Origin of the sequence: Amycolatopsis sp. NPDC102389 (assembly GCF_044765885.1) — a bacterium.
Classification (GTDB): domain Bacteria; phylum Actinomycetota; class Actinomycetes; order Mycobacteriales; family Pseudonocardiaceae; genus Amycolatopsis.
This window is the reverse complement of the sequence record NZ_JBIWKX010000031.1, coordinates 1-54,891: the sequence shown is the minus strand read 5'-3', so window position 1 is coordinate 54,891 and position 54,891 is coordinate 1. Positions and strand designations below refer to the sequence as shown.

At 69.1% G+C, this 54,891-nt stretch carries 61 protein-coding genes; 46 read left to right on the top strand and 15 right to left on the bottom strand.

The features are described 5' to 3' along the window. Positions 1-65 precede the first annotated feature (65 nt). From ACIRGA_RS24640 to ehuA, 5 genes are all read left to right on the top strand, one after another. Positions 66-2,087, top strand: a complete 2,022-nt coding sequence (locus tag ACIRGA_RS24640) for a protein meaA (protein WP_400944860.1) — start codon at positions 66-68, stop codon at positions 2,085-2,087. Between the two features lie 117 nt (positions 2,088-2,204). Beyond that, positions 2,205-3,098 (top strand): ectoine/hydroxyectoine ABC transporter substrate-binding protein EhuB, encoded by an 894-nt coding sequence (ehuB, locus tag ACIRGA_RS24635; protein WP_400944858.1) that lies wholly within the window; start codon positions 2,205-2,207, stop codon positions 3,096-3,098. A gap of 13 nt (positions 3,099-3,111) precedes the next feature. After that, entirely contained in the window at positions 3,112-3,807 is a 696-nt protein-coding gene (gene ehuC / locus ACIRGA_RS24630) for an ectoine/hydroxyectoine ABC transporter permease subunit EhuC (protein WP_400944856.1), read from the top strand. Beyond that, complete coding sequence (gene ehuD / locus ACIRGA_RS24625; protein WP_400944854.1) at positions 3,807-4,463, top strand: ectoine/hydroxyectoine ABC transporter permease subunit EhuD; 657 nt, start codon at positions 3,807-3,809, stop codon at positions 4,461-4,463. The genes ehuC and ehuD overlap by 1 nt, the downstream gene beginning before the upstream one ends. A gap of 7 nt (positions 4,464-4,470) precedes the next feature. Further along, complete coding sequence (ehuA, locus tag ACIRGA_RS24620; RefSeq protein WP_400944936.1) at positions 4,471-5,235, top strand: ectoine/hydroxyectoine ABC transporter ATP-binding protein EhuA; 765 nt, start codon at positions 4,471-4,473, stop codon at positions 5,233-5,235. On the opposite strand, the gene ACIRGA_RS24615 is transcribed toward ehuA, so the two are convergent. Beyond that, complete coding sequence (locus tag ACIRGA_RS24615) at positions 5,232-5,792, bottom strand: cysteine hydrolase family protein (protein WP_400944852.1); 561 nt, start codon at positions 5,790-5,792, stop codon at positions 5,232-5,234. The two genes, ehuA and ACIRGA_RS24615, sit on opposite strands and share 4 nt — an antisense overlap. Before the next feature lie 71 nt (positions 5,793-5,863). Between ACIRGA_RS24615 and ACIRGA_RS24610 the strand changes: the two genes are divergently transcribed. Both ACIRGA_RS24610 and ACIRGA_RS24605 read left to right on the top strand, forming a co-directional pair. Continuing rightward, positions 5,864-6,850, top strand: coding sequence for a GlxA family transcriptional regulator (locus ACIRGA_RS24610; protein ID WP_400944850.1), 987 nt, complete (start codon positions 5,864-5,866; stop codon positions 6,848-6,850). Beyond that, the gene (locus ACIRGA_RS24605) at positions 6,823-7,596 is read left to right on the top strand and encodes an enoyl-CoA hydratase-related protein (RefSeq protein WP_400944848.1); all 774 of its coding nucleotides are present in this window, start codon (positions 6,823-6,825) and stop codon (positions 7,594-7,596) included. The genes ACIRGA_RS24610 and ACIRGA_RS24605 overlap by 28 nt, the downstream gene beginning before the upstream one ends. Positions 7,597-7,598: 2 nt before the next feature. Here the strand turns inward: ACIRGA_RS24605 and ACIRGA_RS24600 are convergent, their stop codons facing one another. Continuing rightward, on the bottom strand, positions 7,599-8,141 hold the full coding sequence (locus tag ACIRGA_RS24600; protein ID WP_400944846.1) for an NUDIX domain-containing protein: 543 nt from the start codon (positions 8,139-8,141) through the stop codon (positions 7,599-7,601). Between the two features lie 37 nt (positions 8,142-8,178). Here ACIRGA_RS24600 and nucS point away from each other — a divergent pair, with 37 nt between their 5' ends. The 14 genes from nucS to ACIRGA_RS24530 all read left to right on the top strand — a co-directional run bounded on the left by nucS (position 8,179) and on the right by ACIRGA_RS24530 (position 22,857). After that, positions 8,179-8,838 carry an endonuclease NucS gene (gene nucS / locus ACIRGA_RS24595; RefSeq protein WP_034308895.1) on the top strand — a complete coding sequence of 220 codons (660 nt, stop codon included), beginning with the start codon at positions 8,179-8,181 and terminating at the stop codon, positions 8,836-8,838. Positions 8,839-8,981: 143 nt separating this feature from the next. Beyond that, positions 8,982-11,657: an ATP-binding protein gene (locus ACIRGA_RS24590; protein ID WP_400944844.1), complete on the top strand. Its 2,676-nt coding sequence runs from the start codon at positions 8,982-8,984 to the stop codon at positions 11,655-11,657. Between the two features lie 394 nt (positions 11,658-12,051). Next, positions 12,052-13,014 carry a patatin-like phospholipase family protein gene (locus ACIRGA_RS24585; RefSeq protein ID WP_400944842.1) on the top strand — a complete coding sequence of 321 codons (963 nt, stop codon included), beginning with the start codon at positions 12,052-12,054 and terminating at the stop codon, positions 13,012-13,014. Between the two features lie 44 nt (positions 13,015-13,058). Next, complete coding sequence (locus ACIRGA_RS24580; RefSeq protein WP_400944840.1) at positions 13,059-13,835, top strand: hypothetical protein; 777 nt, start codon at positions 13,059-13,061, stop codon at positions 13,833-13,835. A gap of 64 nt (positions 13,836-13,899) precedes the next feature. Next, complete coding sequence (locus ACIRGA_RS24575) at positions 13,900-14,100, top strand: hypothetical protein (RefSeq protein ID WP_400944838.1); 201 nt, start codon at positions 13,900-13,902, stop codon at positions 14,098-14,100. Positions 14,101-14,264: 164 nt separating this feature from the next. Next, positions 14,265-15,962, top strand: a complete 1,698-nt coding sequence (locus ACIRGA_RS24570) for a sodium:solute symporter family protein (RefSeq protein ID WP_400944934.1) — start codon at positions 14,265-14,267, stop codon at positions 15,960-15,962. 10 nt (positions 15,963-15,972) lie between these two features. Continuing rightward, on the top strand, positions 15,973-16,236 hold the full coding sequence (locus ACIRGA_RS24565; RefSeq protein ID WP_400944836.1) for a hypothetical protein: 264 nt from the start codon (positions 15,973-15,975) through the stop codon (positions 16,234-16,236). A gap of 47 nt (positions 16,237-16,283) precedes the next feature. Next, a complete protein-coding gene (locus tag ACIRGA_RS24560; RefSeq protein ID WP_400944834.1) occupies positions 16,284-17,285 on the top strand; it encodes a DUF3558 domain-containing protein in 1,002 nt (333 codons plus the stop codon). Positions 17,286-17,354: 69 nt separating this feature from the next. Further along, positions 17,355-18,356, top strand: coding sequence for a dihydroxyacetone kinase subunit DhaK (gene dhaK, locus ACIRGA_RS24555; RefSeq protein ID WP_400944832.1), 1,002 nt, complete (start codon positions 17,355-17,357; stop codon positions 18,354-18,356). Continuing rightward, positions 18,356-18,979, top strand: a complete 624-nt coding sequence (gene dhaL / locus ACIRGA_RS24550) for a dihydroxyacetone kinase subunit DhaL (protein ID WP_400944830.1) — start codon at positions 18,356-18,358, stop codon at positions 18,977-18,979. The genes dhaK and dhaL overlap by 1 nt, the downstream gene beginning before the upstream one ends. Next, positions 18,976-19,650, top strand: a complete 675-nt coding sequence (gene dhaM / locus ACIRGA_RS24545) for a dihydroxyacetone kinase phosphoryl donor subunit DhaM (protein WP_400944828.1) — start codon at positions 18,976-18,978, stop codon at positions 19,648-19,650. The genes dhaL and dhaM overlap by 4 nt, the downstream gene beginning before the upstream one ends. Positions 19,651-19,867: 217 nt before the next feature. After that, a complete protein-coding gene (locus tag ACIRGA_RS24540; RefSeq protein WP_400944826.1) occupies positions 19,868-21,643 on the top strand; it encodes a 3-hydroxyacyl-CoA dehydrogenase family protein in 1,776 nt (591 codons plus the stop codon). Between the two features lie 10 nt (positions 21,644-21,653). After that, positions 21,654-22,013: a hypothetical protein gene (locus tag ACIRGA_RS24535; RefSeq protein WP_400944824.1), complete on the top strand. Its 360-nt coding sequence runs from the start codon at positions 21,654-21,656 to the stop codon at positions 22,011-22,013. 10 nt (positions 22,014-22,023) lie between these two features. After that, on the top strand, positions 22,024-22,857 hold the full coding sequence (locus ACIRGA_RS24530; protein WP_400944822.1) for a hypothetical protein: 834 nt from the start codon (positions 22,024-22,026) through the stop codon (positions 22,855-22,857). Here the strand turns inward: ACIRGA_RS24530 and ACIRGA_RS24525 are convergent. After that, positions 22,854-23,327, bottom strand: coding sequence for an Lrp/AsnC family transcriptional regulator (locus ACIRGA_RS24525; protein ID WP_400944820.1), 474 nt, complete (start codon positions 23,325-23,327; stop codon positions 22,854-22,856). The genes ACIRGA_RS24530 and ACIRGA_RS24525 overlap by 4 nt on opposite strands. Before the next feature lie 59 nt (positions 23,328-23,386). Here ACIRGA_RS24525 and ACIRGA_RS24520 point away from each other — a divergent pair, with 59 nt between their 5' ends. After that, on the top strand, positions 23,387-24,505 hold the full coding sequence (locus ACIRGA_RS24520) for a trans-sulfuration enzyme family protein (RefSeq protein ID WP_400944818.1): 1,119 nt from the start codon (positions 23,387-23,389) through the stop codon (positions 24,503-24,505). Between the two features lie 60 nt (positions 24,506-24,565). Continuing rightward, complete coding sequence (locus ACIRGA_RS24515; protein WP_400944816.1) at positions 24,566-24,949, top strand: DUF6401 family natural product biosynthesis protein; 384 nt, start codon at positions 24,566-24,568, stop codon at positions 24,947-24,949. Between the two features lie 34 nt (positions 24,950-24,983). Here the strand turns inward: ACIRGA_RS24515 and ACIRGA_RS24510 are convergent, their stop codons facing one another. Together ACIRGA_RS24510 and ACIRGA_RS24505 are read right to left on the bottom strand one after the other, a co-directional pair. Then, positions 24,984-25,916, bottom strand: coding sequence for a hypothetical protein (locus tag ACIRGA_RS24510; RefSeq protein WP_400944814.1), 933 nt, complete (start codon positions 25,914-25,916; stop codon positions 24,984-24,986). A 98-nt stretch (positions 25,917-26,014) separates the two neighbouring features. Then, a complete protein-coding gene (locus ACIRGA_RS24505; RefSeq protein WP_016336811.1) occupies positions 26,015-26,227 on the bottom strand; it encodes an FmdB family zinc ribbon protein in 213 nt (70 codons plus the stop codon). Positions 26,228-26,277: 50 nt separating this feature from the next. Between ACIRGA_RS24505 and ACIRGA_RS24500 the strand changes: the two genes are divergently transcribed. Then, the gene (locus ACIRGA_RS24500) at positions 26,278-27,402 is read left to right on the top strand and encodes an alkaline phosphatase family protein (protein ID WP_400944812.1); all 1,125 of its coding nucleotides are present in this window, start codon (positions 26,278-26,280) and stop codon (positions 27,400-27,402) included. Between the two features lie 4 nt (positions 27,403-27,406). Here ACIRGA_RS24500 and ACIRGA_RS24495 read toward each other — a convergent pair whose 3' ends face one another. After that, on the bottom strand, positions 27,407-27,970 hold the full coding sequence (locus ACIRGA_RS24495; RefSeq protein ID WP_400944932.1) for a class I SAM-dependent methyltransferase: 564 nt from the start codon (positions 27,968-27,970) through the stop codon (positions 27,407-27,409). 51 nt (positions 27,971-28,021) lie between these two features. Between ACIRGA_RS24495 and ACIRGA_RS24490 the strand changes: the two genes are divergently transcribed. Both ACIRGA_RS24490 and ACIRGA_RS24485 read left to right on the top strand, forming a co-directional pair. Beyond that, positions 28,022-28,774 (top strand): AraC family transcriptional regulator, encoded by a 753-nt coding sequence (locus ACIRGA_RS24490; protein ID WP_400944810.1) that lies wholly within the window; start codon positions 28,022-28,024, stop codon positions 28,772-28,774. 290 nt (positions 28,775-29,064) lie between these two features. Next, the gene (locus tag ACIRGA_RS24485) at positions 29,065-29,352 is read left to right on the top strand and encodes a hypothetical protein (protein WP_400944808.1); all 288 of its coding nucleotides are present in this window, start codon (positions 29,065-29,067) and stop codon (positions 29,350-29,352) included. Between the two features lies 1 nt (position 29,353). Here the strand turns inward: ACIRGA_RS24485 and ACIRGA_RS24480 are convergent, their stop codons facing one another. Next, positions 29,354-29,854, bottom strand: a complete 501-nt coding sequence (locus tag ACIRGA_RS24480) for a GNAT family N-acetyltransferase (RefSeq protein ID WP_400944806.1) — start codon at positions 29,852-29,854, stop codon at positions 29,354-29,356. 40 nt (positions 29,855-29,894) lie between these two features. Here ACIRGA_RS24480 and ACIRGA_RS24475 point away from each other — a divergent pair, with 40 nt between their 5' ends. Together ACIRGA_RS24475 and ACIRGA_RS24470 are read left to right on the top strand one after the other, a co-directional pair. Then, positions 29,895-30,632 (top strand): alpha/beta fold hydrolase, encoded by a 738-nt coding sequence (locus tag ACIRGA_RS24475; protein WP_400944804.1) that lies wholly within the window; start codon positions 29,895-29,897, stop codon positions 30,630-30,632. Between the two features lie 110 nt (positions 30,633-30,742). Beyond that, positions 30,743-31,951, top strand: coding sequence for a glycosyltransferase (locus ACIRGA_RS24470; protein WP_400944802.1), 1,209 nt, complete (start codon positions 30,743-30,745; stop codon positions 31,949-31,951). A 63-nt stretch (positions 31,952-32,014) separates the two neighbouring features. Here the strand turns inward: ACIRGA_RS24470 and ACIRGA_RS24465 are convergent, their stop codons facing one another. Then, complete coding sequence (locus ACIRGA_RS24465) at positions 32,015-32,854, bottom strand: phosphotransferase (protein ID WP_400944800.1); 840 nt, start codon at positions 32,852-32,854, stop codon at positions 32,015-32,017. A gap of 135 nt (positions 32,855-32,989) precedes the next feature. Here ACIRGA_RS24465 and ctaD point away from each other — a divergent pair, with 135 nt between their 5' ends. From ctaD to ACIRGA_RS24440, 5 genes are all read left to right on the top strand, one after another. Further along, positions 32,990-34,768 carry a cytochrome c oxidase subunit I gene (ctaD, locus tag ACIRGA_RS24460; protein WP_350586170.1) on the top strand — a complete coding sequence of 593 codons (1,779 nt, stop codon included), beginning with the start codon at positions 32,990-32,992 and terminating at the stop codon, positions 34,766-34,768. A gap of 87 nt (positions 34,769-34,855) precedes the next feature. Further along, entirely contained in the window at positions 34,856-36,085 is a 1,230-nt protein-coding gene (gene serB / locus ACIRGA_RS24455; RefSeq protein ID WP_400944798.1) for a phosphoserine phosphatase SerB, read from the top strand. Further along, positions 36,082-36,840, top strand: coding sequence for a peptidyl-tRNA hydrolase (locus ACIRGA_RS24450; RefSeq protein WP_400944796.1), 759 nt, complete (start codon positions 36,082-36,084; stop codon positions 36,838-36,840). Before serB ends, ACIRGA_RS24450 begins: the two co-directional genes overlap by 4 nt. 17 nt (positions 36,841-36,857) lie before the next feature. Further along, positions 36,858-38,606: a serine/threonine-protein kinase gene (locus ACIRGA_RS24445; protein ID WP_400944794.1), complete on the top strand. Its 1,749-nt coding sequence runs from the start codon at positions 36,858-36,860 to the stop codon at positions 38,604-38,606. 11 nt (positions 38,607-38,617) lie between these two features. Continuing rightward, entirely contained in the window at positions 38,618-39,022 is a 405-nt protein-coding gene (locus ACIRGA_RS24440; RefSeq protein WP_400944792.1) for an OsmC family protein, read from the top strand. A gap of 21 nt (positions 39,023-39,043) precedes the next feature. Here the strand turns inward: ACIRGA_RS24440 and ACIRGA_RS24435 are convergent, their stop codons facing one another. The 3 genes from ACIRGA_RS24435 to ACIRGA_RS24425 all read right to left on the bottom strand — a co-directional run bounded on the left by ACIRGA_RS24435 (position 39,044) and on the right by ACIRGA_RS24425 (position 42,228). Continuing rightward, a complete protein-coding gene (locus ACIRGA_RS24435; RefSeq protein WP_400944790.1) occupies positions 39,044-39,397 on the bottom strand; it encodes a hypothetical protein in 354 nt (117 codons plus the stop codon). 57 nt (positions 39,398-39,454) lie between these two features. Then, positions 39,455-41,512: an ATP-dependent DNA helicase gene (locus tag ACIRGA_RS24430; RefSeq protein WP_400944788.1), complete on the bottom strand. Its 2,058-nt coding sequence runs from the start codon at positions 41,510-41,512 to the stop codon at positions 39,455-39,457. Between the two features lie 125 nt (positions 41,513-41,637). Beyond that, positions 41,638-42,228 carry a biotin transporter BioY gene (locus tag ACIRGA_RS24425; RefSeq protein WP_400944786.1) on the bottom strand — a complete coding sequence of 197 codons (591 nt, stop codon included), beginning with the start codon at positions 42,226-42,228 and terminating at the stop codon, positions 41,638-41,640. Positions 42,229-42,371: 143 nt separating this feature from the next. Between ACIRGA_RS24425 and ACIRGA_RS24420 the strand changes: the two genes are divergently transcribed. Then, entirely contained in the window at positions 42,372-43,037 is a 666-nt protein-coding gene (locus tag ACIRGA_RS24420) for a choice-of-anchor P family protein (RefSeq protein WP_400944784.1), read from the top strand. 72 nt (positions 43,038-43,109) lie between these two features. Here the strand turns inward: ACIRGA_RS24420 and ACIRGA_RS24415 are convergent, their stop codons facing one another. From ACIRGA_RS24415 to ACIRGA_RS24405, 3 genes are read right to left on the bottom strand one after another with little or no spacing between them, the layout of a single operon-like run. Then, complete coding sequence (locus ACIRGA_RS24415) at positions 43,110-43,763, bottom strand: bifunctional 4-hydroxy-2-oxoglutarate aldolase/2-dehydro-3-deoxy-phosphogluconate aldolase (RefSeq protein ID WP_400944782.1); 654 nt, start codon at positions 43,761-43,763, stop codon at positions 43,110-43,112. Next, entirely contained in the window at positions 43,760-44,335 is a 576-nt protein-coding gene (locus ACIRGA_RS24410) for an isochorismatase family protein (protein ID WP_400944780.1), read from the bottom strand. The genes ACIRGA_RS24415 and ACIRGA_RS24410 overlap by 4 nt, the downstream gene beginning before the upstream one ends. A 19-nt stretch (positions 44,336-44,354) precedes the next feature. Then, the gene (locus tag ACIRGA_RS24405; RefSeq protein WP_400944778.1) at positions 44,355-45,668 is read right to left on the bottom strand and encodes a nicotinate phosphoribosyltransferase; all 1,314 of its coding nucleotides are present in this window, start codon (positions 45,666-45,668) and stop codon (positions 44,355-44,357) included. Between the two features lie 74 nt (positions 45,669-45,742). Between ACIRGA_RS24405 and clpS the strand changes: the two genes are divergently transcribed. The 7 genes from clpS to ACIRGA_RS24370 all read left to right on the top strand — a co-directional run bounded on the left by clpS (position 45,743) and on the right by ACIRGA_RS24370 (position 50,176). Continuing rightward, a complete protein-coding gene (gene clpS, locus ACIRGA_RS24400; RefSeq protein ID WP_063277132.1) occupies positions 45,743-46,042 on the top strand; it encodes an ATP-dependent Clp protease adapter ClpS in 300 nt (99 codons plus the stop codon). Continuing rightward, positions 46,039-46,596 (top strand): DUF2017 domain-containing protein, encoded by a 558-nt coding sequence (locus ACIRGA_RS24395; protein ID WP_007028265.1) that lies wholly within the window; start codon positions 46,039-46,041, stop codon positions 46,594-46,596. The genes clpS and ACIRGA_RS24395 overlap by 4 nt, the downstream gene beginning before the upstream one ends. Next, on the top strand, positions 46,593-47,585 hold the full coding sequence (locus ACIRGA_RS24390; RefSeq protein ID WP_400944775.1) for a P1 family peptidase: 993 nt from the start codon (positions 46,593-46,595) through the stop codon (positions 47,583-47,585). Before ACIRGA_RS24395 ends, ACIRGA_RS24390 begins: the two co-directional genes overlap by 4 nt. A gap of 62 nt (positions 47,586-47,647) precedes the next feature. Continuing rightward, positions 47,648-48,064, top strand: a complete 417-nt coding sequence (locus ACIRGA_RS24385; RefSeq protein WP_400944773.1) for a Mov34/MPN/PAD-1 family protein — start codon at positions 47,648-47,650, stop codon at positions 48,062-48,064. Between the two features lie 72 nt (positions 48,065-48,136). Further along, a complete protein-coding gene (locus ACIRGA_RS24380; protein WP_005165659.1) occupies positions 48,137-48,409 on the top strand; it encodes a MoaD/ThiS family protein in 273 nt (90 codons plus the stop codon). Positions 48,410-48,412: 3 nt separating this feature from the next. Then, entirely contained in the window at positions 48,413-49,363 is a 951-nt protein-coding gene (locus tag ACIRGA_RS24375) for a PLP-dependent cysteine synthase family protein (RefSeq protein ID WP_400944771.1), read from the top strand. A gap of 99 nt (positions 49,364-49,462) precedes the next feature. Continuing rightward, positions 49,463-50,176 carry an aspartate/glutamate racemase family protein gene (locus ACIRGA_RS24370; RefSeq protein ID WP_400944770.1) on the top strand — a complete coding sequence of 238 codons (714 nt, stop codon included), beginning with the start codon at positions 49,463-49,465 and terminating at the stop codon, positions 50,174-50,176. Here ACIRGA_RS24370 and ACIRGA_RS24365 read toward each other — a convergent pair. After that, positions 50,137-51,018, bottom strand: a complete 882-nt coding sequence (locus ACIRGA_RS24365) for an arylamine N-acetyltransferase (RefSeq protein ID WP_400944768.1) — start codon at positions 51,016-51,018, stop codon at positions 50,137-50,139. The genes ACIRGA_RS24370 and ACIRGA_RS24365 overlap by 40 nt on opposite strands. An 82-nt stretch (positions 51,019-51,100) precedes the next feature. Between ACIRGA_RS24365 and ACIRGA_RS24360 the strand changes: the two genes are divergently transcribed. From ACIRGA_RS24360 to rdgB, 5 genes are read left to right on the top strand one after another with little or no spacing between them, the layout of a single operon-like run. Continuing rightward, on the top strand, positions 51,101-51,769 hold the full coding sequence (locus ACIRGA_RS24360) for a rhomboid family intramembrane serine protease (RefSeq protein ID WP_400944766.1): 669 nt from the start codon (positions 51,101-51,103) through the stop codon (positions 51,767-51,769). Further along, the gene (gene murI, locus ACIRGA_RS24355) at positions 51,766-52,572 is read left to right on the top strand and encodes a glutamate racemase (RefSeq protein ID WP_007028257.1); all 807 of its coding nucleotides are present in this window, start codon (positions 51,766-51,768) and stop codon (positions 52,570-52,572) included. The genes ACIRGA_RS24360 and murI overlap by 4 nt, the downstream gene beginning before the upstream one ends. A 29-nt stretch (positions 52,573-52,601) precedes the next feature. Further along, complete coding sequence (locus ACIRGA_RS24350) at positions 52,602-53,369, top strand: MBL fold metallo-hydrolase (RefSeq protein ID WP_400944764.1); 768 nt, start codon at positions 52,602-52,604, stop codon at positions 53,367-53,369. A gap of 23 nt (positions 53,370-53,392) precedes the next feature. After that, positions 53,393-54,169, top strand: coding sequence for a ribonuclease PH (gene rph, locus ACIRGA_RS24345; RefSeq protein WP_126732709.1), 777 nt, complete (start codon positions 53,393-53,395; stop codon positions 54,167-54,169). Beyond that, positions 54,166-54,771 carry an RdgB/HAM1 family non-canonical purine NTP pyrophosphatase gene (gene rdgB, locus ACIRGA_RS24340; protein ID WP_400944761.1) on the top strand — a complete coding sequence of 202 codons (606 nt, stop codon included), beginning with the start codon at positions 54,166-54,168 and terminating at the stop codon, positions 54,769-54,771. The genes rph and rdgB overlap by 4 nt, the downstream gene beginning before the upstream one ends. The last annotated feature ends 120 nt before the right edge of the window (positions 54,772-54,891 follow it).

The window sequence follows — 54,891 nt, the reverse complement described above, 5'->3', positions numbered from 1 at the left end:
TCAACTAAGCAGCCGATGTTACCGGCCGGTACACTCAGGCGGTCGTCCAGTGCCGGAGGTGTACCGTGCCCTATCCCACGGACCGTGAACGGGACCGCCCCTGGGTGATGCGGACCTACGCGGGCCACTCGTCCGCGGCCGCGTCCAACGAGCTGTACCGCCGTAACCTCGCGAAGGGGCAGACCGGCCTCTCGGTCGCCTTCGATCTGCCGACGCAGACCGGTTACGACCCGGATCACCAGCTGTCCAAGGGCGAGGTCGGCAAGGTCGGCGTCCCGGTCTCGCATATCGGCGACATGCGGCGCCTCTTCGACGGCATCCCGCTCGCCGAGGCCAACACGTCGATGACGATCAACGCGCCCGCCATGTGGCTGCTGGCGCTCTACGTCTCCGTGGCGCGCGAGCAGGCCGAAGCCGAGGGCCGTGACGTCGACGAGGTGCTGGCGAAGCTCACCGGCACCACGCAGAACGACATCATCAAGGAATACCTCTCCCGCGGCACCTACATCTTCCCGCCGGGCCCGAGTCTCCGCCTCATCACCGACATGATCGCGTGGACCGTGCACCACGTGCCGAAGTGGAACCCGATCAACATCTGCAGCTACCACCTGCAGGAAGCCGGTGCGACGCCGACGCAAGAGGTCGCGTACGCGTTGTGCACCGCCATCGCCGTCCTCGACGCGGTCCGCGATTCCGGCCAGGTCGAGCAGGCCGACATGGCCAAGGTCGTCGCGCGGATCTCGTTCTTCGTCAACGCCGGCGTGCGGTTCGTCGAAGAGATGTCGAAGATGCGCGCGTTCACCGCGCTCTGGGACGAGATCACCCGGGACCGTTACGGCGTCACGGATCCCAAGGCGCGGCGGCTGCGCTACGGCGTCCAGGTCAACTCGCTGGGCCTGACCGAGGCGCAGCCGGAGAACAACGTCCAGCGCATCGTCCTGGAGATGCTCGCGGTCTCCCTTTCCCGCGGTGCCAGGGCCCGCGCGATCCAGCTGCCCGCGTGGAACGAGGCACTCGGCCTGCCCCGGCCGTGGGATCAGCAGTGGGCGCTGCGGATGCAGCAGGTGCTGGCGTTCGAGACCGACCTGCTGGAGTACGAGGACATCTTCGACGGCTCGCACGTCATCCAGGCCAAGGTCGACGAGATCATGGCGGGCGCGCGCGAGGAGATCGCGCGCGTGCAGGATCTCGGCGGTGCGGTCGCGGCCGTCGAGAGCGGCTACATGAAGTCGCAGCTCGTCGCTTCGCTCGCGGAGTACCGGCGCGGCATGGAGAACGGCGAGCGGATCCTGGTCGGGGTCAACAAGTTCGAGACCACCGAGCCGTCGCCGCTTCAGGCCGAAGGCGCGAAGGCGATCGAAACGATCGACCCCGCCGTCGAGAAGCAGGCCGTCACCGCGATCGAGGAATGGCGGACACACCGCGACAACGCGGCCGCCGAGTCGGCGCTGGAGAAGCTGAAGGCCGTCGCGAAGACGTCGGAGAACCTGTTCGAGGCCACGATCGACTGTGCTCGCGCCGGGGTCACCACCGGTGAATGGTCGGGCGCGCTGCGCGAGGTGTTCGGCGAATACCGCGCTCCCACCGGGGTTTCCGCGTCGGCGGCCGCGGGCGAGGGCAACGAGGAGATCCGCCGCGTCCGCGACCGGATCAAGGCGACGAACACCGAAATCGGCGAACGGCTGCGGATCCTGGTCGGCAAACCCGGTCTCGACGGGCATTCCAACGGCGCCGAGCAGGTGGCCGTGCGAGCGCGTGACGTCGGTTTCGAGGTGGTGTACCAGGGAATCCGGCTCACGCCGGAGCAGATCGTCGCGGCCGCCGTCCAGGAGGGCGTGCACGTGGTCGGGCTTTCGGTGCTCTCGGGTTCGCATCTCGAAGTCGTGCCGCAGGTCGTCGACGGCTTGCGGGCCGCGGGTGCGGGCGACATCCCGGTCATCGTCGGCGGCATCATCCCGCCCGACGACGAGAAGCTCCTGCTGGAGCGAGGGATCGCGAGGGTGTTCACGCCGAAGGACTACGAACTCACCGACATCATGGACGGAATTGTCGGCTTGGTACGGGAGCGCCACGGTCTGAGCACTTAAAGTCACCGTAAATCTCGGTACCGTAACAGCGGTTGGTTCGTCACCCGCTCACACTGCTCACGCAAAGGTACCCACCTACGTTTCGATTAAAACGATTAATCGAAATGAGGTGCCGCGATGGTGCACGGCGAATGGTCGAGGCGAGAGTTCTTCCGGCGGTCCGCGGTCCTGGGTGCGGTGACGATCGGCGGCCCGGTGCTGTTGTCCGCGTGCACGTCGACGTCTTCCGGGGACGCTCTGCAGGCCGCCAAGGACGCGAAGAAGATCAAGATCGGGATCGCGAACGAAGCGCCGTACGGTTTCACGGACCAGAGTGGCAAGGTCACCGGCGAGGCGCCCGAAGTCGCCCGCGCCGTCTTCAAGGCCATGGGCATCGACAATGTGGAAGCCGAAGCGGTCTCCTTCGACCAGCTGATCCCCGCACTCAACGCCAGGAAGTACGACATCGTCGCGGCCGGGATGAACATCAAGAAGGAGCGGTGCGACGCGGCGGCCTTCTCGATCCCCGACTACTCGGCGCTGACGGCCTTGCTGGTACCCAAGGGAAATCCGCAGCAGGTGCTGAAGTTCGAGGACATCGCGGCCAAGAAGGTCAAGGTCGCCGTGCTGTCGGCGGCCGTGGAGAAGGGATACGCGACCGACGCCGGCGTCGCCGAGGACCAGATCGTCACCCTCGACTCGCAGGACAACATGCTCCGCGCGGTCACCGACGGCCGGGTCTACTGCGCCGCGCTCACCGACATCTCCCTCAAGGACGTCCTGGCGAAGAGCGCGGGCGCCGCGGCGGAAGTGACGCCGGGCTTCGACCCGATCAAGGACGGCAAGCCGGTCGTCTCCGCCGGTGCCTTCGTCTTCCGCAAGGACGACAACCCGTTGCGCGAGGCCTTCAACGCCGAGCTCAAGAAGCTGCACGACAGCGGCGAATGGACCAAGATCGTGACGCCGTTCGGGTTCTCGGCGGACAACCTGCCGAAGTCCGACGTCACCACCGAGAAACTCTGCGCGGTGTAACGGGGCTGACGTCATGTCGTCGTCGGTATCGCATATCATCACGACCGTCCTCAGTGGACTGACCGCGACCGTCACCGCCGCCGTCGGCGGGATCGCGCTCACCGTGGTGCTCTCCCTGGTCGCCGGGCTCGCGCTGGGATCGCCGTCCCGGACGGTGCGGGGGATTTCCCGCGTCTACGTCGAGATCTTCCGCGGCACCTCGGAAGTCGTCCAGCTGTTCTGGCTGTACTTCGTGCTCCCGGTGCTGGTCGGTTTCCAGCTGGTGCCGATGTTCGCCGGAATCCTGGTGCTGGGCCTCAACCACGGAGCCTACGGCGCGGAAATCGTCCGCGGGGCGGTGAATTCGGTGCCCCGCGCGCAGTTCGAAGGCGCCGTCGCGCTCAACCTGACGCCCGCCCAGCGGATGCGGCGGGTGATCCTGCCGCAGGCGTTCGCGGAAATGCTGCCACCGTTCAACAATCTCTTCATCCAGTTGCTGAAGAGCACCGCGCTGCTGTCGTTCATCGCCGTCCCGGAGATGGCGCGGCAAGGTGAACTGCTGCGGCCGGTGTTCGGCGCCGAGCTGAGCTGGATCTACGGCACCGAACTCGTGCTCTACCTCCTGCTCGCGTTGCTGATCACCAGTGGGATGCGGCTGCTGGAACGGATCGCCGCGCGACGCCTCGGCCGGGCCCCGGCCAAGATGACGGCCACCGCGGGAGGTGTGTGATGGACTGGAGCTGGGAAGCGGCAGCCGATTCGATTCCTTTGCTGCTGGAAGGACTTCTCGTCACCGTCGAGATCACCCTGCTGGCCTCGGTGGTCGCGTACGCGCTCGGGCTGGTGTTCGCGCTGATCCGCCGGACCGGGATTCCCGTGCTGTCCCAAGCGGTTCTGCTGTTCATCGAGTTCATCCGCAGCACACCTTTGCTGATCCAGGTGTTCGTGCTCTACTACGTGATCCAGCCGGTGGGCGGGATGACCTTGTCCCCGTTCACCACCGGCGTCATCGCGCTCGGTGTGCATTACGCGACCTACGCCGCCGAGGTCTACCGTGCCGGGATCGAAGCCGTCCCGAAAGGACAGTGGGAGGCCACGACCGCGCTGAACCTGCCGAGGTCGCGGGTGTGGACCGCCGTGGTCCTGCCGCAAGCGGTGCCTCGGGTGCTGCCCGCGCTCGGCAACTACACGATCTCGATGTTCAAGGAAACCCCGCTGCTGCTGGCGATCGGCGTCGTCGACGTCCTGGCGAGGGCGAAGGAGGTCGGCGCCGACACGTTCCGCGTCACCGAGCCGTACACCCTGGCCGGGGTGCTGTTCCTGCTGGTGAGCCTGCCGGCTTCGATTCTGGTGAGAAGGTTGGAGCGACGTGCCGCCCACAGTTGATTCCCCGATGATCCGGTTCTCGCAGGTGGTCAAGTCCTTCGGGGACCACGTCGTACTGCGGGACCTCGATTTCACCGTCGCACCAGGGGAATTCGTCTCGCTGATCGGACCGAGCGGGTCCGGGAAGACGACGATCCTGCGGCTGTTGATGACACTGGAGAAGGTCGACGGCGGCACGATCGAGGTCTGCGGTGACTACCTGAGCCATATGAAACGCGGCGAAAAGCTGGTGCCCGCGGACGAGAAGTACCTGCGGGAGGCGCGCAAGCGGATCGGCATGGTGTTCCAGCAGTTCAACCTGTTCCCCAACATGAACGTGCTGCGCAACATCACCGAGGCGCCGATCCACTCGCTCGGCGTCTCGCGGGACGAGGCCGAGGCACGGGCCGTCGAGCTGCTGGAAATGGTGGGGCTCACCGACAAGAAGGACGAGCACCCCACGCGGCTTTCCGGTGGCCAGCAGCAGCGCGTCGCGATCGCCCGCGCGCTCGCGATGCGACCGGACGTGCTGCTGCTGGACGAGGTGACTTCGGCGCTCGACCCGGAACTGGTGGCCGACGTGCTGCGCGTGCTGCGCGAGATCGCGACGTCCACCGACATCACGATCCTGTGTGTCACGCACGAAATGCAGTTCGCGCGGGACGTTTCGGATCGGGTGATGATGTTCGACCAGGGGCAGGTGCTGGAGGATGCCACGCCGGACAAGCTGTTCAACGATCCGGACCACGACCGGACGCGGCAGTTCCTCAAGGCCGTGATCGACCGCGCCTAAAGCGCGCTCAAGATCTCCTTCGTCGAGGTGACCGTGGCGAACCCGCCGCCGTGCAGGTTCGTCGCGGTCGCCCGGTACAGCTCGTCCGCGGTCAGGACGCCGCCGTCCGGCCCGGCGAGGTCGAAGGTGAAGGTGGCGTCGAGCGCGAAAGTCACGTCGTAGCCGAGGTTCCCGCCGACGCGCGCGGTGGTCTCGCAGCAGAAGTTCGTCTGGATGCCGGCGAGCACGAACGAGGTGATGCCGCGGGTCTTCAGCCAGCCGTCGAGATCGATGTCGCCGTGGAAGGCCGAGTTGACCTTCTTGCCGAACACCAGATCCGCGCGCACGCCGTCGAGTTCCGGCTTGAAGTGGTTGCCCTCCTGGCCGGGCCGCAGCGACGAGCCGGGTTTCACGGAGTCGTGGTGCACCAGCACGATCGGCAGTCCGCGCTCCTGCCAGGCGTCGACGAGCGCCTTGATGTTGGCCTCCGCGCCGGGGTTGTTGCGCGGGCCCCAGACGGGCTTGTCGAAGCCGCGCTGGACGTCGATCACGAGCAGGGCCTTGGTTTCAGTGGTCATGGCTCCGAGTTTCACGCGCATCGGCACTGAACGGGAGTGGCAGAAGAAGCGCGATGCGGTACTTTTCTGCCATGCGAACCGTGGGTGTGCTCCTCTTGCCGGGCAGCCGGTCCTTCGACCTGGGCGTGATCGGCGAGGTCTGGGGCGTGGACCGGACGGACAGCGGCATCGGCCCCTTCGAAGTCCGGCTCTGCGCGTCCGGCCGCGATCGGGTCGCCATCCACCCGTTCGGCCAGGTCGAGGCGACCCATGGGCTGAGCGGGCTGGCGGGCTGCGATCTCGTCCTCGTGCCCGGCCGGGTCGATCCGCACGCCGAGGTGCCCGCGGCCGCCGTCGCCGCGCTGCGCAAGGCGCACCGGGCGGGGATCACCGTGGCCTCGCTGTGCTCCGGCGCCTTCACCCTCGCGGCGGCCGGGCTGCTCGACGGCCGGTCCGTCACCACGCACTGGCGGCTGCTGGACGACCTCGAAACCGCCGCTCGCGACGCGGTCGTCCAGCGGGACGTGCTGTTCACCGACGAGGGTGACGTCCTGACGTCCGCCGGGGTGGTCGGCGGGCTCGATCTCTGCCTGCACCTGGTGCGCCGCGATCACGGCGCCGAGGTCGCGGCCGCGCTCGCCCGGCGGCTCGTGATGCCGCCGGCGCGGGAAGGCGGCCAGCGGCAGTATGTCGACAACCCGTTGCCGCCCAGGCCCTCGCGGCCGAGTGTCTCGTCCACAATGGACTGGGCGCTGGAGCGCATCGCCGACGACATCGGCGTCGACGACCTCGTCGGGCACGCCGGGCTCAGCGAGCGGACCTTCCATCGCGAGTTCGCGGCGGCGACCGGCGTCACGCCGGGGCGCTGGCTGCGCGCGCAGCGGGTGCGGCTCGCGCGGCGGCTGCTGGAGACCACCGAGCTCCCGGTCGAGCGGGTCGCGCAGCGGTCCGGCCTCGGCACCGCCGCCAACCTGCGGCGAAGGCTCCGGGCCGACGTCGGTGTCGGGCCCGATTCGTATCGCCGGACGTTCCGGTCGGTTACCGTCGAAGCATGGCCGAGTACGAGCACATCCTCGTGAAGCGGGACGGTGACACCGTCACGATCACCATGAACCGCGCCGCGCGGCGCAACTCACTGTCGGCGGACCATCTCGCCGAGCTGCTCGCTGCGTTCCGCGAGGCCGGGGAGACCGACGCCACCGGGATCGTCCTGGCGGGCGCCGGGCCGGTGTTCTCGGCGGGGCACGACTTCGGCGACGTCGCCGCACGCGACCTGATGGGCGTGCGCGAGCTGCTGCGGCTGTGCACGGACCTGATGGGCACGATGCAGTCCGTTCCGCAGGTCGTCGTCGCGCGGGTGCACGGGCTCGCGACCGCGGCGGGCTGCCAGCTGGTGGCGTCGTGCGACCTCGCCGTCGCCGCGGAGTCCGCCGGCTTCGCTCTGCCCGGCGGCAAGGGCGGCTGGTTCTGCCACACGCCCGCGGTCCCGGTGGCCCGCTCGATCGGGCGGAAACGGCTGATGGAGCTGGCACTCACCGGTGACGTCGTCGACGCCGCGACCGCGCTGGACTGGGGCCTGGTGAATCGCGTCGTGCCGGATGACTCGCTGGACGAAGCCGTCGCTTCGCTGCTGGGGCGTGCGACGCGGGGAAGCCGCGCGAGCAAGGCGATGGGCAAGCAGACCCTCTACGCGCAGCTGGACCGGCCCGAGGCCGACGCCTACGCGCTGGCGCTGGAGGTGATGGCTTCGGCGTCGCAGCTGCCCGGGGCGCGTGAGGGGATGGCGGCCTTCCTGGAGAAGCGTTCGCCGGTGTGGCCCGACTGAGTTCAGAGCGCGCGTTCGCGCATGAGCAGCAGTGTGTAGGCGGCCAGCGTCTGCGCGTCGGTGATGTCACCCGAGGCGATCATCTTCTCGAACTCGTCGAGGTCGAACCACGCCGTCCGCATGTCCTGCTCTTCGACCTCGCGCTGGGTTTCACTCTGCGTGAGATCGGTGGCCAGGAACACCCGCCCGCGCTGGCTCGACATTCCGGCGGCGACGTCCGTCACGCCGAGGTCGGTCATCAAGCCCGCGATCAACCCGGTCTCCTCACGCAGTTCGCGGGCGGCGAGCTCGCGCGGCGGGACGTCGGCCCGCTCGGGGGCGGTGCCCATGGGGAACTCCCAGCGCCGCAGCCCGAGCGGATAGCGGAATTGCTCGACCAGGTGAAACCTCGCGCCGTCGAAGGGGATGATCACGGCGCAGGTGGGCTTGTCGACGACGGCGTAGATCCCCTCGGAACCATCGAGCCGCCGGACGGAGTCCTCGCGCACGGTCATCCAGTTGTTCCGGTACACCTCACGGGAGCTGACACGCTGAACGGGGTCCATGCGCACAGTATCGCCATGCTTGTCCTACCCTCGCGTGGTGCGCCTTGTGATCGCTCGCTGCCAGGTCGACTACGCCGGCCGTCTGACCGCCCATCTGCCGATGGCCACCCGGCTGCTGCTCGTGAAGGCCGACGGCTCGGTGTCCGTGCACTCGGACGACCGCGCCTACAAGCCGCTGAACTGGATGAGCCCGCCGTGCTGGCTGATCGAGGACGGCAAACTGTGGATCGTCGAGAACAAGCAGGGGGAGAAGCTCGTCATCACGATCGACGAGATCTTCCACGACCACGCCCAGGAACTCGGCGCGGAACCGGGCCTGCAGAAGGACGGCGTCGAGGCGCACCTGCAGGAACTGCTCGCCGAGCACATCAAGACCCTCGGTGACGGCTACACCCTGGTGCGGCGGGAGTTCCCGACCGCGATCGGGCCGGTCGACATCATGGCCCGCGACGCCGACGGTGCCAGCGTCGCCGTCGAGATCAAACGGCGCGGCGAGATCGACGGCGTCGAGCAGCTGACGCGCTACCTCGAACTGCTCAACCGCGACCCGCTGCTGGCGCCGGTGCAGGGCGTGTTCGCGGCGCAGATCATCAAACCGCAGGCACGGGTGCTGGCCGAGGACCGGGGGATCCGGTGCCTCACGCTGGACTACGACGCTTTGCGCGGCATCGAGTCGGACGAGTTCCGCCTCTTCTGAGCTGAACCACGAGCCCTGATAGGCAGGGTGCTTTCTTTCGCGGTAGAACAGTTCTTCTGCTCAGCCGGCTCTTAACTCCGTATCGCATTCTTGGGATCCTTGTCGTGTCTTGAGTGTTCGGCGGGCGGGGACGAGGGACGGCGATGATCGAGGGGCAGGGTTCGCGGCATCACTTGATCGTGGTGGCCGACGTGGAGGGGTTCGGGGACCGGCGGCGGACCGGACCGCATCAGCATGCGGTGCGCAAGGGCCTCGACGAAGTGATGAGGGCAGCGTTCGCCGGGTCTGGGGCCAACTGGGACAAGTGCTACCGGGAGGACCGCGGAGACGCGGTGTTCGCGCTGGTGCCGGGCGATGCGGACAAGGCGAGGTTCGTGGAAGCGACACTGCCGGCGCTGGTGATACGACTCCGAGTTCACAACGAAACCCATCCCGAAGCACAACGGATCCGGTTGCGAGTGGCGCTGCATGCCGGAGAAGTCGGCTACGACGCGCACGGTGTCACGTCGTCGTCCCTGACGCTGACTTTCCGGCTGTGCGATGCACTGCCGCTGAAGACCGCGCTCGCCGAGTCTCCGGGGATGCTGGCGGTGATCGCGTCGGACTGGTTGTACGACGAAGTCATCCGCCACACTCCCGGTACCGCGCCCTCGACCTGGCGCGAGATCCCGGTCGAGGTCAAAGAAGCCACCACGACCGGATGGATCACCCTGCCTGACCATCCGTATTCGATCGGCCCGGTGCCGGCACCGGCAGGGCGTCCGCGCGCGGGTTCGGGCCGGGTGGTGCCTCGGCAGCTTCCCGGGGCGGTGCGAGATTTCACCGGCCGGGCCGAACACCTGGCCGAACTCGACGCGCTGGTCCCACCCGACTCCGACCGGTACGGCGAGCGACCGCTGTCGGTGGTGATCGCCGCGGTCGACGGTGCGGGCGGGATGGGCAAGACCACCCTCGTGCTGCACTGGGCCCACCGGGTCCAGGACCGGTTCCCCGACGGTACCTTGCACATTGACCTGCGCGGCTACGGCTCCGGAACCCCGGTTGCCCCCAGCGAAGGCCTTAACGGGTTCCTGCGGGCATTGGGTGTCGCGGCTCGCGCGATCCCCGCCGACGTCGACGCGCAGGCGGCACTGCTGCGGTCCCTGCTCGCGGACAAACGGATACTACTCGTGCTGGACAACGCCCATAGTGCCGAACAGATCCGGCCTCTCCTGCCCGGCACCGCGGGCTGCATGGTGGTGGTCACCAGCCGCGACAGCCTCAACGGCCTCGCGGTCACCGAGGCCGCTCACCGCCTGACCCTCGGCCCGCTCGACCGGTCCGAAGCACTCGACCTGGTGACCGGCATTCTCGGTACTGAGCGGGCAGCCGCGGAACCGGATGCGGTCGCGGAACTGGTCCGGCTGTGTGCACGGTTACCGCTGGCGTTGCGGGTCGCGGCCAGCCGTGCCGCCGCCCACCCCCATGTGACGGTCGCCGAGGTCGTCACCGAACTGGCCGACGACAGAACCCGGCTCGACGTCCTCAGCGAGTTCGGCGATGAGCGAGCCGCCGTCCGGGTGGTGTTCGACTGGTCCTACCGGCGACTTCCACCAGGGCAGGCGAGGCTTTTCCGGCGGCTCGGCCTGCATCCCGGACCTGATTTCTCCCTGCCGGTCGCCGCCGCCCTCGCCGATTTGCCGCCCGCGGACACCCGCCCTCTGCTCGCCGCCTTGGCCGACGCGCATCTGATCGAGGCCGCCGCGGGTGGCCGGTACCAGTTCCACGACTTGTTGAGGGCCTATGCCGCGGACCAGGCCCGCCACAACGACACCGACGTCGACCGGGACCGCGCGCTGGAATCCATGCTGACCTTCTATACCCACACCGCGCGCACCGCGGACCGCTACTTCGCCCACTTGTACACGCTGATGCCGCCGACCGCGGCCGAACCCGATCACCCGTATCCCATAGCCGACTTCGACCATGCGTGGGCCTGGTTCAACGCCGAACACATCAACATCCTGGCTGCTCTCCACCACGCCGCCGAGCACCGGCTTGACCACCACACAGTCCCGCTTGCCCGCGCCTGCCGCTTCCTCAGATCTGCGGGGAACCCGCATGAATACGTGGCCGCGAATGGCGCCGGGATCAGCGCTGCGCACCGAAATGGCGACCGCACCCAGGAAGCGATTCTCTTGTTCAGCCGTGCGGAAATGGCTTCCGGCCTGGGATGGTGGGATCAGGCGCGGGCCGACCTCGACCGTGCGGCCACCTTGGCCCGGCAACTCGACGACACTCCACTCCAGGTGTACGCCTTCAACGACCGCGGCCTGTTGTTGCTTCGACAGGGTCAGTTCGAGGAGGCCGTTCGGTGGCTCGAGCTGGCGTTGCCGTTAAGCCGAGGAATCGATGCCGGAAGCTGGGAGGCGGTGGTGGAAGGCAATCTCAGCACCGCACACCTGAACCTCGACCACGGTGAGCTCGCGCTCAAGCACGCCGAACGCGGCCTGCACCTGCGCCGTCGTGCCGGAGATCTCGGCGGCGAAGCCATGGCGTTGACGTATTTGGCGCGTGCCTGGCGTCACCTGGATGAACTCGAGAAGGCGATCGCGATGTGCCGGGAAGCGCTGGCCATCGGCCACAGCAGACCTCTCAATCGGCACAGCACCGTCGCCGAGCCGCTGGACGTCCTGGCGACCTGTCTTCACCGAGTCGGCCACACCGGCGAAGCAGTCACCTGCTGGCAGGAGGCCGCTGCGGTTTACGACGACACCGGCTTCTCCCACAAGGCCGCCGAACTCCGCCGGCGTCTCCTCGACGCGCAGACCTCGTCCTGATACCCGAGGCAAATCCACGCTCATGCGTCACCCGGCCCCGCGTACCTCGGTCTGACCTGAAGCCCCATCCCCGTGTGCGATGTGGGGAAGGCGCCCTTAACCGCGTCTGACGCGGGCAAAGTCGCCTTCAGCTCCCGTGCCCAGTCGCGTTCGTCCGGTGAACAGCCGATATCGAATCGAGTCCTCGGTTCTGTATCTGCATTCTTTCCCGCGCCACAGAATGCCCGAAAGGGCGGCGGGAAATTAACGAACTCGCACTCTCCTGCAAAAGAACCAGCTGTTTCCGCGTCATTCGGGTGAACGCCGGATTCCTCGGTCTCACGCTGTGCCACACTCGATTTCCGCGAGGGGTACCGCCGACATACGGCGGTCGCGGGTGCAGAGGTGAAGTGCCATGGCTGATTCTCCGAAGTGTGTCGATCTGGTGCTGGAAGGCGGCGGCGTCAAAGGCATCGGGCTGCTGGGCGCGGTACTGGAGTTGCACGACGCCGGTTATTCGTTCCCCCGGATCGCCGGGGCGAGCGCCGGCGCGATCGTGGCGGCACTGGTCGCCGCTTATCAGAAGGCGGAGAAGGACCTCGGCGGTCTGGAAGCGGTGATGAACGACATGGACTGCCGCCGTTTCCAGGACCGGTCCCTGCTCGACAAGGTCGCCGGCCCGATCGGTGACGGCGTCGATCTGCTGCTGCACGACGGGATGCACTCCGGTGACTATCTCGCGGAATGGCTCACGCCGTTGCTGGAAGAGGTCGACGTGCATACTTTCGCCGATCTCGCCGTCGACGATCCGGAAAGTACTTTGCTTCCGTATCAACGGTATTCGCTCGTCGTCCATGTCAGTGACCTGACTCGCCGCGTACTCGTCCGGTTGCCTTGGGATTATTCCCAGTACGGCCGCGATCCCGGTGCGGAGAAGATCGTCGACGCGGTACGCGCGTCGATGTCGATCCCGCTGTACTTCCGGCCGGTGCAGTTCGACGTCCGTCCCGAGGGCACCGTCACGTGGGTCGACGGGGGGCTGCTGTCGAACTTCCCGATCACCGTCTTCGACCGGACCGACACGAAGAAGCCGCGATGGCCGACCTGGGGCGTGAAGCTTTCCGGGGAGCCGGTGGGCCGCAGGGACAAACCGGTGAAGAGCGCGTTGCGGATCGCCATCGGTTCGCTCGAAACCCTGCTGTCGGACTGGAATCGTTACCGGTTGCACGAGGAGGGTGTGAACCGGAGGACGGTGTACGTCGACACGACCGGGATTTCCGCCGTCGACTTCGGGCTCGGTGAAGAGGAGAAGAAGCGCCTCTTCGAAAGCGGACGGGAGGCCGCGCGGAGGTTTTTGGAAAAGATCGTGCCGCAGTGAACTCGCCGGCGGTATTCCGGTGGGATGAGGGATAGGAGGATCCCATGCGTTATCGCCCGATCGGCAGTGACCCGGCGGACGGCCGCCTAGGCAGGTTCGTCCCGGACGACTGGCGCCACGTCGAGCGCTATCCGCTGACCGCGCTGGCCGCCGAGGACCGGCCCACCCGGTCACCGGTCGTCATCGGTGTCAACTGGTACAAGGAATTCGACGTGCCGGAGAAGGACGAGAAGTCCGGCGAATTCTTCGTCGCGAAGGGCGGCGCGAAATCGCTCACCAGGATCCGCGGCGGGCACTGCGTCTGCCTCGAACCCGGTGAGTCGACTGACGGCGACACCCAGTACGCGTTCTACGACCAGGGCAGGGAAGGCGCGTGCGTCGGCTTCGGCTGGTCGCGCTGCATGACGATGTTCAACGGCGACCTCTACGCCGCGCGGTGGCTGTGGGACCAGGCGAAGCTGCGTGACGAATGGGACGAGACCAACCCCGGTGACAACAACGGCACGTCCGTCCGCGCGGCGGCCGAGGTCCTGCTCGAACTGGGACACGTCCCCTGGTCGGAGACCTACGCCGGCGACGATCACGTCAAGCGGGCCGCCTACACACCCGACGTCAAGAACGGCCTCCAGGCCTATCGCTGGGCGAAGACGGTCGACGAGGTGCACGAGGTCCTCGCCAATCCGCGTGCCGACGAACTCGGCGCCGTGCCGTTCCTCAACTCGTGGGGACCGGGCTATCCGCATCGCACGTACATGCCGGACGACGTCCTCGCCCGGTTGATCAAGGAGGACGGCGAAGTCGGCCTGCCCACGGACCGGTAAACCCCCACCGGTCACGGGAAAGGGCCGTTCCTGGCGGAAGCCGGAGCGGCCCTTTTCCGGGATCATGCCGGACGCCGTCTGGGTGCTCAACGCGATGCACGAGCAGGGGCCGTCCAGCACGTCGTATCACGAGCATCGCCAGGCTCAAGTGGCCGAGGGGAGCGTCGGGCCGCATTTCGTCGGAGGCCTGGACCGCGAGACCTGGACGCGGCTGATCGGCGTGCTCGCCGAATTCGGTCCGGTCGGCCCGGACACCCCGTCTTGACGGCCGGGTGACCGGACAGGAATTGTCAAGAACCGCCCCGAAACAGACACTTCAGGTCAGTCGTCGCCCACCCGCACTGCCGTTGCTGAATCCATGCAGTATGGTCCGCGATTGACGCGATACCGGCGTTTCTCGTGGACATTTTCACTATGGAGGTGAGTCGGTTGCACGTGCTGGCCGATGCGAACCTGCGGCTCGACGCAAGTCCGATCGACTACGTCCTGCTCGCCTTCTATTTCGCGCTGGTGCTCGGCATCGGTTACATGGCGCGAAGGTCGGTCTCGAGCAGCCTCGACTTCTTCCTCTCGGGCCGATCGCTGCCCGCCTGGGTCACCGGTCTGGCCTTCATCTCGGCGAACCTCGGCGCTGTCGAGATCATGGGCATGTCGGCCAACGGCGTGCTCTACGGCCTTCCGACGGTGCACTACTTCTGGATCGGCGCGATCCCGGCGATGCTGTTCCTCGGCATCGTGATGATGCCGTTCTACTACGGCTCGAAGGTCCGCAGCGTCCCGGAGTTCATGCTCCGCCGGTTCGGCAAACCCGCCCACCTGGTCAACGGCATCAGCTTCGCGAGCGCGCAGATCCTCATCGCCGGCGCGAACCTGTTCCTGCTCGCCAGCGTGGTGAACCTCCTACTCGGCTGGCCGTTGTGGGTGTCGATCATCGTCGCGGCCGCGGTCGTGCTCTCCTACACCGCGCTCGGCGGCCTCTCCGCCGCGATCTACAACGAGGTGCTGCAGTTCTTCGTGATCGTCGCGGCGCTGCTGCCGCTGACCATCGTCGGCCTGGTGAAGGTCGGCGGCTGGCAGGGCCTGGTCGACAAGGTCACCGCGAGCCCCGGCGGCGACGCGCAGCTGCACTCGTGGCCGGGTGACAACCTCACCGGCTTCGGCAACAGCTTCCTGTCGATCCTCGGTCTCGTCTTCGGCCTCGGTTTCGTGCTGTCCTTCGGTTACTGGACGACGAACTTCGTCGAGGTCCAGCGCGCGATGGCGTCGAAGAGCATGTCGGCCGCGCGGCGGACGCCGATCATCGGCGCCTTCCCGAAGATGCTGGTCCCGTTCATCGTGATCATCCCCGGCATGATCGCCGCGGTCACCGTTTCCGAGTACGTCCAGGACAAGCAGGTCCTGCTCGACGGCGGCGACGCGCCGAGCGGCGTGACCGCGAACAACGCCATCCTGCTGCTGATGCGCGACCTGCTGCCGAACGGCATGCTCGGCGTCGCGCTCGCCGGTCTGCTCGCCTCGTTCATGGCCGGGATGGCCGCGAACCTGAGCTCGTTCAACACCGTGTTCACCTACGACATCTGGCAGTCGTACGTGAAGAAGAACGAGTCGGACGGCTACTACCTCCGCCTCGGCCGCCTGGTCACCGCGATCGGCACCGTGCTCGCGATCGGCACCGCGTTCATCGCGTCGAACTCCGGGAACATCCTGACCTACCTGCAGGACCTGTTCTCCTTCTTCAACGCGCCGCTGTTCGCCACCTTCATCCTCGGCATGTTCTGGAAGCGGATGACGCCGACGGCGGGCTGGGTCGGCCTGGTGTCCGGTACGGCCTCGGCGATCACCGTGTGGCTGCTGTCGCAGGCAGGGGTCCTCGGGCTCACCGGGCAGGGCATCAGCTTCGTGGCCGCCGGTACGGCGTTCGTCGTCGACATCGTGGTCAGCGTCGGGGTTTCGCTCGCCACCGCGCCGAAGCCGGAGGCCCAGCTGGTCGGTCTCGTCTACTCCCTCACCCCGAAGGAGTCGCTGAAGCACGACGAGACCGGCGACGACGCGGGCTGGTACCGCAAGCCGGGCCTGCTCGCGGGCATCGTGCTGATCCTGACCATCGCGCTCAACATCATCTTCTAGGAGGCCGGAGATGGCTGCTTCGCAAGCTCCCAAGAAGGCCGGCGTCTTCGACATCCGGCTGGTCATCGCCCTGCTCATCGGCGGTTACGGGCTGGTGCTCACGATCATGGGCATCGGCTTCACCACCGAGGAAGAGCTGAAGAAGGCCGCCGACGTCAACATCAACCTGTGGGCGGGCATCGGCATGCTGGTGTTCGCGGCGTTGTTCATGCTGTGGGCGAAGCTGCGGCCCATCGTGGTGCCGGCGAGCACCGAGGGCGAGGGCGGCGAATAGCCGGGTTGTCCGGACAGCGGCGAAGGGCTCCGGCTACCGTGCATCTCGTGCTGCTCAATGCTCGACGTCGTCGGATCGCGTCCGTGCTGGCCCTGGTCGCCGCGCTGGGCGTGCTCTCGGCCTGCGGTCAGAACCTCGGCAAGTCCAACTTCGCCCGCACCACCGTCGCCGCCGAACCCGGCTCCGGTGCCGGCGGGGTGCCCGACGGGGACATCAACGATCCGGCGGTCACCCCCGCGGTGATGCGCACGATCGACCCGTGCGGGCTGGTGAGCAAGGAAGTGATGGGCGGCCTCGGCACGCCGGAGGAGCCGACGGCGAACCTCAGCTCGTTCGGCACCTGCCGGGCGAAGGCCGTCGACGCCGGGGGCAAGGAGCTCACGGTCAGGGTCGAGATCGGCGCGTCGACCTACCTCTCGAGCAACGGCATCACCGTTTCGGCGGTCGAGGGGCTTCCGCAGATCGAGCGCAAGGACAAGGACGGGAAGAGCTGCGACGTCAGCATCATGACCCTGCGCAAGCCCGAGCGCGGGATCAGCTTCTCGGTCACCTACGACGGTGGCGACTCGTGCGCGACAGGCCGTGCGGTGGCCGCGAAGGCCGCGAAGAGCCTGCACGCGTCACCGGCGAAGTACCCGGCCGCCGCGGGCACGCTCACCGCTGTCGATCCTTGCACCGCCGCCGACACGGCCGTCCTCAACGAGGTGGTGCCGCACGGCGCGACCACGCTGACCAGCTTCCACTCCTGCGACTGGACACCGGGCTCCAACCCGCGGATCTCGATCGGCTTCCGCCGCGGCCTCCCGCCGGGGGAACGCGACGGGAACAAGAAGGTCGACATCGACGGCGTCTCCGTGTACCAGAAGGTCGGCAGCGGCAGCGACGCCGAGTGCAAGATCGAATGGCAGCACAAGCCGTGGATCGACGATGAGGTCGAGATCGCCAGCGTGATCTACAAGAACTACGACGAGAAGTCCGACGAAGCGGCGTCGTGCGGGAAGGCCGCGAAGATCGCCAAATCGGTGATCTCCAAGCTGCCGAAGCCCTGACGCTGGCGGCATCCGGCCGGGAGAGGTAGGAAGGGGACACCCCACCCGCCGACGTGCCGGAGGCCACCCTTGAAGAAGATCATCAACGACCCGAAGACGGTGGTCGCGGAATCCTTGCGCGGACTCGCCGCGGCGCACGCGGACGTCCTGCGCGTGGAGGACGACCCGGCGATCGTGGTGCGCGTGGACGCGCCACTGGCGGGCAAGGTCGCGGTGATCTCCGGCGGCGGCTCGGGGCACGAACCGCTGCACGGCGGCTTCGTCGGGCAGGGCATGCTCGCCGCCGCAGTCCCGGGCGCGGTGTTCACCTCGCCGACGCCGGACGCCGTGGAAGCCGCGGTGAAGGCCACCACCGGCGACGCGGGCGCGTTGCTGATCGTGAAGAACTACACCGGGGACGTGCTCAACTTCGAGACCGCCGCGGAACTCGCCGCCGCCGAAGGGCTGGACGTGCGCAGCGTGGTCATCGACGACGACGTCGCGGTCAAGGACTCCACGTACACCGCCGGCCGTCGCGGTGTCGGCGGCACGGTGCTGCTGGAGAAGATCACCGGTGCCGCCGCCGAACGCGGCGACGCGCTCGACGCGGTGGAGGCGTTGGCCCGCAAGGTGATCGGCCAGGTCCGGTCGATCGGGGTCGCGCTCACCGCGCCGACCGTGCCGCACGCGGGCGAGCCGAGTTTCGACCTCGCCGACGACGAGATCGAGTTCGGCATCGGCATCCACGGCGAACCGGGTATCGAGCGGACCGCCGTGGTGACCGCCGACGAGCTCGTCGCGCGCATGGTCGAAGCGGTGGTCACGGACCTGCCCTTCGCCGAGGGTGACAAGGTCCTGTTGTTCACGAACTCGATGGGCGGGACCCCGCTGGTCGAGCTGTACCTGGCACACGGGATCGCCGAGCGGCTGCTGGCCGAGCGTGGCATCGTGGTCGAACGGCGGCTGGTGGGGCCGTACATCACCAGCCTCGAGATGCAGGGGATGAGCCTGACGTTGCTGAAACTGGACGACGAGCTGACCGAGTTGTGGGACGCGCCGGTGAACACCCCGGCCCTGAGGTGGGGAGTCTGATGGCCTGCACCGCCGAGACGCTCGCCGCCGCCTTGCGGGCGGCGGCCGCGGTGATCGCCGAGCATCGAGCCGAGCTGGTCGACCTCGACCGCGCGATCGGCGACGCCGACCACGGCGAGAACATGGACCGGGGGTTCACCGCCATCGTGTCCGCTTTGGACTCCGCCACGCCCGAAACCCCCGCCGCGGTGGCGAAGCTCGCCGCCACGACCCTGATCTCGAAGGTCGGCGGCGCGGCCGGGCCGTTGTACGGCACGGCTTTCCTGCGCGCGTCGGTCAAACTGGGCGACGCGGCCGAAGTGGACGGTCCGCTGCTCGTCGAGGCCTTGCGCGCGGCGCTCGAAGGAGTGCAGGCGCGGGGCAAGGCCGTCGGGGGAGACGCGACCATGGTCGACGCCCTGATCCCCGCTGTTTCCGCCGCCGAGGAGGCCTCCGGCGACGGCGTCGCGGCGATCCTGGCCGCGGCCGCCGACGCCGCGGACAAAGGCGCCGAGTCCACTGTGGACCTCGTGCCGCGCAAGGGCCGGGCGTCGTACCTCGGCGAGCGGGCCAAGGGACATATGGATCCCGGTGCCCGTTCGACGGCGTTGCTGCTGCGTGCCTTCGCGGAGGCCGCCAAGTGAGCGTCGGAATCGTGCTCGTCTCCCACAGCGCCAAACTCGCCGAAGGGCTCGCGGAACTCGCCGCGCAGATGGCGCCGGACGTCACCATCGCGGCGGCGGGCGGCCTGGCCGACGGTGGGATCGGCACGGATTACGACGAGGTCGTCGCCGCGACACAGAGCGCCGATGCTGGATCGGGCGTCGTCCTGCTGTACGACCTGGGCAGCGCGCAGATGACCGCGGAACTGGCGGTCGAATCGCTCGCCGATCCGTCGGCCGCGGTCGTCGTGGACGCGCCGCTGGTCGAAGGCGCGATCGCCGCCGCTGTCGCGGCGCAGGGCGGGGCGGACCGCCAGGCCGTCGCCGAAGCGGCCGCCTCGGCGGGAGCACCGCCGGACCTCACGCTCGACGAAGGCGCGCACGACGGCGAGAGCAGTGTCGAACTCACGCTGCGGAACGACGTCGGGCTGCACGCACGGCCGGCCGCGGTACTGGTCCGCAGCATCGCGGGGCTGGACGCGCAGGTCACCGTGCGGCTCGGCGACGAAACCGCGGACGCCAACAGCGTGCTCGCGCTGATGGCGCTCGGCGCCCGCCAGGGCGACCGGATCGAGGTCCGCGCGAAGGGCGCGCAGGCCGACGAAGCGCTCACCAAGGTCAAGGACCTCGTCGACCAGAACTTCGGGGAGTGAGCTGAAGTCTCATGCCGTGAAGGCCTCCTTGCCTACCTTGAGGGTAGGGAAGGAGGCCTTCACGGCATGTGGCCCCGCCGTATGCAGGGAAAGTTCCCCTTCGGTCCTCTTACGCGAGTGACACTTACTCGATTCGGAGGGTGACAGCCGCTGCTTTCCGCGCCCCGGCATGGCACGATCGGAGAAACTACCAGCGAGTAACCTCCGGAGGCCGGTTGTGGCGCGGGAAATCTCGAGTGTGGGAGTCATCGGTCTCGGCACCATGGGTGCCGGGATCGCCGAGGTGCTCGCGCGGAGCGGCGTGTCCGTGGTCGCGGTGGAGATCGACGACGACGGCGTCCAGCGCGGCCGGGGTCATCTGGAGCATTCGTCCGAACGGGCGGTGTCCGGCGGCAAGCTCGACGCCGACGGCAGGAGCGCGCTCCTCGACCGGATCCGGTACACCACGTCGCTGACCGAACTGTCCGATGTGGACCTGGTGATCGAGGCGATCCCGGAGAACCTCGAAGCGAAATCCGACGTGTTCGCGCAGCTGGACAAGATCACCGGCCCGGACACGATCTTCGTCTCGAACACCTCTTCGCTGTCGATCACCGAGATCGGCGTGCACACCGCGCGGCCGGGCAAGGTCGTCGGGATGCACTTCTTCAATCCCGCGCCGATCCTCAAGCTGGTCGAGATCGTCCGCACCGTCGTCACCGAACCCGACGTGGTCACCGACGTCGTCGCGTTCGCCGAACGGCTCGGCAAGACCCCGGTGGTGATCGGCGACCGCGCCGGCTTCATCGCCAACGCCCTGCTCTTCGGGTACCTCAACCACGCCGTGCGGATGTACGAGCAGCGCTACGCCACCCGCGAGGACCTCGACGCCGCGATGCGGTTCGGCTGCGGATATCCCATGGGGCCCTTGGCTTTGCTCGACCTCATCGGGCTGGACACCGCGTACGAGATCCTCGACACGATGTACCACCAGTCGCGCAACCGGCTGCACGCGCCGGCGCCGCTGCTGAAGCAGATGATCACCGCCGGCCTGCTCGGCCGGAAGACGGGCCAGGGTTTCTACACCTACGACGAGCCCGATTCGCCGACGGTGACCGACGCGGTCACAGTGTCCACATCGGACACCGCGACGGCCCGCGAGGTGCACAAGGTCGGCGTCGTGGGGACAGGGACCATGGCGACGGGCATCGTCGAAGTGTTCGCGAAACGCGGTTATGAGGTCATCTTGCGGGCCCGGAGCGCGGAGAAGGCCGCGGCGTCGGTCGCGCGGGTGAAGAAGTCGCTGGACAAGGCCGTCGTCAAGGGCAGGCTGTCCGAGGAGGACGCCGCCGCCGCGCTCGGCCGGATCTCGCCGGCGGTGGAGTTCGAGGAGCTGGCCGACGTAGACCTCGTCGTCGAGGCGGTGGCCGAAGACCTGGCCGTCAAGCAGGCCGTCTTCGCCGCGCTCGACGACGTCGTGAAGCCCGGCGCGGTCCTGGCGACGACCACGTCCTCGCTGCCGGTCATCGAATGCGCGGCCGCCACCTCGCGGCCCTCCGACGTGGTCGGCGTGCACTTCTTCAACCCGGCGCCGGTGATGAAACTGGTCGAGGTCGTCTCGACCATCGCCACCGCGCCCGACGTGATCGCGACGGTCGACGCCGTCTGCGCGGCGGTCGGCAAACACCCCGTCCACTGTGGCGACCGGGCCGGGTTCATCGTCAACGCGCTGCTGTTCCCGTACCTGAACGACGCGGTGAAGATGCTCGAAGCGCACTACGCCGAGGCCGACGACATCGACACCGCGATGAAGGTGGGCTGCGGGCTGCCGATGGGGCCGTTCGAGCTGCTCGACGTCGTCGGGCTGGACGTTTCGCTGGCGATCCAGCGGACTCTGTTCAACGAGTTCCGCGAAGAGGGCTTCGCGCCCGCGCCGCTGCTGGAGCACCTCGTGACCGCCGGACGGCTCGGCCGGAAGACCGGAAAGGGGTTCAAGGACTACTCGGCCCGGTAACTTGGGTGGCATGCCGGTTTCCTCAGGGGTCAGGAAACGGATCAAGGAACTCCTCGATCCGGATGACGAGATCCACTACGTGTTCCCAGCCGACGTCTTCGGCAGCACCAACCCCGGGGTCTTCTTCGCGGTGACCCGTAAGACGATCACGATCCTGACCACCGGATACCTGAGCCGCAAGACGCCGAAACGCGTCGTCTCGACGACACTGCGAAACCATCGGATCGGGCCGGTCGACACCTCGACCGTCCCGTGGTTCAAGTTCAACGGCGTCGACTACGAGATCGACGACGAGTACATCGCGGTCGTCCACGCCGCCGACGCCGAGATCATGCGGGGAAAACCTGAAGATCCGCTGCCGGACCTCTAAGCTCGCGTGAGTGCGTCAGCTCACCTACGACGGGGTGCCCATCCCCGGCCTGAACGACCTGGTCCGGACGGCCATCCGGCTGCACCCCGCGCCCGGAGTGCCCCGTCCGGACGAAAGCCACTTCGGCGGCCCGCTGCTCTGGCCGTCGGACGAGCCGTGGCCGGAATGCCCGGTGACCTGGCCGCCCGACCCGGACGCGTCCGACGACGCGTGGCAGGGCGGGCATCCGCTCGACGAGCCGGTCCCGGCGATGGTCGGCGCGGCGCAGTTCTTCCGCGACGACTTCCCGGAGCTGCCCTTCCCGGAGGGCACCGACGTCCTGCAGATCCTGTTCTGCCCGCTCGATCACAACAGCCCGTATCACCAGGGGCCCGCGGTCCGGCTGGTGTGGCGCGATTCCGGCGAGGTGGGGGACATCGCGGACCCGCCGCCCGCTCCCGAGGACGCCGAAGCCGCCTACCTGCCGGAACCCTGCGTTTTCGAACCGTGCTCGATCGACGAGCTGCCCCGGCTCTGCGACTTCCCGGCGGAGACCCGCACCGCGCTCGGCATCCCCGAGGGCGCGGGCGACGAGCCGGAGGGCTGGCCCGAGCTGGATCACTATTCGAAGATCGGCGGCTGGACCGCTTGGTACGCCACCGATCGGTACGAGCTGGGCTGCCGGGAGTGCGGCGCCGAACTGCGCCAGACGATCGCGCTGGCCACGGAGGAGCACGAGGTCGGCTGCGGCTGCGAGGTCCCCGAGGGCGAGGCCGCGGGTTGGGCGTTCGGCCGCCAGGGGGTGCTGAACGTCTTCACCTGCCCCACTGACGTCACGCATCCCTTCAAGGTTCGGATCGACTAAGCGGGCGGTAGCAAAGGTCCCCCGCTCCAGTGCTGGAAGACCAGGTTCGTGTGCACCCGGGCGACCTCGTCGCGGGCGGTCAGCTCGTCGAGCACCAGCCGCTGCAGCTCGGTCGCCGAAGCGGTGGCGACATGCGCGAGGAAGTCGTCCGGGCCGGTCAGGTGGTAGACGGCGCGGACCTCGGGCAGGGCCAGCAGATGCTCGACGAACGAATCGACCAGCGCTCGCCGGTGCGGGCGGACCTGGACGAACAGGAGCGCTTCGAGCGGGCGGCCCAGTTTGGCCGCGTCCACCTCGGCGCGCTGGCCGATGATCACCCCGAGCTCGCGCAGCCGGTTGACGCGGTCGAGACAGGTCGAGGGCGCGACACCGACCTCGGCCGCCAGATCCTTGTTCGAGATCCGGGCGTCGTTCTGCAAGAGCCGCAGAATTCGAAGATCAACCGTGCTCAGTTCGACGGAATCCGACATCGGCGAATGATATCCGAGGATATTGCGTTCGATCCGGAGAAAATCGCACCATCTGGAGTATGACCGCAACGCTGCGCACCCGAGCCGTCCACGCCGGCCGTGACGATCTCACGGACCTCGGCGTCCACGCCGCTCCGCTCGACCTGTCCACGACCTACCCGTCGCGGGACAGCGTCGAGGAGGCGGGCCGCATCGACGAATTCGCCGCCTCGGGCTCGTTGTCCGGGCTCCCGGTCTACGGGCGGCTGAGCAACCCGACCGTCGAGCGCTTCGAGAAGGCGCTGGCCGAACTCGAAGGCTTCGACGACGCCGTCGCGTTCGCCACCGGCATGGCCGCGGTGTCGGCCTCGCTGCTCGCCGCCGTCGCACAGGGCAAGCGGCACGTGGTCGCCGTCCGGCCGGTGTACGGCTGCACCGACCACATGCTCACGTCCGGTCTGCTCGGCACCGAGGTGACCTGGGCCGATCCGGAGGACGTCGCCTCGGCGCTGCGTCCCGACACCGGGCTCGTGCTGCTCGAAACGCCCGCGAACCCGACCCTGCGCGAGGTCGACATCGCCGAGATCGTGCGTGCCGCGGGCGACGTCCCGGTGCTGGTCGACAACACCTTCGCGACTCCCGTGCTCCAGCGGCCGGGGCGGCACGGCGCCCGGTTCGTCCTGCACAGCGCGACCAAGTTCCTCGGTGGCCACGGCGACGTCATGGGCGGCGTGGTCGCGTGCAGCGCAGAAGACGCCGGGATGCTGCGGCAGATCCGCTTCGCCACCGGAGGCGTGCTTCACCCACTGGCCGGCTACATGCTGCTTCGCGGCCTGTCGACCCTTCCGCTGCGCGTCAACGCCGCGTCCGCGACGGCCGCCGAGCTCGTCGAGCGGCTTCGCGGCCACGCGAACGTGAGCGCCGTGTACTACCCGGCCGTCGGTGGCCCGCTGATCGCGTTCGAGGTCGAGGGCGATCCGCACGCGCTCATCGGCGCGGTCCGGCTGATCACCCCGGCCGTCAGTCTCGGCAGCGTGGACTCGCTCATCCAGCATCCCGCCTCGATCAGTCACCGGATCGTCGCCGAGGACGACCGGCGCGGCGCGGGGGTCACCGACCGGCTCATCCGCATGTCGGTGGGGCTGGAGGACGTCGAGGACCTGTGGCACGACCTGGATCAGGCACTCAAAGCATGCTGAGTTCTGCGATCGTCATCACCGGGATGTCGACAAATCGTCCGGCCTGGTTAACCTGGTCGGGTGAAAGATCTGGTCTCGTCCTGGGTGGAATCTTCGGCTCGTAGCACGCTTTCCCGGCTGCAACAGCAGATCGGGGTGGCCGGGCTCGCCGCGGCGGCGGCTGTGCCCGGGCTGTCGGCCGTCTTCGATCAGCACTCCGCCGCGGTGCGGGACATCCTCGCGGTGGGGGTCGAAGGCTCGGCCGCGGTCGCCGGGGTCGTCCTCCTCGCCGGCTACACGCGTGGGCTGCTCGACGAGGCCAAGGCCAAGGGGTGGACGTTCCGGGCTCCGGCCGACCTGACCGCGTGGACCACCAGCGACTGGTTGACCGCGCGGCTGGTCGGCGTGTGTTCGCTGGCCGCCACAATGGACGACCGGCGTACCCAGCCGACCGGGAACGGGTAGGGCGGCCGGACGCCCCACCCGCTCCCGTGGAAGGTCAGCGGTACTCCGGCGGAGGGGGCATGTTTCCACCGGGGGGCCGCTGGCCGGGATCTTGGCGCGGAGGCACCTGACCCTGGCTGGGCGGGAACTGCTGGTGCTGCGTCGGCTGCTGACCCATCCGATTCGGGTCGGCCGCGTGGTGCCCGGCGGACACCGGCTGGTTGACCGTCGTGCGCTCGGTCGGCACGTCACCCGAGCGACCGGCGTCCTCACGTCCGCGCTGGTACGCCTCGGCCTGTGCCTTCGCGGCGGGGATCTCCGCCTCGGCCCGGCCGAGCCAGGTCTCCCAGCGCTGCTGCATCGGCTTGATGAGACCACCGCCGACACCGACGACGGCGATCCCGCCGACCGTGGCGAGCACGGTGATCAGCACCGGCAGCGTGACCGCGGTGGCCACGCCGATCTGGTTCAGCGCGGCGATCGCGCCGAGGCCCCAGATGAACACCGAGGCGATGGTGGCGAGCACCTTGCCGTAGGAGACACCGCTGAGGGCCCTGCCGATCAGATCCTTGACCGCCTTGGCGATCGCGCCGGCGATCACCACGATGACGATCGCGACGATGGCGCGCGGCAGCCAGGCGACGATGTCGTTGAGCAGCGCGCTCACCGGGTTCGGGCCGAACACGCCGAACGCGAACTGCAGGGCGATCAGCAGGATCGCGTAGTAGACGATCTTGCTGATGATGTTCGACGCGTCGAACTGGCTGCGGGCGAGCATCTGTTTGAAGCCCCCGCGTTCGAGGAGCCGGTTGAACCCGACCTTCTCGAGCACCATGCTCACGGCCTTGGCGAGCGCCTTCGCGATCAGCCAGCCGATGAACAGGATGACCAGGAACGCGAGCAGTTTCGGGACGAAGGTGGCGACCGAACTCCAGGCGCTCGACACGCCCTGACCGAAGTCGACGGCCGCCAGTGCTGATGTGGCCACTGGACTTTCTCCCTTCCCACCACTGGAGCTTCCAGACTGGTGGGAGGGGGGTACCCGCCATTCGGGCGATCACACGTTGCGCCACCCGAACGGGTGGGTCAACCGCAGCAGCCGCCTCCGCAGCAACCGCCTCCACCTGCGGGGACGGGGGCCGGGCCGGAAGCCGAGCCGGTCAGCGCGACGGTCGTCAGGAGCTTGACGGTGTCCTGGTGGCCCTCCGGGCACGGCGCGGGCGCACCGGACTCGCTCATCGGCCGCAGCAGTTCGAAGGTTCCGGCGCATTCGCGGCAGCGGTAGGCGTAAGTCGGCATTCCGGCATTATCCCATCTCCTTCCCGCCTTCGGGATGGCAAGCTGGCCGGGTGGAACTGCCTGTCGCGGCGCATGTGCCGCACCTCGGCCAAGTCGTCCCGTCCGTGCTTTCCGCCCTCGGCGCCGACGGGTTCGCCAATTCGCTGAGCCTGGCGGAGGCGTCCAGCGCCTGTGTGCTGCTCATCGACGGGCTCGGCTGGGAACTGCTGGCCGAGCACGCCGCCGACGCGCCCGTGCTCACCCAGCTGGCGAAGTCGCCGTTGCGGGTCGGTTTCCCGGCGACGACGGCGGCCGGTCTGGGCGCGATCGGCACGGGCCTGGCGTCGGGGGAACACGGCCTGGTCGGGTACAGCTTCGAGGTGCCGGGCACCGGCGTCCTGAACGCGTTGCGCTGGAGCAGCCATGTGGACGGCGGCGATCTCCGCGGGGCGTTGCCGCCGCGCGAAGTGCAGCCGCTGCCGACGACGTTCGAACGCGCGGCGGCCGCCGGGATCACGACGAGCGTGGTGTCTTCGGCGAAGTTCGCCGACACCGCGCTCACCCGGGCGACGCAGTCCGGCGCGCGCTACGTGGGTGTCCACGCGCTCGGCGACCTGGCCGCCTGCGTCCTACATTGCCTCGAAGCGCGGCCCGCGTTCTGCTGGGGCTATCACAGTGAACTCGACATGCTGGGCCACATCTACGGGCCCGGTTCGGCGCCGTGGCGGATGCAGCTGCGGCACGTCGACAGGTTGGTCGAGTCCCTTGTGGACGGCCTGTCGCCCGGCGCGCTCCTCGCCGTGGTGGCCGACCACGGCATGGTGACCGTCGAGGGCGCGCTCGACATCGACGAGACACCCGCGCTGCTCGGTGGCGTCCGGGCCATCGGGGGCGAGGTGCGGGCACGGCACGTCTACAGCGAACCGGGCGCGGAGGCCGACGTCCTGGCGGCCTGGCGCGCGGTGATCGGCGACCGGGCGTGGATCCTCTCGCGCGACGAAGCCGTCGAGGCGGGCTGGTTCGGGCCGGTCTCCGATCGGGTCCGCCCGCGCATCGGCGACGTGGTCGTGGCGGCGAAGGGACGTTTCGGGCTCGTGCGGGAGCTGGCGGAGGCCGTCGAGTCCTCCTTGGTCGGCCAGCACGGTTCGCTCACTCCGGCCGAGCAACTCGTCCCGCTGGTCCTCGCGCGCGGCTAGCCCGTCAGGTGGGCTTCCGGGCCGAGAACTTCACGGAGCGCTTCGGCACGTGGTCGACCTTGATGTCGGTGAACCCGGCGTCGGTGAGCCGGGGCCAGAGCGAGACCGGGTCGAGCGCGTTCATCGTGTCGCCGAGGTGGAGGAGCCGGAACGGCGCGTTCGCCAGGCTGTCGATCGCGCGCAGGACACCGCCGGGGCGGAGCACGCGGAACGCCTCGGCGAAGATCGAGTCCTGCGACGCCGTCGTCGGCACGTGGTGCAGCATCGTGAAGCAGACGACCGCGGAGAACTCGCCGTCCTCGAAGGGCATCGCCGCCCCGTCACCCTGGATGATCCGCACCCGGCCGTCGAACTCCCGTTTGAGGAGGTCCGCCGAAGCTTTGTCGATCTCAATGGCCGTGAGCTGGGGGACGAGCCCGACGAGGGCCCGCGTGGTCGCGCCGAAACCGGGTCCGATCTCCAAGACGGAGTCTCCGAGGTCGAAGCCGGCGACGTTGCCCGGCATCTCGGCGGCGACGGCCTTCGCCCACAACGCGGAACTGCAGAGTTTGCGGTGCACCAGGTTCATCGGCATGAATCCGAAGCTAGCCGTGACCGGTAGGCGATAGGCTGCCAAGTGATGTCGAATATCGGACTCCTGCCCCCGATGGCGACGGCGATGGTGCTCGGCGAGATGGACCTGCCCGCCGGCACCTGGCTCCCGTGGCACGAGCACGACGGTCACCAGCTCGCCTGGGCGGCGCGGGGGATCTTGAGCGTGAACGTCGGCGAGCGGCACTGGGTGCTGCCGCCGACGCGCGCACTCTGGATCCCGGCAGGGGTCGTCCACCGGACCGGCGCCACCGCGCAAACCGTGCTGCGGGGGATCTACGCCGCCCGGGACCGATGCCCGGTGCGCTGGCCCGAACCGACGCTCGTCGCCGTCCGCCCGCTGTTGCGCGAGCTGCTGGAGCATCTCGGCTCGGCCGACCTCGGCGACGACGCGCGCCGCCGGGCCGAAGCCGTCGCCTTCGACCTGCTCGAACCGGTGGACGTCGTGCCCATCACCGTGCCGATGCCGTCCGACGGACGCGCGCTGGCCGTCGCGCGGGCGGTGATCGCCGATCCGGCGGACCGCCGCGGCCTCGCGGACTTCGCCCGGCACGCGGGCACGAGCGAACGCACCCTCGCGAGGCTGTTCCTCACCGAATGCCGCACGACGTTCGGCGCGTGGCGGGTGCAGGCCCGCCTGCGCGCGTCACTGCCGCTGTTGGCCGAGGGCATGCCGCTGACCGCGGTCTCCCGCCGGATCGGCTACTCCTCGCCGAGCGCGTTCGTCGCCGCCTTCCGCCGCGCGGTCGGCGTGACGCCGGGCGCCTACTTCGGCGGCTAGCATGCGAGTTACGCCTCCAGACACGCGAATTACGCCTGCGATCACGCGAGATGCGCTTCCAGTCACGCGAGTTACGCGTGCAATCACGCGAGTGCCGCCTCCGGCCACGTGGCGCCGCACGCCCGGTCACGCGGTCTTCTGCGCATCTCACGTGACCGAAGGCGCATCTCGCGTGATTGGAGGCGAAACATGCGTGATTGGAGGCGCATCATGCGTGTCCGGCGGCCGGCAGCGGGTCCGAACGTCGAGCGAGCGGGATCACACGGCACTCCGCCGTATACCGTTTCGGCGTGCCACGACGTAACCGGCCCGAACGCGGTGGACGCCCCGATCTCGGCGCGTCGACCGGCTGGGCGCGCTCCGAAACCGCCGCCGACGGCGAATGGCTGGTGCGCACCGTGCCCGGCGCGCAGGCCACCAAGGACTACCGCTGCCCCGGCTGTGACCACGAGATCCGGCAGGGGACCCCGCATGTGGTCGCCTGGCCCGCCGACGACACCGGCGGGGTCGCCGATCGCCGCCATTGGCACAAGGCGTGCTGGAGCGCGCGGTCCCGGCGACGTCCCGGACGCTGGTGACTCAGCGCCGCATGTGCAGTGAGGGCTCTCCTTCGAACTCCTCCTCCGTGTGGATCTTGAAGCCGAGCCGCTCGGCGACCCGGATCGACGGTTCGTTGGACACCATGATGTTGGCGATCACCGGGATCTCGGGGATCTCCCGTTCGGCCCAGTCGACGACGGCGGCCGCCATCTCCGTCGCGTAGCCCTTTCCCCAGGCGAACGGCCAGAAGCGGTACGCGAGGTTCAGCACGCGCTCGCCGTTCCATTCGTGATACCGGACGCCGCCGAAACCGGCGATCACCTCGGGATCGTCCGAAGCGGACACCGCAAGATAGCCGAACCCGTGCTCGGCCCATTGCTTCATCCAGGCGTCGTACAGCTCGCGCGCACCCTCGACGGTGTGCGGCACGGGGTTGAACTTGTTCGTCTCCGGATCGGCCTGCAGCGCGACGATGTTCTCGCGGTCCGCCTCGCGCAGCCGCCGCAGCAGCAGCCTCTCCGTCTTGATCTCTGTCAGCACGGATCTGACGGTAGCCCCGGGGTGCGACAGAATTATCGCCATGAAGGATCTCCCGCTGGTACTGCTGCACGCCTTCCCCGTCGACGCCCGCATGTGGGACGCGGTCCGCGCACCGCTCTCGGAACGCGTGCGGCTGATCACCCCCGACCAGCGTGGCCTCGGCCGCAGCCCGCTGCCGGAAACGGATCGGGAGCCGGATCTGGACGACGCCGCCCGTGACGTGATCGCGCTGCTCGACCGGCTCGAGCTCGACAAGGTCGTCCTCGGCGGCTGCTCGATGGGCGGCTACCTGACGATGGCGGTGCTGCGCCTCGCGCCGGAACGGGTGGGCGGGCTCGTGTTCATCGACACGAAGGCGACGGCCGACACCCCCGAAGCCGCGCAAGCGAGGCATGACGTCGCGGCGAGGGTCGAAGCGGAGGGCACCGCCTGGATGCCCGACGCCGTCACGCCCGGATTGCTCGCCGAGAAGGCCGGCCCGGCAGTGGCCGAACGGCTTCGCGAACTGATCACGACGCAGCCGCCGTCCGGGATCGCGTGGGCGGCGCGGGCGATGGCGGCGCGGCCGGATTCGCTGGAAACGCTGCGCTCGGCGGACGTGCCGGCGCTGGTCGTGGTCGGCGAAGAGGACGGCCTGACTCCGCTGGAAGCGGCGAACACCCTGGTGGAAACGCTGCCGGACGCGACCTTGGTCGTGCTGCCGGAGGCGGGACATCTGACGCCGCTGGAGGATCCGGCCGGAGTCGTCGAAGCGATCTTGGGCTGGTATCCCGCGTAGGAAAAGGTTTCCCCCGCCCCTTCAAAGGTATAGCGGACCCGGGGGCTTGCGGCAAGCCCCCATTCCCGGTCCACAATTCGTGCCTTCACATTTTCCGAAGGGGGATTCCCATGCGCGTACTCCTGTCCACCATCGGGACGAGGGGTGAGGTGCAACCGCTGGTGGCACTGGCGGTGCGATTGCGGGAACTCGGCCAGGAAGCCCGGCTTTGCGCGCCGCCGGATTTCCGTGACTGGGCCGAAGGTCTCGGGATCTCCTTCGCTCCGTTGGGCCCGGAACTGCGGTCGACCGCGAAGCCGGATTCCGCGATGACCAAGGCGATGGCCACGCCGGAAGGGCGGCGCGCGATGGCCGAGGCCATGGTGGTGAACCAGTTCGAGACGATGCCGGACGCGGCGGAGGGTTGCGACGCCGTCGTCGCGGGAATGGCCTTGAACATCGCCGCCCATTCGGTGGCGGAGCGAAAAGGGATTCCTTATTTCTTCACCGCTTATTGCCCGATAACGCTGCCTTCACTGCACCATCGTCCGCCCGTTTTCCCGGGATGGGCGCCGAAGAATCCCGACGCCGCCATCCCGGCCTTGTGGGCCGACGACGCGGAACGGTGGAACGAGCGGTGGGGCGGCGTGCTCGACGCGCAGCGGAAACCGCTGGGCCTGCCGCCGGTCGACGACGTGCGCGGGCACATCTTCACCGAAAGCCCGTGGCTGGCCGCCGATCCGGTGCTGGCGCCGTGGCGGGGGCCGTCGGCGCTGGACGTGCACCAGACCGGCGCCTGGATCCTGCCGGACCACAGCCCGTTGTCCCCGGAACTGGAGGCGTTCCTCGACGACGGGGAACCGCCGGTCTACTTCGGATTCGGGAGTATCCGCGCCCCGGAGGAGATCGCGAAGGCGATGATCGAGGCGGCGCGGGCGCACGGGCGGCGGGCGATCGTGTTCCGCGGCTGGACCGAACTGGCGCTCATCGACGACGAACGCGACTGCATCGCGATCGGGGACGTCAACCAGCAGGCGCTGTTCCCGCGGGTCGCGGCGGTCGTGCACCACGGCGGCGCCGGCACGACCACGGCGGCGACCCGGGCCGGGGTGCCGCAGGTCCTCGTCCCGCAGATGTTCGACCAGCCCTACTTCGCGCAGCGTGTCCGGGAACTCGGGGTGGGGACGTCGATCACGGGGGAGCCCTCCGTCGAAGCACTGACGCTCGCTCTCGGCGAGGTGCTTCGCCCCGAAGTCGCCTCGCGAGCCGGGCAGGTCGGCGGTGAGGTGCGGACGGACGGCGTCGACGTGGCGGCGAAACTCCTGATGGACGCCGTCTAGCCCCTCATGCGTTTAGTCCTCTGAATGCGGTAGTTCGCACTGCCAACGACAGCATTCAGAGGACTAAACGCGGGGCTGGAAGTAGCGCTCCAGGGCGGCTTCGGCCTCCGGTAGCCGTTCGGGGAACCGCTGCGCGATCACGAATCGCCAAGGGACCTCGAACAACCGTCGCAACGCGATGAACGGCTCCAGCGACGAAGGCGCCACGTCCCCGGGATACGCGTCCAAGGTCGCGCGCCCGGCCTGCGCGTAGAGCACGCCGAGATCCCAGCCGAGCGGCCCGCGCCAGGTGTCCTCGAAGTCGAGCCAGCACGGCCCGGCCGCGGTCGCGACGACGTTCCCCCGATGGGCGTCTCCGTGCAGCGGCCGGGTCTCGTCGTCGGGAATCGCGGCCGCGACCCGTTCGAGTTCGTCGTACAACCGCGGCAGTGCGGGGCCCATGACGGCGCCGTGCCGCTCGAGCAGCGTCCGGAGTTCGTTGACGGGCCCGAGTTCGGGCAGTTCACCGGGGTAGTCAGCGAGCGCGGCGTGCACCTGGGAGAGGGAATGCGCCACCTCGCGCGGCGACAGCGTGTCCCCCGGCTCGTGCGGCGTGTAGTGCCAGAGAGTGACCGGGAGCCCGTCGGCGAAATGCGGTCCGGCCGGGGGATCCGTGGTCGGTGAGACGACGAGCACATCACGTTCCGTGAGATACCTCGACAGCTCGACGTCGCGCGCGAGCCACTCCTCGGGCGAGGACCGGGCGAGCCGTGTCGTGCCGGGCACCCTTGCCACCACCGGACCCAGTCTCACCAGCACGTTCGACTTGAAATGCAGGACCTCGGGGCTGCCGGTCGGCAGGCCGAACCGGTCACCGACGGCGATCGCCGCGGCCACTCCCGCACGCGTGTGTTCGTCGGTCACGGCGCGATCTTGCCAGCCGGTGCGCGCGACTGTCGGTAGTGAGGGCTACGATCCCCACTAGCCGCCGGAATGGGTCCCGAACCCGCCCGGCGACCGCAAATTGACCACCACAAGGTTTGAGTGTTGGAGGCAGGAGTGACGGCCGTAGCCCCCAAGCCGATCGCCACGCGCCCGTATCCCGCGCGCGAGTCGGTTAAGGGTTCGTACCTGCTGCGGTTGTTCCGCACGACGGACCACAAGCAAATCGGCATCATGTACCTGGTCACGTCGTTCGCCTTCTTCATGGTGGGCGGCGCGATGGCGATGCTGATCCGCTCCGAGCTGGCGCGTCCCGGGCAGCAGTTCCTTTCGCAGGAGCAGTACAACCAGCTGTTCACCATGCACGGCACGATCATGCTGCTGCTGTACGCGACGCCGATCCTCTTCGGCTTCGCGAACTTCATCCTGCCGCTGCAGATCGGTTCGCCCGACGTCGCGTTCCCCCGGCTGAACGCGTTCTCGTACTGGCTGTACCTCTTCGGCGGCCTGATCGTGATGTCCGGCTTCCTGACCCCGGGTGGCGCCGCCGACTTCGGCTGGTTCGCCTACACCCCGCTGTCGGACGCCATCCACTCGCCCGGCGTCGGCGCCGACCTGTGGATCTCCGGTCTGGTCGTATCCGGTCTCGGCACCATCCTCGGTGGCGTCAACATGATCACCACGGTGATCTGCCTGCGCGCCCCCGGTATGACGATGTACCGGATGCCGATCTTCACCTGGAACATCCTGGTCACCAGCATCCTGATCCTGCTGGCGTTCCCGATCCTGACCGCGGCCCTGATGGGCCTGCTGGCGGACCGGCATCTCGGGGCGCATGTGTTCGACCCCGCGAACGGCGGCGTGATCCTCTGGCAACACCTGTTCTGGTTCTTCGGCCATCCAGAGGTCTATATCGTCGCGCTACCGTTCTTCGGGATCGTGTCGGAGATCTTCCCGGTCTTCAGCCGCAAGCCGATCTTCGGCTACAAGGGCCTGGTCTGGGCGACGCTGGCGATCGCCGCGCTGTCGGTGGCCGTGTGGGCGCACCACATGTACGCGACCGGCGCCGTGCTGCTGCCGTTCTTCTCCTTCATGACCTTCCTGATCGCGGTCCCGACCGGCGTGAAGTTCTTCAACTGGATCGGCACGATGTGGAAGGGCCAGCTGTCCTTCGAGACGCCGATGATCTTCTCGATGGGCTTCATCGTCACGTTCCTCTTCGGCGGTCTGACCGGCATCATGCTGGCCGCGCCGGCGATCGACTTCCACGTGTCCGACAGCTACTTCGTCGTCGCGCACTTCCACTACGTGCTCTACGGCACGATCGTGTTCGCCACGTTCGCCGGAATCTACTTCTGGTTCCCGAAGATCACCGGCCGCATGATGGACGAGAAGCTCGGCAAGTGGCACTTCTGGACCACGTTCATCGGCTTCCACGCCACGTTCCTGGTGCAGCACTGGCTCGGCGCCGAAGGCATGCCGCGCCGGTACGCGGACTACCTGCAGTCCGACGGGTTCACGACGCTGAACACGATCTCCACGATCGGCGCGTACATCCTCGGTGCCTCGACGCTGCCGTTCATCTGGAACGTCTTCAAGAGCTACCGGTACGGCGAGATCGTCACGGTGGACGACCCGTGGGGCTACGGCAACTCGCTCGAATGGGCGACGTCCTGCCCGCCGCCGCGGCACAACTTCACCGAGCTGCCGCGGATCCGGTCCGAGCGTCCGGCGTTCGAGCTGCACTATCCGCACATGATGGAGCGCATCCACTCCGAGGGTGAGATCGGCTTCTTCGGGAAGCAGAAGGTCAACACCCACCGCGCGCCGTCCCAGGTGCTCACCGAGGCGGCCATGCCGGGTGACCACTCCGAGGACAACTCCAGCGAGAAGTGACCCGATAAGCGGAAATGGCGCGTGCCTTGCCTCACACAGGGGCAAGGCACGCGCCATTTTCGCGTCCGGCTGAGGGAGACTGACCCCGTGACGCAGACACCAGTTCTCATCACCACGACCGGTCCCGACAAGCCGGGTGTGTCCTCGGTGCTGTTCGCCGTGCTGTCGCGCCACGATGTCGACGTGCTCGACGTCGAGCAGGTCGTCATCCGCGGCCAGCTGGTGCTCGGTGTGCTCGCCGGGGTGTATCGCGACCCCGAGGGCCTGCAGGAGTACGTCGAGCAGGCGATGGCGTCGGTCGGGATGCAGGTCGAGGTGAAGATCGGCTCGGCCATCGGGGCCGACCCGTTCGCCATCGGCCAGAAGGACTCGACGCATGTCCTGCTGATGCTCGGCCGTCCGGTGACCGCGCGGGCCTTCTCCGACGTCGCGCGCCGTCTCGCCGCGCTGGACGTCAACATCGACTCGATCCGCAGCGTCGCCGACTACCCGGTGACCGGGCTGGAGCTGTACGCCTCGCTCGCCCAGGACACCCCGGAGGCCGACGCCGCGCTGCGCACCGCGCTGGCGGACGCCGCGGTCGAGGCCGGGATCGACATCTCGGTCGAGCGCGCCGGGCTCGCCCGCCGCGCCAAGCGCCTGGTCGTCTTCGACGTCGATTCCACGCTCATCCAGGGCGAGGTCATCGAGATGCTCGGCGCGCACGCCGGGGTCGAACCGCAGGTCCGCGAGATCACCGAGGCCGCGATGCGCGGCGAGCTGAACTTCGGCGAGTCGCTGGAGCGCCGGGTCGCGCTGCTGGAAGGGCTCCCGGAGACGGTGCTGGACGAGGTCGCCGCGTCCATCGAGCTCACCCCGGGCGCGCGCACGACCATCCGCACGCTCAAGCGGATGGGCTTCCGCTGCGGCGTCGTTTCGGGCGGGTTCACCAAGATCATCCAGTCCCTCGTGGACGACCTCGGCCTCGATTTCGCCGCCGCGAACGAACTCGAAGTGGTCGACGGCAAGCTCACCGGCCGGGTGGTCGGGGACATCGTCGACCGCGCGGGCAAGGCCACGGCGCTGCGCCGGTTCGCGGAGGAGTACGAGATCTCGCTGGAGCAGTGTGTCGCCGTCGGCGACGGGGCGAACGACATCGACATGCTGTCGGTCGCCGGGATGGGTGTCGCCTTCAACGCGAAGCCCGCGCTGCGCGAGGTCGCCGACACCGCGCTGTCCCACCCGTACCTCGACGCCGTGCTGTTCCTGCTCGGGGTCACCAGGGCCGAGATCGAGGCGGCCGACGCGGCCGACGGTCTCGAGCTTTCCCGGCCATGAGCGTGCTGGAGCCGCTGGCCGCGCGCTACGCGTACTGGCTGGGGCTGCCCGCGGAAGCCACGGAAGACACCTCGGACGAGGATCCCGACGAGGTCCGCGCCATGCCGGTGATCCTGCGGATGGAACGGGCCGAACCGCCGTCGCGTACCGCGTTGCTGGAGGCCGCCGCGGCGGCCGCGGTCGCGGTCTGTCTCGACGAACGCGCGTTGCCCGGAGGCGAATGGCACGACCCGCTCAAGGCGTGGGTCGACGGCCGGATCCGCAAGGTCGCCCGGCGGGCGCGCGGCGCGCACTGGCGAGCGGTCCAGGAGTTGCCGGGCATCACGATCGAGGTCGACGGCGCCGAGGCGCGGGCGTTGCTCCCGGGCCGTGTCGTGGAGGCTCCGAAAGAGGTCTCGCGGCTGCAGATCTCCGGGAGCGAGCTCCCCGCCGACGAGCCGGGACCCGCGCCGGACGGCCTGCCGAGGCTGCTGCTGAACCCCGAGGTCTCGATGACCGTCGGCAAGGGCGCCGCCCAGGTCGGGCACGCGACGATGATCCTGGCCTCGTTGCTGGGCGAAGCCGAACTGGCCGCGTGGGCCGAGACCGGGTTCCGATGCTCGGTGCGGACTCCACCGGTCGCGACCTGGAAGACGCTCTGCCCGATCGAGGATCCCGAAGGCTCGTGGCGTCGTGACGGGGTCGTCGCGGTCCGCGACGCCGGGTTCACCGAAGTAGATCCCGGAACCGTCACGGTCATAGCCCAAAGGGCTTAACCTCTTATACTCCCCGCATGGGTGACCGGCTGATCGCCGGGCGCTATCGCTTGGAGGAGCGGATCGGCGCCGGGGGCATGGGCGTGGTCTGGCGTGCCACCGATCAGGACCTCGGGCGGGTCGTCGCCCTCAAGCGTTCGCAGGCCGGGGACAGCGGCCAGATCCGGCGCGAGGCGCGGATCGGCGCGGGCCTGCATCACCCGAACGTGGTCACCGTCTTCGACGCCGTGATCGACGGTGACGATCGCTGGCTCGTGATGGAGTACCTGCCCTCGCGCAGCCTCGCCGACGTCATCGACTCCGACGGTCCGCTGCCTCCCGGCAAGGTGGCCAAGATCGGTGTCCAGCTCGCCGCGGCGCTCGCGGCGATGCACGAGAAGGGCATGGTCCACCGCGACCTCAAACCGGGCAACGTCCTGGTGGCCGAAGACGGCACCGCCAAACTCACCGACCTGGGCATCGCGCAATGGGCGGAGGTGACCCGCACCGGCGGTGGCCTGGACGCCGGCACTCCCGGCTACGTCGCGCCCGAGATGGCCGAAGGGCGGCAAGCGGGCGCTGCGGCGGACGTGTTCTCGCTCGGCGCGACCCTGTTCGCCGCCGTCGAAGGCACTTCGGTGTGGGGAGACGCGAGCGTGGGGCCGTTCGTCCAGCTCCGGCGGGCGACGGCGTACACCTTGGAGCCGATGCTCCGGGCGGGACAGCTGGCGCCCGCGCTGACGGAACTGTTGCGCCGCAAACCCGCCGGGCGGCCGAACGCCGTCCGCGCCGCCGAACTGCTGTCCGAAGTCGCGGATGTCGCCGTTCCCGTCCGGGTGCGCCGGTTCCGCGTAACCAGGCGCGCGATCGCGATCGCCGCCGTCGCCGCGGTGCTGGTGCTGACCGGCGGGCTGTTCTTCGCCACCAGGGAGCCCGCGTCGATCGCGGCGGGCCCGCCGTCCGAGCTGATCGGGGACCGGCGGACGGCGGATCCGTGCGCGCTGGTGGATCCGTCCGTGCTGAACCATCTCGGGACCCCGGAACTGGACAGCGGCACCGGCAACTTCAACGCCTGCGGTGTCCGGCTGCGCCTGAGCCCCGACGAAGAGGACATCGTCGACATCCGGCTCGAACTGACGACGCCGACCTCACCGTTGCTGGACAAACCGATGCCAGGGCAGCTGATCGTGCGTGAGATCCCGAGCGACTCCGAAGACAAATGCGCGCGGGGTATCCCGCTGCCGGACGGCAACCAGGTGTGGGTGCACGCCCGGCACATCAAGAACTGGCACGCGCATCTGTGCGATTACGTCGATCCGGTGGCGACGCACGCGGTGAGCGTGCTGAACCGGGAGCCGGTCAAACGGCGCGCCGCTCCCTTTCCCGCGGGTTCGCTCGGAAGTCTCGACGCCTGCGCGCTGGGCGGGGACCTGCCCCAGGCGATCGTGGGCGGCCCGGCGACGCCGGATCCCGTGTTCGGCAACTGGGAGTGCTACTGGAACCACCGCGAGACGGAGGTGACGATCCGGTTCGAGCGGGAGTGGGCGCCGTTCACCGACGACGGCAGACGGGTCGGTCTCGGATCGCGGGAAGCCTTCGTCGAGGTCTCGTCGGAGTGGAAGGCTTGTCAGGCCGAGATCCCGCACCGGACCTTCACCGGCGACGGTCGTGCCATGATCGAGACGGTGGAGATCTACGTCGCGGACAAGGTCAAACGGCCGGAGGAGATGTGCCCGGCCGCGGAACGGCTCGCCGGCGAGATCGCTCCCCGGCTGCCGTCACTGTGAAAGGGAAAACCGTGTCTTTGGAAGTCCAGCGCGACGGCGAGCACCGCTTCATCGGCCGCAACGAACGCGGGGCCGAGGTCGTGATCGGCCGCAAGGGTGCCGAGGGCGCCTTCTCGCCCGCCGAACTGCTGCAGATCGCGGCGGCGGGCTGTTCGGCCGTCACCGCCGAGAACCTCATCACGCGCCGGATCGGGGAGGACTCGAAGTTCCGCGTCGGTGTGACCGCGGACAGGCGCGAAGGCGCTTCGGAGCTCGACGCCGTCCACGTGGCTTTCGACGTCGACGTGTCCGCGCTGCCCGCTTCGGATCGAGAGGCGCTCGCGGCGGCGGTGGATCGCGCCATCGAGCGGCTGTGCACGGTGAGCCGGACGCTGAAGAAGGGCATCCCGGTCACGGAGAGCTTCCCGGTCGAGTAGGTCCGCCCCTCGCACTTGGGCTCAGTGTTTGGCGGGGTGGCCTTCGGCGCTCCAGACCACGTACGCCTCGTCGGCGTCGGTGGTCATGGCCTCGATGAACTTCTCGTTGTCGAAGCCGGGCAGCGTCTGCAGCCGCTCGATGAGCGCGTCGGCGGCCGGGTCGCCGCTGGGGATCGCGGTGCCCTTCCCGTCGGAGCCGGCGAGCATGAAGAAGACGTCTTCTTTCCACGGGCCTTCAGGGATCACTCTGACCACCACCGCGGACAGCTCGGACCACGTGACGGCTTCCTCGCTTCCGTCCGCGAGCTGGCGCCGCACTCCGGTGTCATCGACGCTGACGGTCCGGGATTGTGCGTTGGGCGACTCGTGGGACAACCGGTTCTCCCTGTCTTCGGCGTTCCGTTAACGGTACTCGGCCGTGTGCCAGGCCACTCAGGCCGGGGCGGCGGCGTCGAGGCGGCGCAGCGCGTCGCGGGCGACCTTCGGGTCCATGGTCGGCCAGAACGGCGGCAGCGAGGCGCGCAGGAATCCGCCGTAGCGGGCGGTGGCCAACCGCGAATCCAGGATCGCCACGACACCGCGATCGGTGACCGAACGGTGCAGCCGTCCGGTGCCCTGCGCGAGCAGCAGCGCGGCATGCGTGGCCGCGACGGTGAGAAACCCGTTGCCGCCCCTGGCTTCCACGGCTCGCTGCCGTGCCGACGAGACCGGATCGTCCGGGCGGGGGAACGGGATCCTGTCGACCACGACGAGCTGGAGCGACGGGCCGGGCACGTCGACGCCCTGCCACAACGAGAGCGTGCCGAACAGGCAGGTGCGCGCGTCCTCGGAGAACTTCTGCACCAGCAGACCGGTGGAATCGTCGCCCTGGCACAGGATCGGCAGGTCGAGCCGCTCCCGCATCTCCTCGGTGGCCTGCTTCGCCGCGCGCATCGAGGAGAACAGGCCGAGCGTGCGCCCGCCCGCGGCCTCGATCAGCTCGGCCAGCTCGTCCATGGTCGAGGGCTGCAACCCGTCCCTGCCCGGCGGCGGCAGGTGTTTGGCCAGGTAGAGAATGCCGTTGCGTTTGTGGTCGAACGGGGAGCCGACGTCGAGGCCCGTCCACTTCGGGCCATCGGCGTCGTCACTGTCGGCGGGAGCGGCCTTGTCGGTCGCCGCGCCCGGCGCCTTCTCGACCCTGGCCCCGCCGGGCGGGAGACCCCACTGCCGGGCCATGGTGTCGAACGTGCCGCCCAGGGTCAGCGTCGCCGAGGTGAGGACGGTCGTGTGCTGGTTGAAGACACGCTCGCGCAGCAGACCGGCGACACCCAGCGGAGCGACCTTAAGCGCGGGCGGGCGCGGGTTCGTCGAGAAGCGGTCCCCGGTCAGCCAGACGACGTCACGCTGATGCGCGTTGTCGTCGTCGAAGGCCTCGAGCAGCCGGACGGCGGTGTCGTGGACTTCTTCGAGCAGCGACCGCGCCAGCTTGCGGGCGGTGGCCTCGTCGACGTCTTCCTTGCGGTCCTTGCCGAGCGAGGTGAGGCAGCGGTGCGCGGCGTCGCGGACCGCGGGGATGGCGCCGGTGAGCGCCTGGGGCAGCGAGTCCATCCGGCCGGACGGCAGGTCGTCGAGGATCAGGGCCAGCCCGTCGCTCGCCTCCAGCAGCTGATCGGCCACCTCGTCGTCGACGAGTTTGCCGCAGCGCCGGGCGGCGGCGGAGACCATGCCGCTGGTCAGCTCGCCGGTCGCCACGGAGGTCACGCGGTCCACGAGGTCGTGCGCCTCGTCGATGATCACCAGATCGTGCTCGGGGAGGACCTGATAGCCCTGCAGCGCGTCGATCGCCAGCAGCGCGTGGTTGGTGACCACGACGTCGGCCTTGCCCGCCTCGGCGCGGGACCGCTCGGCGAAGCAGTCCGTGCCGATGGGACAGCGTGACGCGCCCAGACATTCTTTGGCCGTGACGGACACCTGGCGCCACGCCTGGTCCGAAACGCCGGGGACCAACTCGTCGCGATCACCGGTTTCGGTGTCGGACGACCATTCCCGCAGCCGCGTGACCTCCTTGCCCAGCCGGGAGACGGCGAACGGGTCGAACAGCTGCTGGTCTTCCGGCTCGTCCGGGGCGCCGGAATCGAGCCGGTGGAGGCAGAGATAGTTACGGCGGCCCTTGAGGATCGCGAAGGTGGGCTCGCGGCCGAGGGGCTTCTTGAGCGCCTTCGCCAGCCGGGGGAGGTCCCTGTCGACCAGCTGGCGCTGCAGCGCGATGGTGGCCGTGGAGACCACGACCGTGGCCTCCTTCTCGACCGCGTGCCGGATCGCGGGAACGAGATAGGCCAACGACTTCCCGGTGCCCGTGCCCGCCTGGACGGCCAGGTGCTCGCCGGTGCGGATGGCGCGGCCGACGGCGTCCGCCATCTTGACCTGGCCCTCGCGCTCGGCACCGCCCACGGACTCGACCGCGTGGGTCAGGAGTTCGAGGACACCGGGGAAATCAGCACGGGAGGGCACGGGACAAGACGATAGCCGGGGGCACCGTCAAGATCGTCCGCCCCGTGCGATGAACGGTCCGTTCCTTGCCGATTTCGCCGGGAACGGACCGTTCATGGCGGCTCGTGGGGCGATGAAAGGGCCGGTCACGACTCCTTGCGGAACCTCGAAACCAGCGCCCAGGTGCCCGGAAGCAGCGCGGCCGCGACGGCGATCTTCAGCGCGTCCCCGACGAGGAACGGCACGACGCCCTTCGCCAGGGCGGTCGACAGGCCCATGCCGGTCGACGCCATCAGCCACGGCACGCCGACCGAGTAGATGGCGAGGTTGCCGAGCACCATCGTCCCCGCCGTGCGCAGCGGCGTGCGGTCCCCGCCGCGGCCGGCGAGCGCGCCCACCAGCGCGCCCGCGAGCACGAAACCGACGATGTAGCCGGCGCTCGCGCCGAACAGACCCGAAGAACCGTTCTGGAACCAGCCGAACCCGGCCGCGCCGACGGCGAGGTACAGCGCCATCGACAGCGCGCCGCGCTTCCAGCCGAGCGCGGCGCCGACCAGCAGGGCGGCGAACGTCTGGCCGGTCATCGGCACCGGCGAGCCGGGCACCGGGATCAGGATCTGCGCGGCCGCGCCGGTCAGGGCGGCACCACCGGCGACCAGGACCGCGTCACGGACCAGTGCGCCGGGAACGAGGTCGGCGAGAACCGGGCGGGTGCCGGTCACAGACAGCGAAGACACTCAGACCTCCTATGAGTACACGAATGTGAACCGAGGTTAACGTCAGACGACGGGCGGTGGACCGAATGTCGGGCACCTCACGATCCACTCGACCGGGTGGCATGACCCTGCATGGGACAGGCGGTTGGTGAAGGCTGCCGGACATGAGGAAACCCGTTTCGAGGCTGTTGTCGGTGACGATGCTGACCGGGGCGCTGGTGACGGGAGGGCCGGCGATCGCGTCGGCCGATCCCGCGCCCGCGACGGCGGCCGCGTCGGTCGGTTCGCTCGACGTGGAGGTCGGCGACGAACACGTGGTCACCGGCGAGCTGGCGCCGTGCGATGTCGACGGTCCTTTGAACGCGAAGACCCAGGGCGGGTCCACCGGCGACTTCGCCCGGTTCGGCGGCGGCGAGTCGCGCTGCGGCCGGAACGGCGAGGTGGCCGTCGGCGAGGCGGCCGGGCGGCGCTTCGAGACCACCCTGCTCAAGCGGTTCGGCGGACCGGTGATCAAGGTCCGCACGTTCATGGCGAAATGCAGCACCACCAAGGACGGCAGCCTCGGCTACATCGAGTTCGGCGACGTCACCGGGTTCACGCTGCCGGAGAACATCCCGCAGAACTACCGGCTGACCATCGCCGGTGGAAAGGGCGGGACGGCGCTGGCGTCGCTCACGGTCAACGAGACCGTCACGCCGACGCCCCCCGACGGGAGCCTCGTGACGCACATGCTGCACATCAAGCTGTTCCCGCAGGGCGGCGGACCGGCGAAGGGCGACATCTACCTCGGGACCGCGCGCTGCGACCCGTATGGCAAGAAGAAGCCCTGACCCTCTCCCGCATTTCGTCCTCTGAATGCGGTCCTTGCACACGCAAGTACCGCATTCAGAGGACTAAACGCGTCAGGCGCGCGAGACGTACTTCGCGGCCGCGGCGACGAACTCACTCGCCCGGGTGGCCAGATCCGTCAGCGACCCTTTCGAAGTGAGTGCGTCGCCGAGAAGCGGCGTGGCGGCCGCGACGGCGATCGAACCGGACTCGAGGTACTTCGCGACGTCGGCCAGGTGGACGCCGCCCGTCGGGACGAGCGGGATGTCCGGCATCGGCGCCCGGATCGCCCGCAAGTAGGCGATCCCGCCGACGGCCGCGATCGGGAACACCTTCACCGCCGCCGCGCCGAGACGCCACGCCTGGTCGATCTCGGTCGGGGTCAGCGCGCCGCAGATCACCGGCAGCCCGCGTTCGTGCGCGCGCTCGATGACCAGCGGGTTCACCGTCGGCGTGACCAGGAAGGTCGCACCGGCGTCCGCCGCTTTGTCCACATCGGACACTTCGCGCACGGTCCCGGCGCCGATGTGCGCGTCGTCGCCGAGCTTCTTGCGGATGGTCGCGATGGCGTCCGTGGCGCCCGGCGTGGTCAACGCCGCTTCGAGTACGCGCACACCGGCCGCGTGCAGCACCGTCGCGGCGTCGGCGAACCGGCTCGCGTCCGCGGCCCGCAGGATCGCGACGAGCCGGTTTTCGATCAGGGTGTCCTGGAGGTCGTGCTGGATCATGCGGACGGAACCGGCGCCTTTCCCGTGTAGGCCACGCCGGCCTCGTCGAAGTCCTTGAGCGCGGCGTCGACCGTCGGCTGCGAGCCGCCGACCGTGAGGTCGAGCAGCACTCGCACGGTGAAGCCCGCCTTCGCCGCGTCGAGCGCCGTCGCGCGGACGCAGAAGTCGGTCGCGATGCCGACGACGTCGACCTCGGTCACGTCGTGCTCCTTCAGCCACGCGTCGAGCGTCTTGCCGTCGCGCGCGTTGCCTTCGAAGCCGGAGTACGCGGCCGTGTACTCGCCCTTGGAGAAGACCTCGCTGATCGGGACCACGTCGAGCGCGGGGTGGAACGACGCGCCGGAGGTGCCCGCGACGCAGTGCCGCGGCCAGCTGTCCTTGAAGTCCGGCGTCTCGCTGAAGTGGTCGCCAGGATCGATGTGGTAATCGCGGGTGGCGACGACGTGCGCGTAGCCGCCTTCCGCGGCCTGCTTGGAGATCGCTTCCGCGGCGGCGGCGCCACCGGGCAGGCCGAGCGACCCGCCCTCGCAGAAGTCGTTCTGCACATCGACCACGATCAAGGCGGTCCCCATGTGTTGCTCCTGAGTCTCTTTAGACGAATACGGTCGGGATGGCGGGCTCCCCGTGCGAGAGCTTGAGGCCTTCCCACGGAAGGCTCACCAGCGCCCGCCGAAGCCGCTGGCGCGCGTCGTCCAGCGTGGGCAAATCATCCACCGTCCGGCCGTCCCGGACCAGCGGAATCTGCAATTCGTGGTCGTTCGGTCCCTGTTCCGGGACCTGCGAGGACGGCGTCGCCGCCGTCCAGATCACCTCTTCGACGGCGGTGCCGGTGCCGCGGTGCCGTCGCAGCGCGGATTTCCGTCCGCCGCGGGATTCCTTGTGCGCGCTGCGCTTGGCGACCGGTTTGCCGTCGACCTCGACGAGCTTGTAGACCATCCCCGCGGTCGGCGCGCCGGAACCGGTGACGACCGAGGTCCCCACGCCGTACGCGTCGACGGGTTCCGCCCGCAGCGCCGCGATCGCGTGCTCGTCGAGGTCGCCCGACACCACGATCCGGGTGTCCTTGGCGCCCAGGGCGTCCAGCTGCTCGCGGGCCTTGCGCGCCAGCGGGCCGACGTCGCCGGAGTCGATGCGGATCGCGCCGAGCTCGGTGCCTGCCACCCGGACGGCCGTTTCGATGCCCTTGGTGATGTCGTAGGTGTCCACCAGGAGGGTGGTGTCGGCGCCCATCTTGTCCACCTGCGCGCGGAACGCCGCCTCTTCGCTGTCGTGCAGCAACATGAACGCGTGCGCGACGGTGCCCCGGGTCGGGATGCCGTAGCGGCGCCCGGCTTCGAGGTTGGAGGTCGTGGCGAACCCGGAGAGGTACGCGGCTCGCGCGGCGGCGACGGCGGCGTACTCGTGCGTGCGGCGCCCGCCCATCTCGATGATCGGCCTGCCGTGCGCGGCGCCCGACATCCGCGCCGCCGCGGACGCGATCGCGCTGTCGTGGTTGAGGATCGAGAGGATCAGCGTCTCCAGCACGACGGCCTCGCCGAACGAGCCGGTGACGGTCAGGATCGGGGAGCCGGGGAAGTAGAGCTCGCCCTCGGGGTAACCGTCGATGTTCCCCGAGAAGGAGTAGTCCGCGAGCCACGAAAGGGTGGCGTCGTCGACCACCGCCGTCGCTTCCAGCTGGCTCAGCTCGGCATCGGTGAACCGGAAGTCCGCGATCGCGTCGAGGACCCGCCCGGTGCCCGCGACGACGCCGTAGCGGCGGCCGTCGGGCAGACGACGTGCGAAGACCTCGAAGACGCACGGCCTGTCCGCCGTCCCGTCGGACAGGGCGCTGGCCAGCATGGTCAGCTCGTAGTGGTCGGTGAGCAGCGCGGTGCTGGCGCCAGTGGCCGCCTCGGGGAAACCCATGGCACCAGCCTATTCACCCACATGGCCGGACCTGCCAACCCGTACCTGATCGGGCCCGTGACACCATGGAGTGCATGTCCACGCCTGTCGCATCCGAGCAGACGCAGGTTGATCCACAGGGAGTAGAAATCGTCTCTGAGGACAAACCCTGGCGGACGGTCGTCTGGAACGATCCGGTGAACCTCATGTCGTACGTGACGTACGTGTTCCAGAAGCTGTTCGGTTACAGCCGCGACCACGCGACGAAGCTGATGCTCGACGTACACCAGAAGGGCAAGGCGATCGTGTCCTCCGGTTCCAAGGAGAAGGTGGAGACCGACGTCGCGAAGCTCCACGCCGCCGGCCTCTGGGCGACCATGGAGCAGCCTTCATGAACGGATGGCGCCGCAAGGGCGAGACCATCGTCGCCGGGTTCGAGCAGCAGGAGGCCGCCGTGCTGCGCGGCCTGGTCAGCCAGCTGGAGGACATGCTCACCGCGCGCGCCGAGGAGGCGCCGCAGGACGAGCTCGCGGAGCTGACCGGGATCCGCACCGGCCCGACCGAGTCGCCGGACGACCCGGTGCTTTCGCGGCTGCTGCCGGACTTCCACAAGCTCGACCCGGACAACCCGACCCGTGAGGACATCGACTCGGCCGCCGCGATGCGGTCGATCCACGAGCCCGAGCTCCTCGACAAGAAGGTCGGCGTCGCGAAGATCGTGCTGGACACCCTGCCGCGTGACGGCGGGAACGTGCGGCTGACCTTCGAGCAGGCCGACGCGTGGCTGGGCGCGCTCAACGACGTCCGGCTGGCGCTGGGCACCGCGCTCGACGTCACCGAGGACATGCCCGACGAACTGCCCGAGGACGATCCGCGCGCGCCGCATCTCGGCGTCTACCACTGGCTGACCTGGGTGCAGGAGACCCTCATCCAGTCGCTGACGTCATGATCACCGACGTTCCCGGCGTACTGGTCGGGCACCACGAGCGGGTCGGCGGCGGCTGGGCGACCGGGACGACGGTCGTGCTGGTTCCCGGCGGCGCCGTCGGGGCCGTCGACCAGCGCGGCGGCGCGCCCGGCACGCGCGAGACCAACCTGCTGGAGCCGGAGAACCTGGTCCAGCACGTCAACGCGATCTGCCTGTCCGGCGGGAGCGCGTACGGCCTGGCCGCGGCCGACGGCGTCATGCGCTGGCTCGCCGAACGGAATCAGGGCATCCCGGTGGGGACTCAGCCGCACGAGGTGGTGCCGATCGTGCCCGCCGCGGTGTTGTTCGACCTGCCGCGCGGTGACTGGGGCAACCGCCCGGATGCCTCCTTCGGCTACGCGGCGTGCCAAGCGGCCAAGGACGGCCCAGTGCCGACGGGGACCGTCGGCGCGGGTGCCGGGGCGAAGGCGGGATCACTCAAAGGTGGGATCGGGACGGCCTCGGAGAAGGTCGGGGAGTTCACCGTCGGCGTCGTCGCCGCCGTGAACGCCGCCGGTGAGGCTGTCGATCTCTCGACCGGCCGCGCGTACGCGGCGGATCACGAGGTCGACGGCGAGTTCAAGATCCGCTGGCCCGACCGGCCCGGCGACGTCGAGGCGAAGGCCGCGGGGCTCAACACGACCATCGGCGTGGTCGCGGTCGACGCGGCCTTGTCCAAGGCGGAGGCTCGACGGCTCGCGGTGGCCGCTCAGGACGGTCTCGCCAGGGCCGTGCGGCCCGCGCACACGATGTTCGACGGCGACACGGTGTTCGCGCTGGCGACCGGCGACCGGGAGCTTCCCGGTGGCGCGGGCCCGGTCGCGGCGGCGCGGCGTGCGATGGTGCTGGACGGGCTCTGCTCGGCGGCCGCGCGGGTGTTCGGGCGGGCGATGGTGCACGGTGTGCTCTCCGCCACTTCGGCGGGGGACATGCGGGCGTACCGGGACGTCTGGCCCGAAGCCTTCTCCTGACCGGCCGAGGTGCCGAGTGGCGGCAATCTCAGAGTATGGACCGGGTCTGTCCAGCACCTAAGATGGGCGACGTGCTCCGGATCCGCCGTGAACTCGTCGACGAGATCGTCGCCCATGCCCGTCGTGACCATCCCGATGAGGCGTGCGGGGTGATCGCCGGTCCCGAGGGATCGGACCGCCCCGAGCGGTACATCCCGATGCTGAACGCGGCGCGCTCGCCCACGTTCTACGAATTCGACTCGGGTGATCTGCTCAAGCTCTACCGCGAGATGGACGCCAACGACGAGGTGCCGGTGGTCATCTACCACTCGCACACCGCGACCGACGCCTACCCGTCCCGCACCGATGTCTCGTACGCCTCGGAACCCGACGCGCACTACGTGCTCGTTTCCACCAAGGACCCCGATTCGCATCAGTTCCGGTCGTACCGGATCGTGGACGGGGAGATCACCGAGGAGCCCGTCGAGATCATCGGCTGAACCCCCGTCCGGGAATAACCCGGACCGGCCCGAACGTCTGCGTTGCAGAGAACCCACCGGAGGTAGAAAACCATGGCCGTGACCGTGTCCATCCCGACCATCCTGCGTACGCACACCGGCGGCGAGAAGTCCGTCGAGGCGACCGGCAAGACCGTGCTCGAGGTGATCGACGACATCGAGTCCCGCCACGGCGGCCTCAAGGCCCGCCTGGTCAAGGAAGAGAAGCTGCACCGGTTCGTCAACGTCTACGTCAACGACGAGGACGTCCGCTTCTCCGGCGGTCTCGAGGCCGAGGTCAAGGACGGCGACACCCTGACCATCCTGCCCGCCGTGGCCGGTGGCTGATCGATGGCTCGCTTCGAGTCGCTGCTCGACGCGCTCGGCGGCACCCCGCTGGTCGGTCTTCCCCGGCTTTCGCCCACCCACGACGTGCGGTTGTGGGCGAAGCTGGAGGATCGCAACCCGACCGGTTCGATCAAGGATCGCCCCGCGCTGGCGATGATCGAGGCCGCCGAGCGTGAAGGCATCCTCCGGCGCGGCTCCACGATCCTGGAGCCGACGTCGGGCAACACCGGGATCTCGCTCGCCATGGCCGCGAAGCTCAAGGGCTACGGCTTGGTGTGCGTGATGCCGGAGAACACCTCCACCGAACGCAAGCAGCTGCTGCAGGCGTACGGCGCGCGGATCGTCTTCTCCCCGGCCGCCGGCGGGTCCAACGAGGCCGTGCGCCGGGCGAAGGAGCTCGCGGAGGCCAACCCGGACTGGGTGATGCTCTACCAGTACGGCAACCCGGCCAACGCCGACGCGCACTACCGCGGCACCGGGCCCGAACTGCTCAAGGACCTGCCGACCCTGACGCATTTCGTCGGCGGCCTCGGCACCACCGGCACGCTGGTCGGCGTCGGGCGCTACCTGCACGAGGCGAAGCCGGACGTGCAGATCATCGCGGCCGAACCGCGTTACGGCGAGCTGGTGTACGGCCTGCGGAACCTCGACGAGGGCTTCGTCCCGGAGCTTTACGACGCGAGTGTGCTCAACGGCCGGTACTCCGTCGGCGCGTACGACGCGCTTCGCCGGACACGGGAGCTGCTGGAGCACGAAGGCATCTTCGCGGGGATCTCGACCGGTGCCGTGCTGCACGCCGCGCTGGCCGTCGCCGAGAAGGCCGCCGCTTCGGGAAAGCCCGCCGACGTGGCCTTCGTGGTCGCGGACGCGGGGTGGAAGTACCTCTCGACGGGCGCGTACTCCGGCTCGCTCGACGAGGCGGCCGAAAGGCTCGACGGGCAGCTCTGGGCCTGACTCTTCGTGCTCGGGCCTCGTGAGTGGTGAGGACGGTTCTAACCGCCCTTACCACTCACGAGACCCATCGCGAACCGCTCGTCCTGGCACGATGGCGGCATGAAGACCATCGGCCTGCTGGGCGGGATGAGCTGGGAATCGTCGGCCGAGTACTACCGGCTGGTGAACGAGCGCGTCCGTGAGCTGCGCGGCGGGTACCACTCCGCGCGCACGGTGCTCTACTCCGTGGACTTCGCCGAAATCGAAGCGATGCAGGCCGAAGGCCGCTGGGACGACGCCGGACGCGAACTGAACCGCGCCGCACGCGCCCTCGAAGCCGCCGGAGCGGACTTCGTCGTCCTCTGCACCAACACGATGCACAAGGTCGCCGACCGGCTCGCCGACGGCCTGGGCGTCCCGCTCCTGCATCTCGCCGACACCACGGCCGTCGCGATCAAGGCCGCCGGCATCAAGCGTGTCGGGCTCCTGGGCACCGGCTTCACCATGGCCCAGCCGTTCTACCGCGAACGTCTCGCCGCGCACGGCCTCGATGTGCTCGTGCCGGGCGAAGAGGACCGCGAGACGGTGCACCGCGTCATCTACGACGAACTCGTCCACGGCGTGGTCACCGAGGACTCCCGCGAGCGGTACCGCGAGGTCATCGCGAGACTCGTCGAAGCGGGCGCGGAAGGCGTGATCTACGGCTGCACGGAGATCGAACTGCTCGTGGGCGCCGAAGACAGTGCGGTGCCCACCTTTCCCACGACGAGGCTGCACGCCGAAGCGGCCGTGGACTACGCGCTGGGTAAGACCTCACTTCCTCCCGCGGTGTGACGCTCGTGCTGGCCGACGGCCTGCCGCCACAGCCTGTCCTGTTCTTCATCGGTGAATCCGCCGCGCGGCACGCCGAAGACGTCCTCGATCGCCGTCCACCACTCGGCCGGTGATTCCAGCACCGTTCTGCCGCCCGGCAGACCGGTCAAGGTCAGCGCGCGCAGCGAGTCCACTCCGTCGGCGTCGCGGCGCTGCAGCACCAGCGTGCGGACGAATCCGGAGTCCTCCGACGTCGACAGCTCGACGTGCTTTTCGGCGAAGTCGGCCATCACGGCCGTCTCCGGCGCGAAATCCATCCCGACGAAACTGCCCTGCGGATCGTGGTCGAACCGCCAGCCGCCGGGCGTGACCTCCGACGGCCGCATGCGGAACACCAGCGGCCCTTGTTTGTACTCGCCTTCACGCAGCGGGAGCGGCTCGTGGATGCCGTCCCCGAGCCCGACGTCGACCATCCAGCCGACCTCGGGCGTCTCGGGCAGCCCGGTCACCGTCAGCGCCAGGTGGTTGAGGTGGATCCCGGATGGCCCGCCCGGCATCTGTGCCCCGCTCGGATGCCGGGTGACCTGGTAACCGAGCGCCCGCAGCAGGGCCGAGAACGCGCCGTTGAGGTGATAGCAGTAGCCGCCGCGGCCGGCGGCGATCCGGCCGAACGACACCGCCGGGTCCAGCGAGGTCACCCGGCCCAGCTGGACTTCGAAATCTTCGTACGGCACGCGTTCCACATGGGCCGCGTGCAAGCGGAAAAGGGCGTCGAGGCTCGGCGGCTCGTGCTCGAGGCCGAGTCGCGCGAGGTAGGCGGGCACGTCGATCTGCTCGGAGTGCTCGGAAGAAGGGAACCCCATGTGATCGACCGTAGCGGCACCCACCGACAAATCAGGGTTCTCACGGAGGCGATCTCGCCGATCCCCGTCGTAGCCTGGGGAGGTGACCACACTGCCTCCCCAGCCGGTCCCGGCGAGCGAGTCGTCCGGTACGGATCCGGCCAAACGCGTCCTGCCGCCGAACCCGAGGGCCGCCGCGATCGTGGCGCTCGCCTTCACCGCGCTGCTCTACCTGGTGGAGCTGGTCGACGTCGTGCTGCCCGTCGACCTCGATCAGAGCGGCGGAATCGTCGCTCGTGAGGTCTCCGATCTCGACGGCGTACTCTGGGCGCCGTTGCTGCACGCGGGCTGGGGGCATCTGTTCTCCAACACCCTCCCGGTGCTGGTGTTCGCCTTCCTCGCGATGTCCGCGGGCATCGGCCGGTGGGTGCTGGTCACCGCGATCATCTGGGTGCTCTCCGGTCTCGGCGTCTGGCTGATCGCGCCGGGCGGCACGGTGACCGTCGGAGCGTCCGGCGTCGCCTTCGGCTGGCTCGCGTTCCTGCTGGTCCGGGGCATCTTCAACCGCGCCGTCGGGCAGATCCTGGTGGCCGTGGTGCTGCTGGGCATCTGGAGCGGGATGCTCTGGGGCCTGCTTCCGGGTGATCCGGGCGTCTCCTGGCAGGGGCACCTGTTCGGCGCGCTTTCCGGGGTCTTCGCGGCCTGGGCGATGGCGCGAGCGGACAGGTCGCAGGCCAAGAAAGCCACCGGCCCCGGTAGCCTCGCCGGGTGACCAAGCCGAGCGCCGACGCCCCGATCGGCGTCTTCGATTCCGGAGTGGGCGGGCTCACCGTCGCCAGGGCGATCCTGGAGCAGCTGCCCGGTGAGCAGTTGCGCTACGTCGGCGACACCGCCCGCAACCCATACGGTCCGCTTCCCATCGCGACGGCACGCCAGTACGCGCTGGAAGCGCTGGACGACATCGTCGAAGGCGGGGTGAAGGCGCTGGTCATCGCCTGCAACACCGCCTCCGCCGCCTGCCTTCGCGACGCGAGGGAGCGCTACGACGTCCCCGTGATCGAGGTCGTCCTCCCGGCCGCGCGCCGGGCCGTGTCCGCCACGCGATCCGGGCGTATCGGGGTGATCGGCACCGAGGGCACCGTCCGGTCCCGCGCCTACGACGACGCCTTCAACGCCGCGCAGGACGTCGAGATCACCAGCGTCGCGTGCCCGCGGTTCGTGGATTTCGTCGAACGCGGGATCACCACCGGGCGGCAGGTGCTCGGGCTCGCGCAGGGCTATCTGGAACCACTGCTGGACGCGCAGGTCGACACGCTGGTCATGGGCTGCACGCACTACCCCTTGCTGTCCGGGGTGCTGCAGATCGTCATGGGCCAGGACGTCACGCTGGTGTCCAGCGCCGAGGAGACCGCGCGTGACCTCGTGCGCGTCCTCACCGAGGCCGACCTCCTCGCCGAGCGCGACACGCCGCCGCGGCACGAGTTCGTCGCCACCGGATCCGCCGAGCCGTTCACCCGACTCGCTCAGCGGTTCATGGGCTTCGCTCCGGGTGTGCTGGCTCCCACCAGCGCGTAAATCGCCGATTCCGTGCTTAAGGTGTCACAGTGCGTCTCACGATCCTCGGCTGCTCCGGCAGCATCCCCGGGCCCGACGCCGCCGCGTCCGGCTATCTGCTCGAGGCGGACGGGTTCGTCCTGGGGCTCGAACTGGGCAACGGGACGCTCGCCAGGCTGCAGGCCCTGCGCGACCCGTTCGACCTGGACGCGCTGATCCTTTCGCACCTGCACCCCGATCATTGCGCCGACGTCAGCGCGCTCACCGTGCTGCGCCGCTACCACCCGGCGGTGCCGTATCCGGCACGGCCGCGGCGGCTTCCGGTGTACGGGCCGTCGGACGTGCACGAGCGGCTCGCCCACGCCTATGCCGCGAACGAGGAGGAACGGGCGACCACCGACCTTTCCGACGTCTTCGCCTTCGAGCCGCTGCGGCCGGAGCCCATGGAGATCGGGCCGTTCGAGGTCACCGCGGTCCCCGTCGACCACCCGACCCCGGCGTTCGGCCTGCGCTTCACCTACGGGGGCAAGACCCTCGCCTACACCGGTGACACGGGCGTCTGCGACACCCTGACGGAGCTCGCCGGCGGCGTCGACGTCCTGCTGTCCGAAGCGTCGTGGACCGATTCGCCCAACCGGCCCGCCGGCGTCCACCTGTCCGGCAAGGAAGCGGGCGAGCTGGGGCGCAAAGCCGAGGTCGGGCGGCTGTTGCTCACCCATGTCGCGCCCTGGACCGACCGTGCCGCCGTCCTCGCCGAGGCGGCCGTCGCGTTCCCCGCGGCCGAGCTGGTCGAGCAGGGCGCCGTCTACGACCTCTGACGCGGGGTTCTAGAGTGGCGGCCGTGGCGAGAAAAGACGGCAGGAACGACGACCAGCTTCGCGACATCAAGATCACCCGCGGCTTCCAGCGGTGGCCCGCGGGATCGGTGTTGATCGAATTCGGCGACACCCGGGTGCTGTGCGCGGCGAGCGTCACCGAAGGCGTCCCCCGCTGGCGGGCCGGTTCCGGCCTCGGCTGGGTCACCGCCGAGTACGCGATGCTGCCGTCGGCGACCAACACCCGCAGCGACCGCGAATCCATCAAGGGCCGCGTCGGCGGCCGCACGCACGAGATCTCCCGGCTGATCGGCCGGTCCCTGCGCGCCTGCATCGACCTGGCGGCGTTGGGGGAGAACACGATCGTCATCGACTGCGACGTCATCCAGGCCGACGGCGGCACCCGCACGGCCGCGGTGACCGGCGGCTACGTCGCGCTCGCCGACGCCGTCACCTGGCTCGGCGCGGCGGGCCGCCTCGCCGACCCGCAGCCGCTTTCGTCTTCGGTGGCCGCGGTGAGCGTGGGCGTCGTCGACGGCCGGGTCCGCCTCGACCTGCCGTACGAAGAGGACTCGCGCGCGGAGGTCGACATGAACGTCGTCGCCACCGACGCGGGCACCCTGATCGAGGTACAGGGCACCGGTGAGGGCGCCACCTTCGCGCGGTCCACTTTGGACACCATGCTGGACATGGCGCTCGCGGGCTGCGAGGAACTGACCCGTCTGCAGACCGAGGCGCTCGCGCTGCCGTATCCCGGCGAGCTCCCCGAACCGCGCCCGGACAAGAAGAAGGGTGCGAAGTGACCAAGCTGCTCCTCGCCACCCGCAACGCGAAGAAGCTCGGCGAGCTCCGGCGCATCCTGGTGGCGGAAGGGATCGAGGGCATCGAGGTCGTCGGCCTCGCCGACGTGCCCGAGTTCCCCGAAGCACCCGAAACCGCTCCGGACTTCGAAGGCAACGCGCTCGCGAAGGCCCAGGACGCGGCCGCCGCGACCGGTCTCCCGGCCATCGCCGACGATTCCGGCATCACCGTCGACGCGCTCAACGGCATGCCGGGTGTGCTTTCGGCGCGCTGGTCCGGCAAGCACGGCGACGACGAGGCGAACCTGGATCTCGTGCTGGCGCAGCTGTCCGACACGCCCGACGAGCGCATGGGCGCCGCTTTCGTCTGCGCGGCCGCGCTGGTCGTCCCCGGTGGCGACGAAACCGTGGTGCGCGGGGAATGGCGAGGCTCGCTGATCCGGGAACGCCGTGGTGCCAACGGATTCGGGTACGACCCGATCTTCGTTCCCGAAGGCGGGACGCGCACTTCCGCCGAGCTGGAACCGTCCGAAAAGGACGAAGCTTCGCACCGGGGGAAAGCCTTGCGCGCGTTGGTGGGCGAGCTGCGGAAGCTGGTGGGTTGAGGTGGTCGTGAGTGGCGATTCGGGTTATTGACACGTAAGGCAAATATGTCATGATCGTGGTGTGGCTTCGAAGGTGCGGGTGACGGACGCGCGGCGGCTTTCTCAGCGTTCGCAGGAGGA

Excerpts from the sequence above, each read along its gene's own strand:
- ehuB (WP_400944858.1), top strand. The coding sequence starts at position 2,205 with ATGGTGCACGGCGAATGGTCGAGGCGAGAGTTCTTCCGGCGGTCCGCG.
- ehuC (WP_400944856.1), top strand. The coding sequence starts at position 3,112 with ATGTCGTCGTCGGTATCGCATATCATCACGACCGTCCTCAGTGGACTG.
- ehuD (WP_400944854.1), top strand. The coding sequence starts at position 3,807 with ATGGACTGGAGCTGGGAAGCGGCAGCCGATTCGATTCCTTTGCTGCTG.
- ehuA (WP_400944936.1), top strand. The coding sequence starts at position 4,471 with ATGATCCGGTTCTCGCAGGTGGTCAAGTCCTTCGGGGACCACGTCGTA.
- ACIRGA_RS24615 (WP_400944852.1), bottom strand. The coding sequence starts at position 5,792 with ATGACCACTGAAACCAAGGCCCTGCTCGTGATCGACGTCCAGCGCGGC.
- ACIRGA_RS24610 (WP_400944850.1), top strand. The coding sequence starts at position 5,864 with ATGCGAACCGTGGGTGTGCTCCTCTTGCCGGGCAGCCGGTCCTTCGAC.
- ACIRGA_RS24605 (WP_400944848.1), top strand. The coding sequence starts at position 6,823 with ATGGCCGAGTACGAGCACATCCTCGTGAAGCGGGACGGTGACACCGTC.
- ACIRGA_RS24600 (WP_400944846.1), bottom strand. The coding sequence starts at position 8,141 with ATGGACCCCGTTCAGCGTGTCAGCTCCCGTGAGGTGTACCGGAACAAC.
- ACIRGA_RS24590 (WP_400944844.1), top strand. The coding sequence starts at position 8,982 with ATGATCGAGGGGCAGGGTTCGCGGCATCACTTGATCGTGGTGGCCGAC.
- ACIRGA_RS24585 (WP_400944842.1), top strand. The coding sequence starts at position 12,052 with ATGGCTGATTCTCCGAAGTGTGTCGATCTGGTGCTGGAAGGCGGCGGC.
- ACIRGA_RS24580 (WP_400944840.1), top strand. The coding sequence starts at position 13,059 with ATGCGTTATCGCCCGATCGGCAGTGACCCGGCGGACGGCCGCCTAGGC.
- ACIRGA_RS24575 (WP_400944838.1), top strand. The coding sequence starts at position 13,900 with ATGCCGGACGCCGTCTGGGTGCTCAACGCGATGCACGAGCAGGGGCCG.
- ACIRGA_RS24565 (WP_400944836.1), top strand. The coding sequence starts at position 15,973 with ATGGCTGCTTCGCAAGCTCCCAAGAAGGCCGGCGTCTTCGACATCCGG.
- dhaL (WP_400944830.1), top strand. The coding sequence starts at position 18,356 with ATGGCCTGCACCGCCGAGACGCTCGCCGCCGCCTTGCGGGCGGCGGCC.
- ACIRGA_RS24535 (WP_400944824.1), top strand. The coding sequence starts at position 21,654 with ATGCCGGTTTCCTCAGGGGTCAGGAAACGGATCAAGGAACTCCTCGAT.
- ACIRGA_RS24525 (WP_400944820.1), bottom strand. The coding sequence starts at position 23,327 with ATGTCGGATTCCGTCGAACTGAGCACGGTTGATCTTCGAATTCTGCGG.
- ACIRGA_RS24520 (WP_400944818.1), top strand. The coding sequence starts at position 23,387 with ATGACCGCAACGCTGCGCACCCGAGCCGTCCACGCCGGCCGTGACGAT.
- ACIRGA_RS24505 (WP_016336811.1), bottom strand. The coding sequence starts at position 26,227 with ATGCCGACTTACGCCTACCGCTGCCGCGAATGCGCCGGAACCTTCGAA.
- ACIRGA_RS24495 (WP_400944932.1), bottom strand. The coding sequence starts at position 27,970 with ATGAACCTGGTGCACCGCAAACTCTGCAGTTCCGCGTTGTGGGCGAAG.
- ACIRGA_RS24490 (WP_400944810.1), top strand. The coding sequence starts at position 28,022 with ATGTCGAATATCGGACTCCTGCCCCCGATGGCGACGGCGATGGTGCTC.
- ACIRGA_RS24475 (WP_400944804.1), top strand. The coding sequence starts at position 29,895 with ATGAAGGATCTCCCGCTGGTACTGCTGCACGCCTTCCCCGTCGACGCC.
- ACIRGA_RS24470 (WP_400944802.1), top strand. The coding sequence starts at position 30,743 with ATGCGCGTACTCCTGTCCACCATCGGGACGAGGGGTGAGGTGCAACCG.
- ACIRGA_RS24450 (WP_400944796.1), top strand. The coding sequence starts at position 36,082 with ATGAGCGTGCTGGAGCCGCTGGCCGCGCGCTACGCGTACTGGCTGGGG.
- ACIRGA_RS24445 (WP_400944794.1), top strand. The coding sequence starts at position 36,858 with ATGGGTGACCGGCTGATCGCCGGGCGCTATCGCTTGGAGGAGCGGATC.
- ACIRGA_RS24420 (WP_400944784.1), top strand. The coding sequence starts at position 42,372 with ATGAGGAAACCCGTTTCGAGGCTGTTGTCGGTGACGATGCTGACCGGG.
- ACIRGA_RS24415 (WP_400944782.1), bottom strand. The coding sequence starts at position 43,763 with ATGATCCAGCACGACCTCCAGGACACCCTGATCGAAAACCGGCTCGTC.
- ACIRGA_RS24410 (WP_400944780.1), bottom strand. The coding sequence starts at position 44,335 with ATGGGGACCGCCTTGATCGTGGTCGATGTGCAGAACGACTTCTGCGAG.
- ACIRGA_RS24405 (WP_400944778.1), bottom strand. The coding sequence starts at position 45,668 with ATGGGTTTCCCCGAGGCGGCCACTGGCGCCAGCACCGCGCTGCTCACC.
- clpS (WP_063277132.1), top strand. The coding sequence starts at position 45,743 with ATGTCCACGCCTGTCGCATCCGAGCAGACGCAGGTTGATCCACAGGGA.
- ACIRGA_RS24395 (WP_007028265.1), top strand. The coding sequence starts at position 46,039 with ATGAACGGATGGCGCCGCAAGGGCGAGACCATCGTCGCCGGGTTCGAG.
- ACIRGA_RS24390 (WP_400944775.1), top strand. The coding sequence starts at position 46,593 with ATGATCACCGACGTTCCCGGCGTACTGGTCGGGCACCACGAGCGGGTC.
- ACIRGA_RS24385 (WP_400944773.1), top strand. The coding sequence starts at position 47,648 with ATGGGCGACGTGCTCCGGATCCGCCGTGAACTCGTCGACGAGATCGTC.
- ACIRGA_RS24380 (WP_005165659.1), top strand. The coding sequence starts at position 48,137 with ATGGCCGTGACCGTGTCCATCCCGACCATCCTGCGTACGCACACCGGC.
- ACIRGA_RS24375 (WP_400944771.1), top strand. The coding sequence starts at position 48,413 with ATGGCTCGCTTCGAGTCGCTGCTCGACGCGCTCGGCGGCACCCCGCTG.
- ACIRGA_RS24370 (WP_400944770.1), top strand. The coding sequence starts at position 49,463 with ATGAAGACCATCGGCCTGCTGGGCGGGATGAGCTGGGAATCGTCGGCC.
- ACIRGA_RS24365 (WP_400944768.1), bottom strand. The coding sequence starts at position 51,018 with ATGGGGTTCCCTTCTTCCGAGCACTCCGAGCAGATCGACGTGCCCGCC.